At 73.2% G+C, this 57,671-nt stretch carries 43 protein-coding genes (1 of these 43 running past the window's edge); 10 read left to right on the top strand and 33 right to left on the bottom strand.

Annotation, left to right across the window (positions count from 1 at the left end):
* Positions 1 to 271 precede the first annotated feature (271 nt).
* From IE316_RS25595 to thyX, 3 genes are all read right to left on the bottom strand, one after another.
* On the bottom strand, positions 272 to 1,957 hold the full coding sequence (locus IE316_RS25595; protein ID WP_190206840.1) for a ribonuclease J: 1,686 nt from the start codon (positions 1,955 to 1,957) through the stop codon (positions 272 to 274).
* Between the two features lie 138 nt (positions 1,958 to 2,095).
* Positions 2,096 to 2,995, bottom strand: coding sequence for a 4-hydroxy-tetrahydrodipicolinate synthase (gene dapA, locus IE316_RS25600; protein WP_190206841.1), 900 nt, complete (start codon positions 2,993 to 2,995; stop codon positions 2,096 to 2,098).
* Between the two features lie 232 nt (positions 2,996 to 3,227).
* Positions 3,228 to 3,968, bottom strand: coding sequence for an FAD-dependent thymidylate synthase (thyX, locus tag IE316_RS25605; RefSeq protein ID WP_190206842.1), 741 nt, complete (start codon positions 3,966 to 3,968; stop codon positions 3,228 to 3,230).
* 197 nt (positions 3,969 to 4,165) lie between these two features.
* On the opposite strand from thyX, the gene IE316_RS25610 reads away from it, so the two are divergent.
* On the top strand, positions 4,166 to 4,405 hold the full coding sequence (locus IE316_RS25610) for a hypothetical protein (protein WP_190206843.1): 240 nt from the start codon (positions 4,166 to 4,168) through the stop codon (positions 4,403 to 4,405).
* Between the two features lie 161 nt (positions 4,406 to 4,566).
* Positions 4,567 to 5,121, top strand: a complete 555-nt coding sequence (locus tag IE316_RS25615; RefSeq protein WP_190206844.1) for an SCO5741 family PH domain-containing membrane protein — start codon at positions 4,567 to 4,569, stop codon at positions 5,119 to 5,121.
* A gap of 148 nt (positions 5,122 to 5,269) precedes the next feature.
* Here the strand turns inward: IE316_RS25615 and IE316_RS25620 are convergent, their stop codons facing one another.
* The 5 genes from IE316_RS25620 to rpsO all read right to left on the bottom strand — a co-directional run bounded on the left by IE316_RS25620 (position 5,270) and on the right by rpsO (position 10,728).
* Complete coding sequence (locus IE316_RS25620) at positions 5,270 to 5,734, bottom strand: hypothetical protein (protein WP_190206845.1); 465 nt, start codon at positions 5,732 to 5,734, stop codon at positions 5,270 to 5,272.
* A gap of 8 nt (positions 5,735 to 5,742) precedes the next feature.
* Positions 5,743 to 6,495, bottom strand: coding sequence for a 4-hydroxy-tetrahydrodipicolinate reductase (gene dapB, locus IE316_RS25625; RefSeq protein WP_190206846.1), 753 nt, complete (start codon positions 6,493 to 6,495; stop codon positions 5,743 to 5,745).
* A 27-nt stretch (positions 6,496 to 6,522) separates the two neighbouring features.
* Positions 6,523 to 7,902 (bottom strand): M16 family metallopeptidase, encoded by a 1,380-nt coding sequence (locus IE316_RS25630; protein WP_190206847.1) that lies wholly within the window; start codon positions 7,900 to 7,902, stop codon positions 6,523 to 6,525.
* Positions 7,899 to 10,118, bottom strand: a complete 2,220-nt coding sequence (locus tag IE316_RS25635; protein ID WP_190207040.1) for a polyribonucleotide nucleotidyltransferase — start codon at positions 10,116 to 10,118, stop codon at positions 7,899 to 7,901. Before IE316_RS25635 ends, IE316_RS25630 begins: the two co-directional genes overlap by 4 nt.
* Positions 10,119 to 10,440: 322 nt before the next feature.
* Positions 10,441 to 10,728: a 30S ribosomal protein S15 gene (gene rpsO, locus IE316_RS25640; protein ID WP_004924725.1), complete on the bottom strand. Its 288-nt coding sequence runs from the start codon at positions 10,726 to 10,728 to the stop codon at positions 10,441 to 10,443.
* A 275-nt stretch (positions 10,729 to 11,003) separates the two neighbouring features.
* Between rpsO and IE316_RS25645 the strand changes: the two genes are divergently transcribed.
* Positions 11,004 to 11,300, top strand: coding sequence for a DUF397 domain-containing protein (locus IE316_RS25645; protein WP_190206848.1), 297 nt, complete (start codon positions 11,004 to 11,006; stop codon positions 11,298 to 11,300).
* 378 nt (positions 11,301 to 11,678) lie between these two features.
* Entirely contained in the window at positions 11,679 to 14,480 is a 2,802-nt protein-coding gene (locus IE316_RS25650) for an SCO5717 family growth-regulating ATPase (protein ID WP_190206849.1), read from the top strand.
* A 74-nt stretch (positions 14,481 to 14,554) separates the two neighbouring features.
* On the opposite strand, the gene IE316_RS25655 is transcribed toward IE316_RS25650, so the two are convergent.
* From IE316_RS25655 to rimP, 9 genes are all read right to left on the bottom strand, one after another.
* Positions 14,555 to 15,511, bottom strand: a complete 957-nt coding sequence (locus IE316_RS25655) for a bifunctional riboflavin kinase/FAD synthetase (RefSeq protein WP_190206850.1) — start codon at positions 15,509 to 15,511, stop codon at positions 14,555 to 14,557.
* Between the two features lie 99 nt (positions 15,512 to 15,610).
* Positions 15,611 to 19,213, bottom strand: a complete 3,603-nt coding sequence (locus tag IE316_RS25660; protein WP_229910559.1) for a trypsin-like peptidase domain-containing protein — start codon at positions 19,211 to 19,213, stop codon at positions 15,611 to 15,613.
* A 256-nt stretch (positions 19,214 to 19,469) separates the two neighbouring features.
* Positions 19,470 to 20,375 carry a tRNA pseudouridine(55) synthase TruB gene (truB, locus tag IE316_RS25665; RefSeq protein ID WP_190206851.1) on the bottom strand — a complete coding sequence of 302 codons (906 nt, stop codon included), beginning with the start codon at positions 20,373 to 20,375 and terminating at the stop codon, positions 19,470 to 19,472.
* Positions 20,372 to 20,824 (bottom strand): 30S ribosome-binding factor RbfA, encoded by a 453-nt coding sequence (gene rbfA, locus IE316_RS25670; protein WP_190206852.1) that lies wholly within the window; start codon positions 20,822 to 20,824, stop codon positions 20,372 to 20,374. The genes truB and rbfA overlap by 4 nt, the downstream gene beginning before the upstream one ends.
* 35 nt (positions 20,825 to 20,859) lie before the next feature.
* Complete coding sequence (locus tag IE316_RS25675; protein WP_190206853.1) at positions 20,860 to 21,153, bottom strand: DUF503 domain-containing protein; 294 nt, start codon at positions 21,151 to 21,153, stop codon at positions 20,860 to 20,862.
* A 127-nt stretch (positions 21,154 to 21,280) separates the two neighbouring features.
* Entirely contained in the window at positions 21,281 to 24,385 is a 3,105-nt protein-coding gene (gene infB, locus IE316_RS25680) for a translation initiation factor IF-2 (protein ID WP_190206854.1), read from the bottom strand.
* Between the two features lie 165 nt (positions 24,386 to 24,550).
* Positions 24,551 to 24,832 carry a YlxR family protein gene (locus IE316_RS25685; protein WP_190206855.1) on the bottom strand — a complete coding sequence of 94 codons (282 nt, stop codon included), beginning with the start codon at positions 24,830 to 24,832 and terminating at the stop codon, positions 24,551 to 24,553.
* 148 nt (positions 24,833 to 24,980) lie between these two features.
* Positions 24,981 to 25,967 (bottom strand): transcription termination factor NusA, encoded by a 987-nt coding sequence (gene nusA / locus IE316_RS25690; protein ID WP_190206856.1) that lies wholly within the window; start codon positions 25,965 to 25,967, stop codon positions 24,981 to 24,983.
* Positions 25,968 to 25,969: 2 nt separating this feature from the next.
* Positions 25,970 to 26,488: a ribosome maturation factor RimP gene (gene rimP / locus IE316_RS25695; RefSeq protein WP_190206857.1), complete on the bottom strand. Its 519-nt coding sequence runs from the start codon at positions 26,486 to 26,488 to the stop codon at positions 25,970 to 25,972.
* Between the two features lie 206 nt (positions 26,489 to 26,694).
* Here rimP and IE316_RS25700 point away from each other — a divergent pair, with 206 nt between their 5' ends.
* The 3 genes from IE316_RS25700 to IE316_RS25710 are packed head-to-tail and all read left to right on the top strand — an operon-like array spanning position 26,695 to position 28,611.
* Complete coding sequence (locus IE316_RS25700) at positions 26,695 to 27,216, top strand: hypothetical protein (RefSeq protein WP_190206858.1); 522 nt, start codon at positions 26,695 to 26,697, stop codon at positions 27,214 to 27,216.
* A complete protein-coding gene (locus tag IE316_RS25705) occupies positions 27,213 to 27,671 on the top strand; it encodes a ferritin-like domain-containing protein (RefSeq protein ID WP_190206859.1) in 459 nt (152 codons plus the stop codon). The genes IE316_RS25700 and IE316_RS25705 overlap by 4 nt, the downstream gene beginning before the upstream one ends.
* 40 nt (positions 27,672 to 27,711) lie before the next feature.
* Positions 27,712 to 28,611: an aminoglycoside phosphotransferase family protein gene (locus tag IE316_RS25710; protein ID WP_190206860.1), complete on the top strand. Its 900-nt coding sequence runs from the start codon at positions 27,712 to 27,714 to the stop codon at positions 28,609 to 28,611.
* 39 nt (positions 28,612 to 28,650) lie between these two features.
* On the opposite strand, the gene IE316_RS25715 is transcribed toward IE316_RS25710, so the two are convergent.
* The 7 genes from IE316_RS25715 to IE316_RS25745 all read right to left on the bottom strand — a co-directional run bounded on the left by IE316_RS25715 (position 28,651) and on the right by IE316_RS25745 (position 37,985).
* On the bottom strand, positions 28,651 to 30,351 hold the full coding sequence (locus IE316_RS25715) for a proline--tRNA ligase (protein WP_190206861.1): 1,701 nt from the start codon (positions 30,349 to 30,351) through the stop codon (positions 28,651 to 28,653).
* A gap of 82 nt (positions 30,352 to 30,433) precedes the next feature.
* On the bottom strand, positions 30,434 to 30,967 hold the full coding sequence (locus IE316_RS25720; protein ID WP_190206862.1) for a GNAT family N-acetyltransferase: 534 nt from the start codon (positions 30,965 to 30,967) through the stop codon (positions 30,434 to 30,436).
* Positions 30,968 to 31,097: 130 nt separating this feature from the next.
* Positions 31,098 to 31,946 (bottom strand): GNAT family N-acetyltransferase, encoded by an 849-nt coding sequence (locus IE316_RS25725; protein WP_190206863.1) that lies wholly within the window; start codon positions 31,944 to 31,946, stop codon positions 31,098 to 31,100.
* A 100-nt stretch (positions 31,947 to 32,046) separates the two neighbouring features.
* Positions 32,047 to 33,204 (bottom strand): flavodoxin-dependent (E)-4-hydroxy-3-methylbut-2-enyl-diphosphate synthase, encoded by a 1,158-nt coding sequence (gene ispG / locus IE316_RS25730; protein ID WP_190206864.1) that lies wholly within the window; start codon positions 33,202 to 33,204, stop codon positions 32,047 to 32,049.
* 189 nt (positions 33,205 to 33,393) lie between these two features.
* Entirely contained in the window at positions 33,394 to 34,698 is a 1,305-nt protein-coding gene (locus tag IE316_RS25735; RefSeq protein WP_506005153.1) for a M50 family metallopeptidase, read from the bottom strand.
* The gene (gene dxr, locus IE316_RS25740; RefSeq protein ID WP_190206865.1) at positions 34,695 to 35,951 is read right to left on the bottom strand and encodes a 1-deoxy-D-xylulose-5-phosphate reductoisomerase; all 1,257 of its coding nucleotides are present in this window, start codon (positions 35,949 to 35,951) and stop codon (positions 34,695 to 34,697) included. Before dxr ends, IE316_RS25735 begins: the two co-directional genes overlap by 4 nt.
* Positions 35,952 to 36,044: 93 nt before the next feature.
* Complete coding sequence (locus IE316_RS25745) at positions 36,045 to 37,985, bottom strand: acyl-CoA dehydrogenase family protein (protein ID WP_190206866.1); 1,941 nt, start codon at positions 37,983 to 37,985, stop codon at positions 36,045 to 36,047.
* A gap of 298 nt (positions 37,986 to 38,283) precedes the next feature.
* Between IE316_RS25745 and IE316_RS25750 the strand changes: the two genes are divergently transcribed.
* The gene (locus tag IE316_RS25750; protein ID WP_190206867.1) at positions 38,284 to 39,294 is read left to right on the top strand and encodes a LacI family DNA-binding transcriptional regulator; all 1,011 of its coding nucleotides are present in this window, start codon (positions 38,284 to 38,286) and stop codon (positions 39,292 to 39,294) included.
* A gap of 28 nt (positions 39,295 to 39,322) precedes the next feature.
* On the opposite strand, the gene IE316_RS25755 is transcribed toward IE316_RS25750, so the two are convergent.
* Genes IE316_RS25755 through IE316_RS25780 form a run of 6 tightly spaced genes read right to left on the bottom strand, consistent with a single transcriptional unit; the run spans position 39,323 to position 47,976 of the window.
* Positions 39,323 to 40,036, bottom strand: a complete 714-nt coding sequence (locus tag IE316_RS25755) for a glycoside hydrolase family 12 protein (RefSeq protein WP_190206868.1) — start codon at positions 40,034 to 40,036, stop codon at positions 39,323 to 39,325.
* Positions 40,018 to 42,270 carry a glycosyl hydrolase family 95 catalytic domain-containing protein gene (locus IE316_RS25760; protein WP_190206869.1) on the bottom strand — a complete coding sequence of 751 codons (2,253 nt, stop codon included), beginning with the start codon at positions 42,268 to 42,270 and terminating at the stop codon, positions 40,018 to 40,020. The genes IE316_RS25755 and IE316_RS25760 overlap by 19 nt, the downstream gene beginning before the upstream one ends.
* A complete protein-coding gene (locus tag IE316_RS25765) occupies positions 42,267 to 44,303 on the bottom strand; it encodes a beta-galactosidase (RefSeq protein ID WP_190206870.1) in 2,037 nt (678 codons plus the stop codon). Before IE316_RS25765 ends, IE316_RS25760 begins: the two co-directional genes overlap by 4 nt.
* Positions 44,300 to 45,235 carry a carbohydrate ABC transporter permease gene (locus tag IE316_RS25770; RefSeq protein ID WP_190206871.1) on the bottom strand — a complete coding sequence of 312 codons (936 nt, stop codon included), beginning with the start codon at positions 45,233 to 45,235 and terminating at the stop codon, positions 44,300 to 44,302. Before IE316_RS25770 ends, IE316_RS25765 begins: the two co-directional genes overlap by 4 nt.
* Positions 45,232 to 46,254: an ABC transporter permease gene (locus tag IE316_RS25775; protein ID WP_190206872.1), complete on the bottom strand. Its 1,023-nt coding sequence runs from the start codon at positions 46,252 to 46,254 to the stop codon at positions 45,232 to 45,234. Before IE316_RS25775 ends, IE316_RS25770 begins: the two co-directional genes overlap by 4 nt.
* A 27-nt stretch (positions 46,255 to 46,281) precedes the next feature.
* On the bottom strand, positions 46,282 to 47,976 hold the full coding sequence (locus IE316_RS25780) for an extracellular solute-binding protein (RefSeq protein ID WP_190206873.1): 1,695 nt from the start codon (positions 47,974 to 47,976) through the stop codon (positions 46,282 to 46,284).
* Positions 47,977 to 48,433: 457 nt separating this feature from the next.
* Here IE316_RS25780 and IE316_RS25785 point away from each other — a divergent pair, with 457 nt between their 5' ends.
* A complete protein-coding gene (locus IE316_RS25785) occupies positions 48,434 to 51,256 on the top strand; it encodes a glycoside hydrolase family 3 C-terminal domain-containing protein (protein WP_190206874.1) in 2,823 nt (940 codons plus the stop codon).
* 67 nt (positions 51,257 to 51,323) lie between these two features.
* On the opposite strand, the gene IE316_RS25790 is transcribed toward IE316_RS25785, so the two are convergent.
* From IE316_RS25790 to IE316_RS25800, 3 genes are all read right to left on the bottom strand, one after another.
* Positions 51,324 to 52,769 (bottom strand): aldehyde dehydrogenase family protein, encoded by a 1,446-nt coding sequence (locus IE316_RS25790; RefSeq protein WP_190206875.1) that lies wholly within the window; start codon positions 52,767 to 52,769, stop codon positions 51,324 to 51,326.
* Between the two features lie 183 nt (positions 52,770 to 52,952).
* On the bottom strand, positions 52,953 to 54,530 hold the full coding sequence (locus IE316_RS25795) for a PucR family transcriptional regulator (RefSeq protein ID WP_190206876.1): 1,578 nt from the start codon (positions 54,528 to 54,530) through the stop codon (positions 52,953 to 52,955).
* Positions 54,531 to 54,694: 164 nt separating this feature from the next.
* A complete protein-coding gene (locus IE316_RS25800) occupies positions 54,695 to 57,010 on the bottom strand; it encodes an ATP-binding protein (protein ID WP_373311300.1) in 2,316 nt (771 codons plus the stop codon).
* A 272-nt stretch (positions 57,011 to 57,282) separates the two neighbouring features.
* Here IE316_RS25800 and gabT point away from each other — a divergent pair, with 272 nt between their 5' ends.
* Positions 57,283 to 57,671 carry the 5' end (the start) of a 4-aminobutyrate--2-oxoglutarate transaminase gene (gabT, locus tag IE316_RS25805; protein ID WP_190206878.1) on the top strand. It continues 946 nt past the right edge of the window, so 389 of the gene's 1,335 nt are visible here — the first part of the coding sequence; its start codon is at positions 57,283 to 57,285; its stop codon lies off the right edge, out of view.

The raw sequence follows: 57,671 nt of genomic DNA on the forward strand, positions 1-57,671 counted from the left end.
CCTTCGGTCTTGCGTTTCCGACTCTATCAGATCCTTTTCCGATCCGATTTCCTCGGTGCTTTCCAGGTTCCCGCTTCCGCGTTTCCCTTTCCGGCGGCTCCGACTTTATCAGAAGTTCTGAGTCGGAATTCCCGCCCCTCCGGGGCGCTCCCTACCGTGATGTGGTCGGGTGCCCCTCCGAGCGGGGTTGTAAACCTACTGGAGCGGGGCGCCCCGATGCAAATCGAGGCGCCCCGCTCCTGGTCGGCCCGGGTCCGGGCCCGACGGTCCGTCAGACCTCCACCACCACGGGGAGGATCATCGGCCGGCGCCGGTAGGTGTCCGAGACCCACTTGCCCAGGGTCCTGCGGACCAGTTGCTGAAGCTGGTGCGGCTCCACGACGCCGTCCTGGGCCGAGCGCTCCAGTGCCTCGACGACCTTGGGCAGTACCGCGCCGAACGCGGAGTCGTCGATGCCCGAGCCGCGGGCCTGGATGTGCGGTCCCCCGGTGATCTTGCCGGTGGAGGCGTCCATGACCACGAAGACCGAGATGATGCCCTCGTCTCCAAGGATCTTGCGGTCCTTGAGCGCGGGCTCGCCCACGCCGCCGACCGACAGGCCGTCGACGTACACGTACCCGGCCTGGACCTTGCCGGAGATCTTGGCCTTGCCGCCGACGAGGTCGACGACGACGCCGTCCTCGGCGATGACGATGCGGTCGTGCGGGACTCCGGTGAGGGCGCCCAGTTCGGCGTTGGCGCGCAGGTGGCGCCATTCGCCGTGGACCGGCATCAGGTTCTTCGGGCGGCAGATGTTGTAGAAGTACAGCAGCTCGCCGGCCGAGGCGTGGCCCGAGACGTGGACCTTGGCGTTGCCCTTGTGGACGACGTTGGCGCCCCACCGGGTCAGGCCGTTGATCACGCGGTACACCGCGTTCTCGTTGCCCGGGATGAGGGACGAGGCCAGGATGACCGTGTCGCCCTCGACGATGCGGATCTGGTGGTCGCGGTTGGCCATCCGGGACAGGGCGGCCATCGGTTCGCCCTGGGAGCCCGTGCAGACCAGGACCACCTCGCTGTCCGGGAGGTCGTCGAGGGTCTTGACGTCCACGACCAGGCCCGGCGGGACCTTGAGGTAGCCCAGGTCTCTGGCGATGCCCATGTTGCGGACCATGGAGCGGCCGACGAAGGCGACCCGGCGGCCGTACTCGTACGCCGCGTCCAGGATCTGCTGGATGCGGTGGACGTGGCTGGCGAAGCTGGCCACGATGATCCGCTTGCGGGCGCCGGCGAAGACCTGGCGCAGCACGCCGGAGATCTCGCGTTCCGGCGGGACGAACCCCGGGACCTCGGCGTTCGTGGAGTCGGCGAGCAGGAGGTCGATGCCCTCTTCGCTCAGCCGTGCGAACGCGTGCAGGTCGGTGAGGCGGTTGTCCAGCGGGAGCTGGTCCATCTTGAAGTCGCCGGTGTGCACCGCCATGCCCGCGGGGGTGCGGATGGCGACGGCCAGCGCGTCCGGGATGGAGTGGTTGACCGCGACGAACTCGCAGTCGAACGGGCCGATGCGCTCGCGGTGCCCCTCCGCCACCTCCAGGGTGTACGGGCGGATGCGGTGCTCCTGGAGCTTGGCCTCGATGAGCGCCAGGGTCAGCTTGGAGCCGATCAGCGGGATGTCCGCCTTCTCCCGCAGGAGGTAGGGGACGCCGCCGATGTGGTCCTCGTGGCCGTGGGTGAGGACGATGCCCTCGATGTCGTCGAGACGGTCCCGGATCGACGAGAAGTCCGGCAGGATCAGGTCGATTCCGGGCTGCTCCTCCTCGGGGAAGAGCACTCCGCAGTCGACGATCAGCAGGCGGCCGCCGTACTCGAAGACCGTCATGTTGCGGCCGATCTCGCCGAGACCGCCCAGTGGTGTGACCCGCAGGCCGCCTTGGGGAAGCGGCGGGGGCGGGCCCAGTTCGGGATGCGGATGACTCAAAAGACTCTCCTCACCACACGCGCCACGTACCGGTGTGGCACGTGGCGCGCGTGACGTTCGTGCAGAAGCAGTTGTGTGGATGCGGCGCAGGCACCGGTGGCCTGCTTATTCAGTTGTGGGGTCGTGCGAAGTCCGTTGTCAGAGCTGTACCCCGCCGGCAGCAAGATCGATCTTGAGCTGATCGGTTTCCTCGGGCGTCAGCTCGACCATGGGCGCGCGCAGCGGTCCGGCCGGCAGGCCCTGGAGGGCGAGCGCGGCCTTGGTGGTCATGACGCCCTGGGTACGGAACATGCCGGTGAAGACCGGCAGCAGCTTCTGGTGGATCTCCAGCGCCTTGTGCACGTCGCCCGCCACGTAGGCGTCGACCATGGAGCGCAGTTCCGGGGTGACGACGTGGCCGACGACCGAGACGAAGCCGACCGCGCCGACGGCGAGCAGCGGCAGGTTGAGCATGTCGTCGCCGGAGTACCAGGCGAGGCCGGAGTGCGCGATGGCCCAGCTCGCGCGGCCCAGGTCGCCCTTGGCGTCCTTGTTGGCGACGATCCTCGGGTGCTCGGCGAGGCGGACGATGGTCTCCGTGTTGATCGGGACGCCGCTTCGGCCGGGGATGTCGTACAGCATGACCGGCAGCCCGGTCGCGTCGGCGACCGTCTTGAAGTGCCGGTACAGGCCCTCCTGCGGGGGCTTGTTGTAGTACGGGGTGACGACGAGCAGGCCGTGCGCGCCGGTCTGCTCGGCGGTACGGGCCAGCTCCACGGTGTGCTGCGTGTCGTTGGTGCCGACGCCGGCGATGACGTGGGCCCGGTCGCCGACCGCCGCCACGACGGCCCGTACGAGCTCCGCTTTCTCCGCATCGCTGGTGGTCGGGGACTCGCCCGTGGTGCCGTTGACGATCAGGCCGTCGTTGCCTGCGTCCACCAGGTGGGCGGCGAGCCGCTGCGCGCCGTCGAGGTCGAGTGCGCCGTCCGCCGTGAAGGGCGTGACCATGGCGGTGAGGACCCGCCCGAAGGGGGTCTGCGGAGTGGAGGTCGGAGCCATGGGTTACACGCTACTCGTTGCTCGGAGCGGGGTCTGCCCTCGGGGGAGGCGGCCCGGGACGGCGGGGGACGGAGCCCGGCACTGCCTGCTCGGGGGTTCAGGCAGTGCCGGGTCCGTTTGATCAGGCTAGATGAACTTCACGAAATGCCGCAATCTGGACACCTCGTGCGGCTGATGCGTACATGTGTCCCCCTCCGGGCCCGTACCGCATCCGTGGCGCACCCCTACCGGATCACGGCGCCACGCGTCCGTTGGCGTTGAAGGCGGCGTGCGTGAGGGGCATGAGCCCGGCCCAGGCGGCCTCCATCTTCTCGCCGACCATCTCGATCTCCCGCTGCGGGAAGGAGGGCACCTTGGCCAGCTCGTGCTGGGTGCGCAGGCCGATGAAGTGCATCAGCGAGCGGGCGTTGCAGGTGGCGTACATCGAGGAGTACAGGCCGACCGGGAGCACCGCGCGGGCCACTTCGCGGGCGACGCCGGCGGCGAGCATCTCGCGGTAGGTGCCGTACGCCTGCTCGTACGAGTCGGCCATCGCGCGGGCGGTCAGCTCCCGCTGGGCCTCGGTGCCCTCGACGAAGCGGTACTTGCCCGGGCGGCCCTCCTGGACCAGCTTGCGGGAGGCGTCGGGGACGTAGAAGACGGGCTGCAGCTCGCGGTAGCGGCCGCTCTCCTCGTTGTACGACCAGCCGACGCGGTGCCGCATGAACTCGCGGAAGACGAAGATCGGGGCGCTGATGAGGAAGGTCATCGAGTTGTGCTCGAAGGGGCTGCCGTGGCGGTCCCGCATGAGGTAGTTGATCAGGCCCTTGGAGCGCTCCGGGTCCTTCTTCAGCTCGTCCAGGGACTGCTCGCCGACGGTCGAGACGCGGGCGGCGAACAGCACGTCGGCGTCGGACGCGGTGTGCTTGACCAGCTCGACGGTGACGTCGCTGCGCAGTTCGATCTTGAAATCGGCTTCGGGCGTGTCGGACACGGTGTGGTGGGCCTTCCCATCTCGTCGCTTAGGCAGCCACTCTACGGCCCGCCGCGGCGCCGGATTCCCGGGCCGCCAATCGGGGCGATCGGGCCGTGCCGCGATGAAGTCGGCGAAAGCGGGCACCTTCGGGAGGGATCGTTCGTCTGTACCGATGACGAGTGATCCTCCGAATTCCCGAAGGGAGACGTGCGTCGATGTCCCACCGGCGTGAACCCGTCCCGTTCGCCTTCGTCGCCGAGGCCGACAGGTTCCGCAGCAATGTCACGCCCCCGCCGCGTGAGCGGGCGTCCTTCGGCCAGATAGCCGGGCGCTGGCTGCTGGGGCTCACCATCGTGGCCGGACTCGTGGGTGCCCTGGTGATCGGGATGCCCGCGTTGTCGCTGGACCACTCCACGCAGCAGACGCAGCAGTCCCAGGCGTCCGACGACCGCTGAGGCCGCGCGGGGCCGGCCGCTCCCCCGGCCGCCGTCTCCGGCCGCCGTCCCCCGGGCGGCCTCCGGCGGCCGCCATCCGGGCCCCCGAGGGTGGTGACCGGGGACACAGGTCGATAACCTCACCGGGCACTGCCCGCGCATGGAGCGAGTGAGGACCAGCCGTGCCCCTGCCCTTCCTGACGGCCGACCCCGCCCTGGAGTCGGCCGACGATGCCGCGCTGCCGTACGACGACCGGGACACCTGGCGGCGGCCGTACCGCCCCGGGCCGTACCGGGTGGGGGCGTCCGCGCTGATGCTGCTGCTCGCGTCGTTCGTGCTGTTCGCGGCGGTGATCATCGCGGCCACGGGCACGTTCGGCTCCGCCGGGGTGTTCTTCGCCGTCGCGCTGGCCGTGATCGCCGGCGCGCTGCGGCTGCTGCGGGTGGGCGTGTGGGTCAGCGCCCGGGGGCTGCGCCAGGTGAGCTTCCTGGTGACCCGGACGGTGCCGTGGGATCAGGTCGTGGGCGTGCGGACGGTGCAGCAGCCGGTGCGCTGGCTGGGGCTGCCGCGGACGGTGCAGGGCCAGGCGCTGGTGCTGGAGCGCCAGGGGCGCCCGGCGGACGCCCCGCCGCCGCTGCTGACCACGCACGGCGCGGACTTCCTCGCCCGCGCGAGCGCCTTCGACCGGGCCGCCGACGCGGTGGAGGCGTGGGCGGCGGAGTACCGGCGCGGTTGAACCACGGCCCGGTGGAGTACCGGCTCGGCTGAATCCCGGCCCGGTTGCACCACTGGCCACGGGCCATCGATCACCGGCGACCGGCGACCGGAACCGACGCGAGTGGCCCGGTCCGCGGGGTGCGGACCGGGCCACCGGTGTGTTCGGGTCAGGCCGTCCCGGCCGGGTGCGTGTCCTTGCCGTCGTGGAGGGCGATCGCCCGTTGCATCGCCTTGCGGGCGCGAGGGGTGTCGCGGGCGTCGTGATAGGCGACGGCCAGGCGGAACCAGGTGCGCCAGTCCTCGGGGGACGCCTCCGTCTCGGCTTTGCGGCGGGCGAAGACCTCGTCGGCCGAGTCGCGGTCGATGCGGCCGCTCGGGGTGCGCTTCAGCTCGTCGACGGGCAGGGCGCCCTCGGCCTCCAGTTCGGCGGCGAGCTGGTTGGCCCGGCGGACGAACTGGGTGTTCTTCCACAGGAACCACAGGCCGATCACCGGCAGGATCAGCACCGCCACCCCGAAGGTGACGGTGACGACCGTGCCCGCCTCGATGAGCAGCACCCCGCGGCTGCCGACCAGGACGAAGTAGAAGACCAGGACGGCGGCCGTCAGGGCGTAGGAGAGCTTGGCTCGCATGGCGGGGGTCAGCCCAGGTCCAGGAAGTGTTCCAGCCCGAAGGTCAGGCCCGGGGTGGTCACCACGCGGCGGACGCCCAGCAGGATGCCCGGCATGAAGCTGCTGTGGTGCAGCGAGTCGTGCCGGACGGTGAGGGTCTCGCCCTCCCCGCCGAGCAGGACCTCCTGGTGGGCGAGGAGCCCGCGCAGCCGGACCGCGTGCACCGGGACGCCGTCGACGTCCGCGCCCCGGGCGCCGTCCAGGGCGGTGGCGGTGGCGTCGGGCGCCGGGGCGGCGCCTGCCTTCCGCCGTGCCTCGGCGATGAGCTGCGCGGTGCGGGTGGCCGTGCCGCTGGGGGCGTCGACCTTGTTCGGGTGGTGCAGTTCGACGATCTCCACGGACTCGAAGTACGGGGCCGCGAGCTGGGCGAACTTCATGGTCAGCACCGCGCCGATGGAGAAGTTGGGCGCGATGAGCACGCCGGTTCCCGGGGCGGCGTCGAGCCGTTCCCGGAGCGTGGCGAGCCGCTCGTCGGTCCAGCCCGTGGTGCCGACGACGGCGTGGATGCCGTGGCGCAGGCAGAAGTCGAGGTTGTCCATGACCGACGCCGGGGTGGTCAGCTCGACGGCGACCTGGGCGCCGGACTCGGTCAGCGCGTCCAGGTCGTCGCCCCGGCCGAGGGCGGCGACCAGCTCCATGTCCTCGGCGGCCTCGACCGCCCGTACCGCCTCGGAGCCGATCCGGCCCTTGGCGCCGAGGACGGCCACGCGCAGCTTGCTCATGTCTGTTGCTTCCTTACCGGAGGTGACTTACGCCACGGCCTCGTGGAGCCGGGCGGCCTGCTTGTCCTTGAGCGGGCCGATGACCGACAGCGAGGGCCGCCGTCCCAGGATGTCGCGGGCGACCTCGCGGACCTCGTCCGGGGTGACCGCCGCCATCCGGGCCAGCATGTCGTCGACCGACATCTGCTCGCCCCAGCACAGTTCGCTTTTGCCGATGCGGTTCATCAGCGCGCCGGTGTCCTCCAGGCCCAGCACCGTGGAGCCCCGGAGCTGGCCGATGGCGCGGTCGATCTCGTCGTCGGAGAGGCCGTGCTCGGCGACCTGGTCGAGTTCGTCGCGGCAGATCTTCAGCACGTCGTGCACCTGGGAGGGCCGGCAGCCCGCGTACACGCCGAACAGGCCGCAGTCGGCGAACCCGGAGGTGTACGAGTACACGCTGTAGGCCAGGCCGCGCTTCTCGCGGACCTCCTGGAACAGCCGGGAGGACATGCCGCCGCCGAGGGCGGTGTTGAGGACGCCCAGTGCCCAGCGGCGCTCGTCGGTGCGGGCCAGGCCGGGCATGCCGAGGACGACGTGCGCCTGCTCGGTCTTGCGGCCGATCAGCTCGACGCGGCCCGCGGTGCGCAGGGCGCGCCGGCCGCCGCGCGGGGCGATGGGCCGGGCCTGCGGGTCCTTGAGGGCGCCGGCCTTGTCGAAGGCGGCGCGGACCTGGCGTACCACCTTGTGGTGGTCGACGTTGCCGGCGCAGGCGACCACCAGGTGGGTGGGGTCGTAGTGCCGCTTGTAGAAGCGGCGGATGCGGTCGGCGGTGAGGGCGTTGACCGTGTCGACGGTGCCCAGGACCGGACGGCCCAGGGCGTTGTCCCCGAACATGGTGTGCGCGAACAGGTCGTGCACGCAGTCGCCGGGGTCGTCCTCGGTCATCGCGATCTCTTCGAGGATGGCGCCGCGCTCGACGTCGACGTCCTCCTCGCGGATCAGGGAGCCGGTCAGCATGTCGCAGACCACGTCGATGGCGAGCGGCAGGTCGGTGTCGAGCACGCGCGCGTAGTAGCACGTGTACTCCTTCGCCGTGAACGCGTTCATCTCGCCGCCGACGGCGTCGAGGGCGGCGGAGATGTCCAGGGCGGACCTGCGGTGCGTGCCCTTGAAGAGCAGGTGCTCCAGGTAGTGGGTGGCGCCGTTCAGCGCGGGCGTCTCGTCGCGGGAGCCGACGTGCGCCCAGATGCCGAAGGTCGCCGAGCGGACCGAGGGGAGGGTCTCGGTGACGACGCGCAGGCCGCCGGGGAGGGTGGTGCGGCGGACCGTGCCGATGCCGTTCTCGCCCTTGATGAGGGTTTGGGTACGGGCGACGGCCCGCGCCTCCGAGGAGGTGCGGGCCGTCGCCTTGGCGCCGTGGGACGTCACTGGTCGGCGTCGTCCTTCTGCTCGTCCGAGCCGTCCTCGCCCTCGATCACGGGGATCAGGGAGAGCTTGCCGCGGGAGTCGATCTCGGCGATCTCGACCTGGACCTTCTGGCCCACGCCGAGCACGTCCTCGACGTTCTCCACGCGCTTGCCGCCGGCCAGCTTGCGGATCTGCGAGATGTGCAGCAGACCGTCCTTGCCGGGCAGCAGGGAGACGAAGGCTCCGAACGTGGTCGTCTTCACGACCGTACCCAGGTAGCGCTCGCCGACCTCGGGCATCGTCGGGTTGGCGATGCCGTTGATCGTGGTGCGGGCGGCCTCGGCGGAGGGGCCGTCGGCGGCGCCGATGTAGATGGTGCCGTCGTCCTCGATGGTGATCTCGGCGCCGGTGTCCTCCTGGATCTGGTTGATCATCTTGCCCTTGGGGCCGATGACCTCGCCGATCTTGTCGACCGGGATCTTCACGGTGATGATCCGCGGCGCGTTGGGGGACATCTCGTCCGGCGTGTCGATCGCTTCCATCATCACGTCGAGGATGTGGAGGCGGGCGTCCCGGGCCTGCTTGAGGGCGGCGGCCAGGACGGAGGCCGGGATGCCGTCCAGCTTGGTGTCGAGCTGGAGGGCGGTCACGAAGTCCTTGGTGCCGGCGACCTTGAAGTCCATGTCGCCGAAGGCGTCCTCGGCACCGAGGATGTCGGTGAGGGTGACGTAGTGCGTCTCGCCCTCGATCTCCTGGGAGATCAGGCCCATGGCGATACCGGCGACGGGGGCCTTCAGCGGCACACCGGCGTTCAGCAGCGACATGGTGGAGGCGCAGACCGAGCCCATCGAGGTGGAGCCGTTGGAGCTGAGCGCCTCGGAGACCTGGCGGATCGCGTACGGGAACTCCTCGCGCGTCGGCAGCACCGGCACCAGGGCGCGCTCGGCGAGGGCGCCGTGGCCGATCTCGCGGCGCTTGGGGGAGCCGACGCGGCCGGTCTCGCCGGTGGAGTACGGCGGGAAGTTGTAGTTGTGCATGTAACGCTTGCGCGTCACCGGCGACAGGGTGTCGAGCTGCTGCTCCATGCGGAGCATGTTCAGCGTGGTGACGCCCAGGATCTGGGTCTCGCCGCGCTCGAACACGGCGGAGCCGTGCACCCGCGGGATGGCCTCGACCTCGGCGGCCAGGGTGCGGATGTCGGTGACACCGCGGCCGTCGATGCGCTTCTTCTCCTTGATGACCCGCTCGCGGACGAGCTGCTTGGTCAGCGCGCGGTACGCGGCGGAGATCTCCTTCTCGCGGCCCTCGAACTCCGGCAGCAGCTTCTCGGCGGCGAGCGCCTTGACGCGGTCCAGCTCGGCCTCGCGCTCCTGCTTGCCGGCGATGGTCAGCGCCTGGGCCAGCTCGGGCTTGACGGCGGCGGTGAGCGCCTCCAGGACGTCGTCCTGGTAGTCGAGGAAGATCGGGAACTCGCCGGTGGGCTTGGCGGCCTTGGCGGCGAGGTCGGACTGGGCGCGGCAGAGCACCTTGATGAAGGGCTTCGCGGCCTCCAGACCGGCGGCGACGACCTCCTCGGTGGGCGCCTCGGCGCCGCCCTCGACCAGCTTGATGGTCTTCTCGGTGGCCTCGGCCTCGACCATCATGATCGCGACGTCGCCGTCCTCCAGCACCCGGCCGGCGACGACCATGTCGAAGACGGCGTCCTCCAGCTCGGTGTGGGTCGGGAACGCCACCCACTGGCCGCGGATCAGCGCGACGCGGACGCCGCCGATCGGGCCGGAGAAGGGCAGGCCGGCGAGTTGCGTGGACGCGGACGCGGCGTTGATCGCGACGACGTCGTACAGGTGGTCGGGGTTGAGCGCCATGATCGTGCAGACGACCTGGATCTCGTTGCGCAGGCCCTTCTTGAAGGACGGGCGCAGCGGGCGGTCGATCAGGCGGCAGGTGAGGATGGCGTCCTCGGAGGGCCGGCCCTCGCGGCGGAAGAAGCTGCCGGGGATCTTGCCGGCCGCGTACATCCGCTCCTCGACGTCCACCGTGAGCGGGAAGAAGTCGAGCTGGTCCTTGGGGTTCTTGGACGCGGTGGTGGCCGACAGCACCATGGTGTCGTCGTCCAGGTACGCCACGGCGGAACCGGCGGCCTGCTTGGCCAGGCGGCCCGTCTCGAAGCGGATGGTGCGGGTGCCGAAGGGGCCGTTGTCGATGACGGCTTCGGCGTAGTGGGTCTCGTTCTCCACCAGTGTTTTCTCCATTACGTGTATGTCGTCTTTTGTCCCTTGCTGCCCGTGTGGCAGGGGGACTGTGGTGGAGAAGCGCTCCGTCCGATGCGGGCCGGTCTTCGATCGAAGCACCCGGGGCTCGCGTCCCCCCGGGGGCCACTACCGAGGACCGGCGGCGGCGAGGTGCGCTTCTCCTCGTCACATGCGTACTGCGTTCACATGCGTACTGCGTTACGTGTTCCCACGCTGCGCTACCACACTACAAAGTGACAGTGACAGCGCGCACGTACAGCAAAGGGAGCGGCCCCCGAACGATGGGAACCGCTCCCTCCACGGCGTCTTACTTGGCGCCCGCCGCACCGCGGCGGATGCCGAGGCGGTCGACCAGCGCGCGGAAGCGCTGGATGTCCTTCTTGGCGAGGTACTGCAGCAGCCGGCGGCGCTGACCGACCAGGATCAGCAGACCACGACGGGAGTGGTGGTCGTGCTTGTGGGTCTTGAGGTGCTCGGTCAGGTCGGAGATCCGACGGGACAGCAGCGCGACCTGGACCTCGGGGGAGCCGGTGTCGCCCTCCTTGGTACCGAACTCGGAGATGATCTGCTTCTTCACTGCGGCGTCGAGCGACACGCGTACTCCTCAAATAGTCTGTGACTGGCCACCGAGTGCCCCCGGTCTTCTCCTCGGGGGATCTTCCGTGACTCGGAAGGCGGGGATCCGCTGAGCGCGGCCTCCAGGGCGCCGACAAAGAGGCTCCGGGGGTGCGTACACAAACGGCCGTCACCCAGAGTACCAGCCGGCGGGGAGACCCCCGACGGGGAGTTCCCGCTTCGGCCTCGTGGGGCGGGGTACGGCCAGTAGGGTGACCGGGGATCGCAGACAGGTCGTCGAAAGGACCCCCCACCATGGCTGATCTGCCGGACGAGGACGTGAAGGCGCGCAAGGAACGCGAGCGGGACGAGCTGTACGCGCTCGACATCTCGGACGTGGAGTGGCACTGCGCGCCGGGGACCGAGGAGCACGAGGAGCGGGTGGAGATCGCCTACCTCCCCGGCGGCGCCGTGGCCATGCGGTCGTCGCTCGACCCCGACACCGTGCTGCGTTACACGGAGGCGGAGTGGCGGGCGTTCGTGCTGGGGGCGCGGGACGGGGAGTTCGATCTTGACCGGGCGCCCGGGGCGGGGGCGGAAGCGGGGGCGTGACCATAGGGTGAGCCGGGGGTTCGGGGGATGTGGTGACGGGAGTGCCGGCCGGGGTGTTCGTACGCCTCGGGTGGTGCTCCCGTCGAGCTTGTGCCGGTCTGGGGGTGCTCATTCCGTCGACACGGCCTGTTTTGGCCCGAGTTGGGGTACTAGGTGAGCCGCATCGGGGCTCGACGGGACTGACGTGGCCGGGGGGCGGGTGATTAGGCTGGGTACGGGCGCGACGCCAGAACCCGTGGACCGGCGTCGGCGTCCTCAGGGGGAGAGCCGGTGGACCGGACGACCCCGACGATTTACGACAACTCTCGCATGGGTCGCATCAGTTGCTGCAGTCGCCCCGGCACGACGTGAGAGTGCTCGACCACACCAGGAGGAACTGTGAGCAGCGATCGGGACGGGAACCGCGGGGGCTGGGCGACACCCGGCGATGACCAGCCCGACGCGGAGTCCGCGGTCGAGACGACCGGCGAGTTCACCATCGACTATGCGCCGCCTGCTTGGTATACGCAGAATGCGTCGTCGAGTGGAGCCGGTGGGGCCGGTGATTCGGGGGGCTCTCGGGGTTCTTCTGGGGCCGGTGCCGGTGCCGGGGCGCCGGAGGATGGGCCGCGTCCCTTCTCTTCACCCGGTGGGACGGTTCCGCCGTTGCCCGGGTTGACGCCGCCTCCTCATGCCACCGGTCACACGGGGCCCGCCGCCGTGCCGGCTCCGGCGCCGGGGGCGCCGTTCACTCCGCCGGCGCCTGTGCCTGCGCCCGGGGCGCCCTTCACGCCGCCCGCGCCGCCGGTCGGGGGGCCCAGCGGGGTGCCCAAGCTGCCGGTCGGGAGCGGGTTCGAGCCGCAGCCGAGCGAGCCCGCGGAGGAGACGCCGGAGGCCGAACCCGCCCCTCCCGCCCCTCCCACCGCTCTGCCGGCCTTCCCGGCCGGGGAGTCCGGCAACGGGGACCTGGAGAGCGGCGCGACCATGCGGTTCTCCGTCGCCGCGCTGAAGCGGGAGTTCGCGGAGCGCGCCGCCGAGGAGGCCGAGAAGAAGGAAGAGCGGGCGGAGGAGGGGACGGAAGCGGACGCGGCCGCGGCGACCGCCGAGGAGTCCGGGCCGGTCGGTGACGCCGCCCACGCCGGGGTTTCGGACGCGGACACGGCCGAGGACGAGGACCAGGTACCGGTCGTCGCGGAGGACGAGCCCCGGGACGCCGTACTGGACGAGGCCGAGCACGAGGACGCGGTTCAGGACGAGGCCGAGCCGGAGGGCGCCGGACCCGTTGGCGACGCGCTCGCCGACGCCCGCTCCACGGATGACGAGCCCGCCGACGCCGTACCTGACGTGTCCGACGCGCCCACCGACGAGCCGGAGCCCGAGCCCGGGCCCGTCGACGCCGTGCCCGACGATGCCGTCGAGCCGCGGGACGCCGCGCCGCCCGCCTGGACGCCGCCGCCGGTGCCGGTGCCCGGGACGCCGCCGCTGCCGCCGTCCTACCAGCCCGCCGCGCCCGTGCCGGGCGGGCAGTGGCCCGCGCAGCCGCAGGCACCCCAGCCGCAGCCGCAGGCGCAGCCGCAGGCCGGTGCTCCCGAGACGCCCGCCCAGCCGCAGCAGCCGCAGCCGCCCTTCCAGCCGCAGGCGCCGCAGCCCGCGCCCGCCGCGTGGACCCCGACGCCCGAGGCCGCGCAGCAGCCGCAGCAGCCGGTCGCGCCGCAGGCCGGTTACGGTTTCCCGCCGCAGCCGCAGCAGCCGGGCGCGATGCCGCCCCCGCACGCCGCGCCGGGTTACGGCTTCCCGCCCGCTCAGCAGCAGCCGCAGCAGCCGCAGCCGCCCCAGCCCGGACACCCGGGCCAGCCCCCGCAGGCCCAGCAGCCGCACGCCCAACTCCCCCAGCAGGCACCCGCCGTGGACCCCCGGGCCGGGAGCGCGTGGCCGCAGCCGATGCAGCACGATCAGCGGCAGCCGACCAACCCCGGTGCCGCGCCGCTCGGTTACACCGCCGCCGTGGAACTGTCGTCCGACCGGCTGCTCAACAACAAGAAGCAGAAGGCGAAGAGCAGCCGTCCCGCGGTCGGCGGTGGCCGGTTCAAGCTCGGCGGGAAGAAGGAGGAGGCCGAGCGGCAGCGGAAGCTGGAGCTGATCCGCACGCCCGTGCTGTCCTGCTACCGCATCGCCGTGATCAGCCTCAAGGGCGGTGTCGGCAAGACGACCACGACCACCGCGCTGGGCTCCACGCTCGCCACCGAACGGCAGGACAAGATCCTGGCGATCGACGCCAACCCGGACGCCGGTACGCTCGGCCGCCGGGTGCGCCGGGAGACCGGGGCCACCATCCGCGACCTGGTCCAGGCGATCCCGTACCTCAACTCGTACATGGACATCCGGCGCTTCACCTCGCAGGCGCCGTCCGGACTGGAGATCATCGCCAACGACGTCGACCCGGCCGTCTCCACGACGTTCAACGACGAGGACTACCGGCGCGCGATCGACGTGCTCGGCAAGCAGTACCCGATCATCCTGACCGACTCCGGCACCGGGCTGCTCTACAGCGCCATGCGCGGGGTGCTGGACCTCGCCGACCAGCTCATCATCATCTCCACGCCGTCCGTGGACGGTGCGAGCAGTGCGAGTACGACGCTGGACTGGCTCTCCGCGCACGGGTACGCCGACCTGGTCTCGCGCTCCCTCACCGTGATCTCCGGGGTCCGCGAGACCGGCAAGATGATCAAGGTGGAGGACATCGTCGCGCACTTCCAGACCCGTTGCCGGGGCGTCGTGGTGGTGCCCTTCGACGAGCATCTGGCGGCCGGGGCGGAGGTCGACCTCGACATGATGCGGCCGAAGGTGCGGGAGGCGTACTTCAACCTGGCCGCGCTGGTCGCCGAGGACTTCGTACGGCACCAGCAGATGCACGGCCTGTGGACGTCCGACGGCAACCCGCCGCCGGTCGCCGCGCCGCCCCTGCCGGGCCAGCCGTTCCCGGCCCAGCCGGGCCCGTACGGGCAGCCGGCCCAGCCGGGACCGTACGGTCAGCCAGGACAGCAGAGCCAGCCGGGCCAGCCCGGCCCGTACGGCCAGCCGGGACCGTATGGCCAGCCGGGACAGCCGCCGCAGGCCCCGCAGCCGGGCCAGCCGTACCCCCCGAACCCCGGCTACGGCTATCCCCAGGCGCCTCAGCCGCCGCAGCAGCCGCAGCAGTGATCAGCCGTCGTACGACGTGAAAGGGCGGCCGGTGCTCCAGCGCACCGGCCGCCCTTCATGTCGGCGTACCGGCGTCACGCCGGACGGTCCGCCGCCGCGATCAGCTCGCGGCAGCGCTTGACGTCCTCCGCCATCTGGTCCAGCAGCGCGTCCAGCGTGTCGAACTTGGCCTGGCCCCGCACGAAGGCCAGGAAGTCGACGGCGACGTGCAGCCCGTACAGGTCGAGGCCGACGCGGTCGATGGCGTACGCCTCCACCGTGCGCTCGGTGCCGTCGAACTGGGGGTTGGTGCCGACCGAGATCGCGGCCGGCATCGCCTCGCCGGCCGCGTGCAGCCAGCCCGCGTAGACGCCGTCGGCGGGGATCGCGGTGTGCGGGAGCGTCTCGACGTTGGCGGTGGGGAAGCCCAGCTCGCGGCCGCGCTGGGCGCCGCGGACGACGATGCCCTCGACGCGGTGCGGGCGGCCGAGGATCTCGGCGGCGCCGCGTACGTCGCCCTCGGCGACCAGCCGCCGGGTCAGGGTCGAGGAGAACGGCTCGCCGCCGCCCGCCTCGCCGGACACGTACAGGTCGACGACCTCGACCTCGAAGTCGTACACCCGGCCCTGCTCGGCGAGGAACTCCACGTTCCCGGCGGCCTTGTGGCCGAAGCGGAAGTTGGGGCCCTCGACGACCGCCTTGGCGTGCAGCTTGTCCACCAGGACCTTGACCACGAACTCGGCCGGGGACAGCTTCGAGAACTCCTTGGTGAACGGCAGGACGAGGACCGCGTCCAGGCCCAGCGCGGCGCAGAGTTCGGCGCGGCGGTGGTGCGGGGCGAGCAGCGGCGGGTGGCTGCCGGGGCGGACGACCTCGCTGGGGTGCGGGTCGAAGGTGACGAGGACGGCGGGCACGCCCAGCTCGCGGGCGCGCTGCACGGCATGCCTGATGATGAGCTGGTGCCCGCGGTGCACCCCGTCGTAGGAGCCGATGGTGACGACGCTGCGCCCCCAGTCCTCGGGGATGTCCTCCAAGCCACGCCAGCGCTGCACTGTGTCCGCTCCTTGTCGCAAACTCGTTCCCACGGTTGCTTCTCACGCAGGTCTAAGGGTGCCATGCCGTCGGGTCGGCGCCCGCATCGGCATGGTGGCTCACACCGGTACGCCCACGCCGGCCAGGCTCTCCAGTGTGCGGCGGGCGCTGGGGCCGACCAGGGCCGCCCAGTCCCCGGGGGCGCCGGCCAGCCATCCGGTGACCCGGGCGGCGAAGCCGGGGAGCTGCCGGGCCAGGTCGGCCAGGGCGCGGTCGAAGCGGGCGGCGCCGTCCGGGGTGCGGCCCATGCGCAGGCCCGTGCGGTGCACGAGGTCGCGGAGGTCGTCGCCGTCGCCGTGGGCGGATGCGGCGGCGCGCAGCAGGGCGTCCAGGACGGCGGGGTCCTGCTCGCGTGCCAGCAGGAACTCGCGCAGTTCGTGCCGCAGGGGGCGGCAGTCGGCGGTGCCCGGGGCGGCGAGGACCCTGGCGAGCGCGGCCCGGGCCGGCTCGGGGCCGTCGGTCAGCAGCTCCGTGAGCAGCGGGAACAGGACCTCGCGGGCGGCCGGGCCGGCGCCGAGCCGCCGGTCGGCGTACGCGGCGAGGTGCCCGGCGACTTCCGGGCACCGCGCCACGGCGTCCCCGACGGCGGTGGCGACCCGGGCGGCCAGCGCGGGCGTGGTGGCGTCGACGAGCCGGCGCAGGGCCTCCCCCGCGTCCGGGCCGAGCAGCCGGGTGCGGAAGGCGTCGAGCACCGGCTCGGGGTGGGTCGGCAGGGCGGCGGCGACCGCGCTCGGTGGCAGACAGGGGTCGCCCGCCGCGAAGTGGCTCAGCGCCCGCCGCAGATGCCGGTCGCGGCTGCTCGGGTCGCGGACCAGGAGGGCGAGCGCGGCGCCGTGCAGATGGCTGTCGGCGGAGCGCAGGAGCAGGCCGAGGGCTGCGTAGCGCAGCAGCGCGCGGTCCTCGTCGGTGCGGGTGTGCGGGGCGGCGCGCAGTCCGTAGATGACGGCCGCCAGGCGCCGTTCGGGCCGTTCGTCGCGGGACCAGCGGTCGGCGGCGCGGCACAGGGCGGAGGGCTCGTCCTCGGCGAGGACGGCGAGCAGTTCGACGGCCCGCCGGTGCGCGCTGCCGGCGAGGACCTCCACCAGGTCGTCCAGGTCGTGCCGGCGGTGGGTGTGCAGCAGCGCCTGCGCGGCGGTCGCCACGGTCGCCCGGGGGGCACCGGCCAGCGGGCGCTCGTCGTCGAACCACCGCAGCAGCAACGGCCGTACGGTCCCGGGTTCGGCGGCGAGCAGGGCGGCGACCGCGTCGAGGTGGCGGGGGCCGGGTCCGTCCCCGGCGGCAGCACGCGCACCTGCGGGCACGGGCGCGGGTGGCGGGCCGTCGGCGCGGACCAGGCGGCGGAGCAGGTCGAGGCGGATGTCGGCCGGGAGCGGCAGGGCGCTCCAGAAGCCGGGGGCGAACTCGCCGGGCACCGGCCGCCCCTCCTCGCGCCGGGCCGCGACGGCGTCGGCGAGCAGCCGCAGCACGCCCGTGTACGGCGCGGGGTCGGGCACCCGGGCGAGGGTGCCGGCGAGCAGCCGGGCCGTCCACCAGGAGTACGGGTCGGTCTCCAGGGCGCGGACCAGCTCCTCCAGGCGGTAGGCGAGCCGGGGGGCGCCGTGCTGGCGGGCGAGGTGCAGCAGGGCCTCGACGACGGTGCCGAGGCGGTGGTGCGGTACCGGCGGCGCGGCGCCGAGGCGGTCGTGGACGAGGGTGCGCAGGGCCTCGTCGAGGTCGAGGTGGGCGCCCTGGAGCCAGTCGGCGAGCTCCTCGTGGGCGAAGCGGTAGCCGGTGCCGGTGGGCACGAGGAGTCCTTCGGCGAGGACGGCCGAGGCCCAGTCGGTGGCGCCGGGGTCCGTTCCCCGGGGGAACAGTTCCTCGAACGACGCGGGGTCCAGGCACGCCTGTCCGGGGCCGAGGCTGCGCCGGGCGGCCGCGTGGACCCGCCCGGACACCTTCGCCGCGAGCCGGCGTACGGCGGTGCCGCGCGCCCCGGTGCGGTCGGCGAGCCGCACCGCGATCCGCAGGCACACCAGGTCGAGGTGGGCCGACAGCACCTCGTCGCGGTCCACCGGGCGCCCCGGGGCGTCGTCGAGCGCGGCGCGGACCTCGGAGTACAGGCGGAGGGTGAGGGGGTGCCGGGCGTCGGCGTCCGGGAGCGCCCCGTCGGGGACGCGCAGCCTCGCCCGGGCCTCCCGTGCCTCGGCCTCGGTGAGGTCGCCCAGCGGCAGGCAGGGCGGCAGGTGCCCGGTGCCGGGCGCCGCCCCGTACAGCAGCTCGGGCGGGTACTGCGCCCCCGCCCGCTCCCAGTACTCCGCGCGGCACGCGACGACCAGCCGGGTGCCCGTCTCGCGCAGCCAGGTCACCGTCGCCTCGGTCCACTCGGCGAGACGGCGGTCCAGGCCGGGCGGCATCTCCTCCGGGCCGTCCAGGAGCAGCAGCAGGGGCCGCCCGGCGTCCCGGGCGACGTGGGCCAGGCGGCGCGGGGTGACCTCGCCCACGCCGCCCTCATCACCCGTCGCGCCGCCAGCCCCGGCACCCCGCACGACGTCGCCGCCCACACCCCCGCCCCCGCTCCCCACCCCGCCGATGTCCCCGACCGCCCCCTCCAGGGCCCGGCCCACCGCGTCCGCCACCGATCCGTCGTCCTCGCGCAGGTCGGCGCCGCGCAGCCACAGTGTGGGCGCCGGGCGCGGCCCCCGGGCCCGGCGGCGTGCCAGTCCCGCCAGCTCGGTGGTCCGGCCGCTGCCGGGGGCGCCGACCAGCCCGAGGACGCTCGCCGCGCTGTCGGTGAAGGCGGCGAACTCCCGTGCCGGAACCGCCCTTTCCACCGGCGTCGGGGTCCCCGTGCCGGTGAGCCGGGGGCCGGCCGAGGCGCCGGGCGGCCCGCACCGGCCGACGGAGACGGCGGTGAGCTGCCGTACTCCGGCGAGGTTGAGGTCGGCGCCGTACGCGGGGACCGTCGCCGCGTTCTCGGCGATCAGCTCGGCGAGCGGGCCGGGGGCGGGGCGCAGCGGTACGGCGAAGCCGGCGTCGCCGTGGCCGGACCGGAGGGCGGTGCCGAGGACGCCCAGCACGGCACCGGTGGCGGCGTCGAGCACCGGACCGCCGGCCGCGCCGCCGCCCAGGTGGAGCGCGTCCCGCCCGGCGGTGCCGACCGCGAGTTCCAGGACGTCGCCGAGGAAGTGGAAGCCGTCCGTGGAGGTGTACGTCACGTCGGTGGTGCCGAGCACCCGGGCCTCGCGCCAGCCGCCGGCGGCGATCCGGACGTAGGTTCCGGCCTCGGTCCGCTCCCGCGCGGTGACGGGCAACGGGGCGAGGCAGAGGCCCTCGGTGCGGACGAGGGCGAGGTCGAGGTCGGGGAGCGGGGTGACGGCGTCGGCGGTCACGGCGCAGCGGCGGTCGCCGGCGCCGTACAGCACCAGGCGGGGCAGGCCGTCGACGGCTTCGTGGCTGGTGACGACCGTGCCGTGGTGGTCGGCGAGGAACCCGGCGCCGCGGGGGCGGCCGGCCAGGTCGTGGATGCGGACCAGCGGGTCGCCGGGCGGGCGCCCGGCCGGCGCGTCACCGGCGGCGGCGGAGCCGTACCCCGCGCGGGAGCCGCGGGGCCCGCCGGCCCCGCCGGGTTCGTCGGTCTCACCGGGCTCATCGGGCGGGACATCCCCCGCACCCCGCGACGTCATCGTCGAACCTCCCCGCCGTACACCGCTCCCTGTGATCGACGGTAGGCGGAGGGTGATCGGCGGGACAGCTCGCTCGGCGAACGCGCCCCCTTGCGCTCCCCCGGTTCACTCCGAGCGCCTGCCCGGAAGGGTGAACAGAAGGTGGCTTATGGATAACCCTAAATGTGGGGGAACCGAGGGGGGCCGTGGAGCGGCGGTAAGGGTCCCGTGACCGCCGCTCCATGGAAACGGCTCAGCACGCCCCCCGGCCCCCGTCTCAGCCGAAGATCGCCAGGCTCTTCGCCTTCCCCCGCTGCTCCTCCACCAGCGCCAGGAAGCGCCCGTCGGGGCCGAAGACGGCGACCGCGCCGGCCCCCGCGTACTCCTCGGGCATGTCCAGCCGTACGCCGTTGGTCAGCAGCCTGGCGCGGCGGTCGTCGACGTCCCAGCGGGGGAACGCCGCGTCGGCGGCCCGGGCGATCGGCATGACGGTCAGTTCCTGCTGGAGCTGGTCCAGCGTCCGGGCCGCGTCCAGCTTGTACGGTCCGACGCGGGTGCGGCGCAGCGCGGTCAGGTGGCCGCCCACGCCGAGGCCGGCGCCGAGATCGCGGGCGAGGGCCCGGATGTACGTACCGGAGGAGCAGACCACCGACACCACCAGGTCGAGCACGGGCGTGCCGTCCTCGGCGACGGCGTCCCGGACGTCGTACACCGCGAAGGAGGAGACGGTGACCGGGCGGGCGGGGATGTCGAACTCCTCGCCCTCGCGGGCCCGCTTGTAGGAGCGCACGCCGTTGATCTTGATGGCGCTGACCTTGGACGGTACCTGCATGATCTCGCCGGTCAGGGCGGCGATCCCGGCGTCGATGGCCTCCCGGGTGACCTTGGAGGCGTCGGTGGAGGCGGTGATGTCGCCCTCGGCGTCGTCGGTCAGGGTGGTCTGGCCGAGCCGGACGGTGCCGAGGTACTCCTTCTCGGTGAGGGCGAGGTGCCCGAGAAGTTTGGTCGCCCGTTCGACGCCGAGGACGAGGACGCCGGTGGCCATCGGGTCGAGGGTGCCGGCGTGCCCGACGCGCCGGGTGCGGGCGATGCCCCGCATCTTGGCGACGACGTCGTGCGAAGTGAAGCCCGACGGCTTGTCGACGATGACAAGGCCGTCGGGCGTGGTGGGCTGCTGGGTCATTCGGTGGTGTCGTCCGTCTCGTCGTCCTCTTCCGGCTTGCGGTAGGGGTCCGCGTCACCGGCGTAGCGGGCGCCCGCGGACGCCTCGCGCACCTTGGCGTCGGACTGCCGCGCCTTGTCGAGGAGGTCCTCGATGGTGCGGGCGGTGTCCGGCAGGGCGTCCATGACGAAGGTCAGGGTCGGCGTGAACTTCACGCCCGCCGCCCGGCCGACCTCGGAGCGCAGCACGCCCTTGGCGCTCTCCAGGCCCGCCGCCGCGGCGTTCCGCTCCTCCTCGTCGCCGTACACCGTGTAGAAGACGGTCGCCTCCCGGAGGTCACCCGTGACCCGGGTGTCCGTGATGGTGACGTGGGAGCCGAGCCGCGGGTCCTTGATCCCGCGCTGCAGCTTCTGGGCCACCACTTCCCGGATGAGGTCCGCCAGCCTCTTGGCCCGCGCGTTGTCGGCCACTGGTCCGTCTCCTTAACGTTTTCTTGCTTGTTGCTTCAGTCTTCGTCGCTGTGGAGTCTGCGTCGAACCGAGAGCAGTTCCACTTCGGGCCGCCCGGCGACCAGCCGCTCACAGCGGTCCAGTACGTCGCTGAGGTGCCCGGTGTCCCCCGAGACGAGCGCGAGACCGATCTCGGCCCTGCGGTGGAGGTCCTGGTAGCCCGTCTCCGCCGCGCTCACCCCGTGCTTGCGCTGGAGTTCGGCCACGATCGGACGGACCAGAGAGCGCTTCTCCTTCAGCGAGTGAACGTCGCCGAGGAGCAGGTCGAAGGAGAGTGTCCCCACGTACATGTGTGTTCCGGATGTCCCGCCGGTTCGGGGTACGGGCGCGGTTGCGCGATACGGGAACCGTACACGCAACGGCCGGGGCCGATCGACGGAAATAAGCTCCGCCGACCGGCCCCGGTCGCGTGTCAGGTCACGCCCGCGGCTTCTCCCGCATCTCGTACGTCGCGATGACGTCGTCGACCTTGATGTCGTTGAAGTTTCCGAGGTTGATACCGCCCTCGAAGCCTTCCCGGATCTCGGTGACGTCGTCCTTGAAGCGACGCAGACCCTCGATGGTGAGGTTCTCCGCGATGACCTTGCCGTCGCGGATGAGGCGCGCCTTGGTGTTGCGCCGGACCTCGCCGGAGCGGATGAGGACACCCGCGATGTTGCCCAGCTTGGAGGAGCGGAAGACCTCGCGGATCTCCGCCGTGCCCAGCTCGACCTCTTCGTACTCCGGCTTGAGCATGCCCTTGAGGGCCGCCTCGATCTCCTCGATCGCCTGGTAGATGACCGAGTAGTACCGGACGTCCACGCCTTCGCGCTCGGCCATCTGCGCGGCACGCCCGGCGGCGCGCACGTTGAAGCCGATCACGATGGCGTCGGAGCCCATCGCCAGGTCGATGTCGGACTCCGTGACCGCACCGACGCCGCGGTGCAGGACCCGGATGTCGACCTCTTCGCCGACGTCGAGCTGGAGCAGGGAGGACTCCAGGGCCTCGACGGAACCGGAAGCGTCGCCCTTGATGATGAGGTTGAGCTGCTGGACCTCGCCGGCCTTGAGCACCTTGTCCAGGTCCTCCAGGGAGACCCGGCGGGTGCGCTTGGCGAACGCGGCGTTGCGCTCGCGGGCGGCGCGCTTCTCCGCGATCTGACGGGCCGTACGGTCCTCGTCGACCACGATGAAGTTGTCGCCGGCGCCCGGGACGTTGGTCAGGCCGAGGACCTGGACCGGCGTCGACGGGCCCGCCTCGGGCACGTTGTTGCCGTTGTCGTCGAGCATGGCGCGGACGCGGCCGTAGGCGTCGCCCACCACCATCGTGTCGCCGACCCGCAGGGTGCCGCGCTGGACGAGGACCGTCGCCACGGCACCGCGGCCGCGGTCGAGACGGGACTCGATCGCGATGCCCTGCGCGTCCTGGTTCGGGTTGGCCCGCAGGTCGAGCGAGGCGTCCGCGGTCAGGATCACGGCCTCCAGCAGGGAGTCGATGTGCAGACCCTGCTTGGCGGAGATGTCGACGAACATGGTGTCGCCGCCGTACTCCTCGGCCACCAGCCCGTACTCGGTGAGCTGGCCGCGCACCTTGGTCGGGTCGGCGCCCTCGACGTCGATCTTGTTGACCGCGACCACGATCGGCACGTCGGCCGCCTTGGCGTGGTTCAGCGCCTCGACCGTCTGCGGCATGACGCCGTCGTTGGCCGCGACGACCAGGATCGCGATGTCCGTCGACCGGGCACCACGGGCACGCATGGCGGTGAACGCCTCGTGACCGGGGGTGTCGATGAAGGTGATCCGGCGCTCTTCGTCGTTGACCTCGGTCGCGACCTGGTAGGCACCGATGTGCTGGGTGATGCCGCCGGCCTCGCCCGCGATGACGTTGGTCTTGCGGATGGCGTCCAGCAGCCGGGTCTTGCCGTGGTCGACGTGACCCATGACGGTGACCACCGGCGGACGGACGACCAGGTCCTCCTCGGAGCCCTCGTCCTCGCCGAACTCGATGTCGAAGGACTCGAGCAGCTCGCGGTCCTCCTCCTCCGGGCTGACGATCTGAACCTCGTAGTTCATCTCGCCCGCGAGGAGCTGGAGGGTCTCGTCGGAGACGGACTGGGTCGCGGTGACCATCTCGCCGAGGTTCATCATGACCGCGACGAGCGACGCCGGGTTGGCGTTGATCTTCTCCGCGAAGTCGGTGAGCGAGGCACCGCGCGACAGGCGAATGGTCTCGCCGTTGCCGCGAGGCAGCATCACGCCGCCGACCGACGGGGCCTGCATGGCCTCGTACTCCTGGCGCCGCTGCCGCTTCGACTTGCGGCCGCGCCGCGCGGGACCGCCGGGACGGCCGAAGGCGCCCTGCGTGCCACCGCGGCCACCGGGACCGCCGGGACGGCCGCCGAAGCCGGGACGGCCACCGCCGCCACCGCCGAAGCCGCCGCCACCACCGGGACGGCCGGCGAAACCGCCGCCGCCACCGGGACGACCGGCACCGCCACCGCCGCCGGGACGGCCGGCGAAGCCGCCGCCACCGGGACGACCGCCGCCGCCGGGACGACCGGCACCGGCCGGACCGCGGCCACCGCCGGGGCCGCCACCGGGACGCGGACCGGCGGCCGGACGCTGCGGCATCATGCCGGGGTTCGGACGCGGGCCGCCGCCGGGACGGGGACCCGCGGCGCCGCCCTGCGGACGCGGCATCGAGCCCGGGGTCGGGCGGTTGCCGCCCGGAGCCTGGGGACGCGGACCGCCCTGGCCGCCGGGGGCCTGCGGACGGGGACCGCCGCCGGCGGCGGGACCGCCGGGACCGGGACGGGCGCCGCCCTGCGGGCGCGGGGCCTGCGGACGGGCCATGCCGGCGTTGCCGCCGGAGGTGAAGGGGTTGTTGCCGGGGCGCGGACCGGACGGACGGGCACCCGGACGCGGCGCCGGGGCGCCGGGACGGGGACCGCCGGAACGGCCCTGGCCGCCGCCGCCCTGCTGACCCTGGCCGGGACCGCCGGAGGGGCGGCCGCCGGGCTTGGGGGCGCCGGGACGGGCACCGCCGGGCTTGGGACCGGTCTGGGCCGGGGCCTGGGCGGCCGGGGCCTGCGGAGCCGGAGCCGACGGCGGCGCGGTGAACTCGGGCGCGGCCGGGGCCGGGCGCGGCGCGGGCCGGGGGCCCGGCGTCGGGCGCGGGCCGGGGGCCGGCGCGGGAGCCGAGGGGGCCGCGGGCTGCTGGGCGGCCGCGGGCTTGGGTGCGGCCGGCGGCCGGGGGGCGGCCGGACGGTCCCCCGCGGACTGGGCCGGACGGGGGGTGCTCGCCTGCGCCGGGGACGGCGCGGCGGGACGGGGGGCGGCCTTCCGGGGGGCACCGGGCTTGGCGGCGGACCTGCCGTTGCCACCGCCCTGCTGGAAGGCGTCAGTCAGTTTGCGTACGACAGGCGCTTCGATCGTCGAAGACGCCGAACGGACGAATTCACCGAGTTCCTGGAGCTTGGCCATGACGACCTTGCTCTCGACACCGAACTCCTTGGCGAGTTCGTAGACCCGGACCTTAGCCACTTCGCTCCTTTGAGGTCCGGGTTGCGTCCGGACCGTCGCTAGTTCATGGGCGTACTCATCGCGTACTCATCGAGTGCTCATCGCAATCTCGACCTGCTTTCGACTCGCGAGGTACCAAGCCGCACGGGGTTCCGTACGGCACGTCTTACTTGCCGTGTTGCCGGTTCAGCAACCTTGTGCCTGCTCGACGTGGTGGCGCAACGCCTTTACGTCGAGCGGTCCCGGGACGCGCAGTGCCCTCGGGAACGCCCGGCGGCGTACCGCCTGGTCGAGACAGACCTGGGTGGGATGCACATAGGCACCCCGGCCGGGCAGCGTACCGCGAGGATCGGGGACGCAGGCGTCCTCGACCGCCACGATCCGCAGCAGCCCGGTCTTGGCCGCGCGCTCCCGGCACCCCACACAGGTGCGTTCGGGGCATGCACGAGCAGACGTCCGGCCAGACACTCCTCAGTCTACCTCCCCGTGGCGACCTCACCCCTGGGGGGCGAAAATCGAACACTTGCCGCCGCGAAGCTGTCGTGATCTCAGCGCCCGGCGGCTTGGATCTATTCCCCGATCGGACGAACGGCACACGGGCCGTCCGCCCGGACGGTCATTCGGACGTCTGCTCGGTGTCCGGGCGGATGTCGATCCGCCAGCCGGTCAGCCGGGCGGCGAGGCGGGCGTTCTGGCCCTCCTTGCCGATCGCCAGCGACAGTTGGTAGTCGGGGACGGTCACCCGCGCGGAGCGGGCCGCCATGTCCACCACCTCGACCTTGGTCACCCGGGCCGGGGACAGCGCGTTCGCCACCATCTGGGCCGGGTCGTCGGACCAGTCGACGATGTCGATCTTCTCACCGTTCAGCTCGCCCATCACGTTGCGGACCCGGCCGCCCATGGGGCCGATGCAGGCGCCCTTGGCGTTCAGTCCCGAACGGGTCGACTTGACGGCGATCTTGGTGCGGTGGCCGGCCTCCCGGGCGATGGCGGCGATCTCGACGGACCCGTCGGCGATCTCCGGCACCTCCAGGGCGAACAGCTTCTTCACCAGGTTGGGGTGGGTGCGCGAGAGCGTCACGGACGGGCCGCGCACGCCCTTGGCCACCCGGACGACGTACGACCTCAGCCGCGTGCCGTGCGGGTAGGTCTCGCCGGGGACCTGCTCCTGCACCGGCAGGATGGCCTCCAGCTTGCCGATGTCCACCAGCACGTTCTTCGGGTCGCGGCCCTGCTGGACCACGCCGGTGACGATGTCGCCCTCGCGGCCCGCGTACTCGCCGAGCGTCGCGTCGTCCTCGGCGTCCCGCAGCCGCTGCAGGATGACCTGCTTGGCGGTGGTGGCGGCGATCCGGCCGAAGCCGGACGGGGTGTCGTCGAACTCGCGGGCCGCCTGGCCCTCGTCGAGGTCGTCGGGGTCCTCCTTCGCCCACACGGTCACGTGTCCGCTGGTGCGGTCGAGCTCCACGCGCGCGTGCCGGCGGCTTCCCTCGGTGCGGTGGTAGGCGATGAGGAGGGCCGACTCGATCGCCTCGACCAGCAGGTCGAAGGAGATCTCCTTCTCCCGTACCAAGCCCCTCAGGGCACTCATGTCGATGTCCACGGCTACGCCTCCTCCTCTTCCTGCAAGTCCTTGTGGTCCTGCGTGTCCTTGCGGTTGAACTCGACCTGGACCCGGGCCTTGGCGATGTCGTCGAAGGCGAGCCTGCGGGCGGTGGCCTTGCGGCCCTTCACGCCGGGCACTTCGAGATCGGCGCCGTCGTCGTCCACGGTCAGGATGCGGGCGACCAGGTCCTCGCCCCCGGTGAGGCGGAACCTCACCAGGCGGCCGACGGCGCGTACGTAGTGACGGTGCTCGGTCAGCTCGCGCTCGGCACCGGGGGTGCCCACTTCGAGGGTGTACTCGCCCTCGCCCATCGCGTCGGTCTCGTCCAGCTTCGCCGAGAGCGCGCGGCTCACATCGGCGATGCGGTCCAGGTCGGCACCGGTGTCGGAGTCGACGACCACCCGCAGCACGCGCTTGCGTCCGACCGAGTCCACCGCGATCTCTTCCAGGTCGAGTCCCTGCGAGGCGACCAGCGGCTCCAGCAGTGCTCGCAGCCTCTCGCTCTGGGTGGTGCTCATCCGGGTGACTCCTCGGCCGCGTGTGCTGTTGTGGGACGGTGCGCGTGTCAGGTCAAAGGGTATCCGGTCGCGGAGGGTGTTGCCGTCCACCCGGGCCCGGCGGTGCCGCTGAGTGGTGCCCGGCGGCGGCCCGGGTACGGTGATCACGGGCTCCCGCCCGCCCCGCTTCCCGTCGCTTCCGTACGAGTCTGCCGAGGACGTCCGCCGTGCCGTTTTCCCCCTCGTCGCGCCCGCCTTCGGGGCCGCGCAGAAGGAGCCTGCTCGCCACCGCCGCCGGCGGCGCGCTGCTCGCCGGCTGCTCCGGCGGCCCCGGTTCCGGTTCCTCCCCGGCCGCGGCGGTCGCCGCCGAGCGGGCACGCGCGCGTGCGGCCCGGGACAGCGAGCGCCTCGCCGCGCGGTACGACGCGGTGATCGCGGCGCACCCGGCGCTGGCCGCGCGCCTGCGGCCGCTGCGCGACGAGGTGGTCCGGCACGCCGAGGCGTTCACCGCCTCCCCCACGGCGTCACCGTCCGTATCCGCCCGCGCCGCCGGGCCGGGGAAGGAGCGGGCCGCGGTGCCGGCCACCGAGCGGGAGGCGCTCGCCGGGCTCGCCGCGGCCGAGCGGAAGCTGGCCGGCCGGCGCACCGCGGCGCTGCTGGACCTGCCGGGCGAGACGGCCCGGCTGCTGGCCTCGGTGGCGGCGGCCGGGGCGGCGCACGTGTATCTGCTGACCGAGGGGGACGCATGAGCGGCAAGGGCGAACTGGCGGCCGTCCAGGCGGCGCTGGCCGCCGAGCACGCGGCGGTCTACGGCTACGGCGTGGTCGGCGGCCGGATCGGCGCGGACCGGCGTACGGAAGCGCGGGCGGCGTACGACGCGCACCGTGCCCGCCGGGACGCGCTGGGGCGCACGGTGCGCGCGCTCGGCGGCGAGCCGGTGGCGTCGGCGGCCGGGTACGCGCTGCCGTTCGCGGTGGCGGACGCCGCGGCGGCGGTGAGGCTGGCGGCGGAGCTGGAGGACCGGGTGGCCGGGGTCTACTCCGACCTGGTGCGGGCCTCCTCCGGCGACCGGCGGGCGGCGGCGGCCGAGGCGCTGCGGGAGGCCGCGGTGCGGGCGGTGCGCTGGCGCGGGGGGAGCGTAGCCTTCCCTGGGCTCGCCGAGCGGGCCGGCACCGCGTCGGCCCCGGCGACACCGACGGCGTGACACGTACGGGCTCCCCGTACGGGAAGGGAACGGCTTCCGCATGGCTTTCGAACCGCCGGGGCGTCTGGTCAGGGCGCTCGGTGAGACGGCACCGGAGGGTGACGACTGGCTGGCCGGGCTGCCCGGGGCGGCGCGGCGTGCCGTGGAGCTACGCGGGTTGACCGTGGAGCGGGTGCAGGTGCCCGGCGGCCGCAGCAGCCTGGTCCTGCTGGTCCGCACGGCCGACGGGAGCCCGGCGGTGCTGAAGCTGGCGCCGCCCCGGGCCCGGCCGGAGAGCGAACGGGCGGCGCTGGCGCACTGGGCCGGCCGGGGCGCCGTACGCCTGCTGGAGGAGGCGCCGGTCGCGGGTGAGCTGCTGCTGGAGAAGCTGCGGCCGGACGTGTCGGTGCGGTCGCTGCCGGAGGCGCGGGCGCTGCTGGAGGCGGCCGGGACGCTGCGGAAGCTGTGGGTGGAGCCGCCCGCCGGGCACTCCTTCGAGACGGTCGCCGAGCGGACCGGGCGGCAGGCGGCGGCGATGCGGGCGGGCGCGGCGGCCGATCCGGCGGTGGCGCCGCTGGTGGACGCGGCGCTGGCGGCCCGCGCGGAGCTGCTCGCCGCACCGGCCGAGGAGAAGCTGCTGCACGGCACCTTCCGGCAGAGCAAGGTGCTGGCCGGGGACCGGGTGCCGTGGCTGGCGGTGGGACCCGACCCGGTGGTGGGCGATCCCGCGTTCGATCTGGCCCGGCTGGTCCGGGACCGGGTGGAGGACCTGATCGCCCAGCCGTCCGGCGCCTCGACCACCCGCCGCCGGATCAAGCGGCTGGCGGAGTCGCTGGAGGTCGACCGGGACCGGCTGCGCGACTGGACCCTGTTCCGGGCCGTGGAGTCGGGGGTGCGGGCGGGCCGGGTCGGCCGGGCCCGGGACGCGGAGCTGCTGCTGGAGTTCGCGGGCTGGCTGTAGGGCCCGCCCGGCTGGTCGCCGGACGGGCCCCGGGACCGGTCAGGCGGTGAGGCGGGCGACGGCCTCCTCGACCGTCAGTTCCTCGCGTTCGCCGGTGCGGCGGTCCTTCAGCTCGACGACGCCCTCGGCGGCGCGACGGCCGGCCACCAGGATCTGGGGGACGCCGATCAGTTCCGCGTCGGTGAACTTCACGCCCGGGGAGACCCCGGTGCGGTCGTCGACCAGGACCCGGACGCCGGCGGCGGAGAGCTTCTCGGAGACGTCCAGGGCCAGTTCGGTCTGGAGGGCCTTGCCGGCGGCGACCACGTGCACGTCGGCCGGGGCGACCTCCTTGGACCAGACCAGGCCCTTGTCGTCGGCGTGCTGCTCGGCGAGGGCGGCCACCGCGCGGGAGACGCCGATGCCGTAGGAGCCCATGGTGACGCGGACCGGCTTGCCGTTCTGGCCGAGGACGTCGAGCTTGAGGGCGTCGGCGTACTTGCGGCCCAACTGGAAGATGTGCCCGATCTCGATGGCGCGGTCCAGCTTGAGGCCGGTGCCGCACCGGGGGCAGGGGTCGCCGTCCTGCACGACGACCACGTCGACGTACTCGTCGACCTCGAAGTCGCGGCCGGCGACGACGTTCTTGGCGTGGGTGTCGGGCTTGTTGGCGCCGGTGATCCAGGCGGTGCCGGGGGCGACGCGGGGGTCGGCGAGGTACTTCACCTTGTCCAGGCCCTGCGGTCCGACGTAGCCGCGGACCAGGTCGGTGCGGCCGGTGAAGTCCTCGGCGGTGACCAGTTCGACGACGGCGGGCGCGAAGTGGGCCTCGACCTTGTCCATGTCGACCTCGCGGTCGCCGGGGACGCCGACGGCGACGATCTCGCCGTCGACCTTGACCAGGAGGTTCTTCAGGGTGGCGGAGGCGGGGACGCCGAGGGAGGCGGCGAGGGTCTCGATGGTGGGGGTGTCCGGGGTGGGGATCTCCTCGGCGGCGGGCACGCCGGAGGCGTCCACGGGCTTCAGCTCGTAGGTGATCGCCTCGGTGTTGGCGGCGTAGTCGCAGTTCGGGCAGTCGGCGAAGGTGTCCTCACCGGCCTCGGCCGGGGCGAGGAACTCCTCGGACTTGGAGCCGCCCATGGCGCCGGCGGTGGCCGCGCAGATCCGGTAGTCCAGGCCGAGCCGCTCGAAGATGCGCTGGTAGGCGGCGCGGTGCAGGGCGTAGGACTCGGCCAGGCCCTCGTCGGCGGTGTCGAAGGAGTAGGAGTCCTTCATCAGGAACTCGCGGCCGCGCAGGATGCCGGCCCGGGGGCGGGCCTCGTCGCGGTACTTGTCGGCGATCTGGTAGAGGATGACCGGCAGGTCCTTGTAGGAGGACGCCTGGTCCTTCACCAGCAGGGTGAAGATCTCCTCGTGGGTGGGGCCGAGCAGGTAGTCGCCGCCCTTGCGGTCCTTCAGGCGGAACAGCTCGGGGCCGTACTCGTCCCAGCGGCCGGTGGCCTCGTAGGGCTCGCGGGGCAGCAGGGACGGGAGCGAGACCTCCTGGGCGCCGATCGCGTCCATCTCCTCGCGGACGATCCGCTCGATGTTGGCGAGGACCTTCTTGCCCAGGGGCAGCCAGCTCCACAGGCCGGCGGCGGTGCGGCGGACGTAGCCGGCGCGGACCAGCAGCTTGTGGCTGAGGACCTCGGCGTCCGCCGGGTCGTCGCGCAACGTCTTCGCCAACAACTTCGACATGCGCTGGACCGGTGCGTTCGCCATGGCTCTCGTGTCTCCTGCTGGGTGAGGGTGATGACGAACGAGGTTAGCCGGGCGGTCCCGGGTCGCGGAAATCGGTTACGGGTCAGCGCCGCAGCAGCGGGAGCGGGGCGCCCATCACGGCGTACGGCTTGGGGGCGCTGGGGAAGAGGACCTGGCGGGCGAGGTCGGTGTAGCCGAGGGAGCGGTACAGGCCGCGGGCGGGGCTGTCGGTGTCGATCGCGGAGAGGATCGAGCGGGGCTGGGCGGCGGCGTCGGTGATCGTGGTGATCAGGGCGCGGCCCACGCCGCGGTTCTGGTGGGCCGGGTGGACGTGCAGCTCGGTGATGACGAAGGAGTCGTCCAGCCAGGCGTCGTTGCCCCGGGCGCGCAGGTAGGGCTCGACGACCGTGGACCACCAGTGGACGCGGTCGTTGGGCATGCCGTAGACGAAGCCGGCCAGGCGGCCGTCGGGGGTGGTGGCGCCGAGGGCGCGGGCGCCCGGGTAGGTCATGTGGCGCAGGACGATCTGGCGGCGGACGGCCACCTCGTCGGGGCCGAGGCCGAAGGCGGCGGCTTGGACGGCCAGGGCCTCGTCTACGTGGGTGGTGAGGTCCAGGGGGCCGATCACTACGTCCATGCGGGGAGCCTACAGGGGGGTGTGCGGGGGTTCTTGGTGTGGGTTCTTTGGTGCGGGTTCGTTGTGGCTGGTCGCGCCCACGCGGCGGAGCCGCACATCGGAACAGCCCCGCGCCCCTAGGGGGCGCGTTTCAGAACAGGACGCTCATAAAGGCGCCCACCTCTTCGAAGCCGACCCTGCGGTACGTCCTTCTGGCCGCGGTGTTGAAGTCGTTGACGTAGAGGCTGGCGACGGGGGCGATGTCGGTGAGGGCGTAGCGCAGGACCGCCGCCATGCCGGGGGCGGCGAGGCCCCGGCCGCGGTGTTCGGGGGCGACCCAGACGCCCTGGATCTGGCAGGCGCGGTCGGTGGCGGCGCCGATCTCGGCCTTGAAGACGACCTTGCCGGTGTCGTCGAAGCGGGCGAAGGAGCGGCCGGAGCCGACGAGTTCGGCGACCCGGGCCTGGTAGAGCAGGCCGCCGTCGCCGGCCAGCGGGGAGACGCCGACCTCCTCGGTGAACATCGCCACGCAGGCCGGCATGATCTGTTCCATCTCGTCCTTGCGGACGCGGCGGACGCGGGGGTCGGGGGCGACCTCGGCGGAGGGGCGGTCGGCGACCATGAGGGGCTGGCGGCGGCGGACCTCGCGGGCGGGGCCCCAGGTGGGTTCGAGGAGCCGCCAGAGCAGGGCGGTCGCGTCGGCGGGGCCGACGATGGAGGAGCAGCGGCGCCCGGCCCGGCGGGCGCGGTCGGCGAAGGCGCGCACGGCGCGCGGGGTGGCGCAGATGGGGACGAGGTTGGCGCCCGCGTAGCACAGGGAGGTCAGCGCCCCGTCCTCGTACCAGCCCCACATCTCGCCGCCGAGCCGCCAGGGGTCGAGGCCGGCGATCCGCACCCGGGAGGCCACGAAGGCGTTCGCCACCGGCTCGCGGTCGAGGACGGCGAGCGCGGCGTCCAGGTCACCCGGTTCGAGGACCCGGGAGGTGGTCTGCGTCAACACGTGCGGGGCCTCACCCTAAGGTCTGCTGATCTCCGCACTGTACCTGCCGGGCTTGTGGCGCGCCGCCCCCGGGGGGACGGCGCGACGGCCGGGGGGCGGGTCAGCCGGCGACCGCGACGGAGGGCTCGCCGGAGGGGACGCCGTCGGCCTCCATCTGCTCGGCCAACTTCATGGCCTCCTCGATGAGCGTCTCCACGATCTTGGACTCGGGGACGGTCTTGATGACCTCGCCCTTGACGAAGATCTGCCCCTTGCCGTTGCCGGAGGCGACGCCGAGGTCGGCCTCCCGGGCCTCGCCGGGCCCGTTGACCACACAGCCCATCACGGCGACGCGGAGCGGGACCTCCATGCCGGTGAGGCCGGCGGTGACCTCCTCGGCGAGCTTGTAGACGTCGACCTGGGCCCGGCCGCAGGAGGGGCAGGAGACGATCTCCAGGCCGCGCTGCTTGAGGTTGAGGGACTCCAGGATCTGGTTGCCGACCTTGACCTCCTCCACCGGCGGGGCCGACAGGGAGACGCGGATGGTGTCGCCGATGCCCTGGGAGAGCAGGGCGCCGAAGGCGACGGCCGACTTGATGGTGCCCTGGAAGGCGGGGCCGGCCTCGGTGACGCCCAGGTGCAGGGGGTAGTCGCACTGGGCGGCGAGCTGGCGGTACGCCTCGATCATCACGACGGGGTCGTTGTGCTTCACGGAGATCTTGATGTCCCGGAAGCCGTGCTCCTCGAAGAGGGACGCCTCCCACAGGGCACTCTCCACCAGGGCCTCGGGGGTGGCCTTGCCGTACTTCTGGAGCAGGCGCCGGTCCAGCGAGCCGGCGTTGACGCCGATCCGGATGGGGGTGCCGTGGTCCTTGGCGGCCTGGGCGATCTCCTTGACCTTGTCGTCGAACTGCTTGATGTTGCCGGGGTTGACCCGGACCGCGGCGCAGCCCGCCTCGATGGCGGCGAAGACGTACTTGGGCTGGAAGTGGATGTCGGCGATCACCGGGATCTGCGACTTGCGGGCGATCACCGGCAGGGCGTCGGCGTCGTCCTGGGTGGGGCAGGCGACACGGACGATCTGGCAGCCGGACGCGGTCAGCTCGGCGATCTGCTGGAGGGTGGCGCCGATGTCCGAGGTGCGCGTCGTCGTCATCGACTGCACCGACACGGGGGCGTCCCCGCCCACCGCCACGGAGCCGACCTGGATCTGCCGGCTCTTCCGGCGCTCGGCGAGCTTGGTCGGGACGGACGGCATGCCGAGAGAAATCGCAGTCATCTGCTGTGCAACCCCAAGTCGTGGATCAAGGTCCGGTCCCGTCAGCGGGCGGGCTCCGGGCTTCGAGATTACGGCACGGGCGGAGGCCGGAGCACATCACGCCCGCCGAACAGACCCGAGGGGCGGCGGCCCGCGGGGCGAGCCTGCCGGGCCGCCGTGAACCCCGGGTTGCGCGGTGCTGTCGCGGACCTAGGAGATGCGTACCGGATTGACGACGTCCGCGACCAGGACGAGCAGGGTGAAGCAGACGAAGATGCCCGCGACCACGTAGGCGACCGGCATGAGCTTCGCCACGTCGAACGGGCCGGGGTCCGGGCGGCGCAGCACCTTGGCGAGGTTGCGGCGCAGCGACTCCCACAGGGCGCCCGCGATGTGGCCGCCGTCGAGGGGCAGCAGCGGGAGCATGTTGAACAGGAACAGGGAGAGGTTGAAGCCGGCGACCAGCATCACGGCCATGGCCAGTTGCTGGGTGGGCGGGATGTCCAGGGTGAAGATCTCGCCGCCGACCCGGGCGGCGCCGACCACGCCCATCGGGGAGTCGGCCTCGCGGGGGCCGTCGCCGAACGCGGCGTCCCAGAGGGCGGGGATCTTGCCGGGGAGGTCGGCGAGGGAGTCGACGGCGTCGCCGATCCGGTCGCCCATCCACGTCACGGAGTCGCCGAAGTCCTGCTTGACGATGCCGGTGGCGGCGCTGAAGCCGAGGAAGCCCGCGGTGACGTACTCGCCCTGGACGTAGCCGCCGCTGCCGTCCTTCTTGGCGACCTTGTTGGTGGCGATCGTCGCGTGCAGGGTGAGCCGCTCGCCGTCCCGGTCGACGACGATCGGCACCTGCTTGCCGGGGTTGGCGCGGATCAGGTCGGACAGGCGGTCCCACTGGTCGGTGCGTACGCCGTCGAAGGCGACGATCTTGTCACCGGCGCGGAGCCCGGCGGCGGCGGCCGGGGAGGGCGCGTCGGCCTTGGTGCACTTGTCGCGGTTCTCGCTCTGGGAGATCACGCACTGGGAGACCGAGCTGACGGTGGTGGTCTGCTGGGAGATGCCGAAGCCCATCAGCACGATGAGGAACAGCACCACCGCGAGGACCAGGTTCATGAACGGGCCGGCGAACATCACCACGACCCGCTTCCACGGCTTGCGGGTGTAGAAGAGGCGTTTCTCGTCGCCCGGCTGGAGTTCCTCGAAGGCCGCCGAGCGGGCGTCCTCGATCATGCCGCGCCAGGGGGAGGTGGAGCGGGACTCTATCCGGCCGTCCGGACCGGGCGGGAACATGCCGATCATGCGGATGTAGCCGCCGAACGGGATCGCCTTGACGCCGTACTCGGTCTCGCCCTTCTTCCGGGAGAAGATCGTCGGGCCGAAGCCGACCATGTACTGCGGGACGCGGATGCCGAACAGCTTGGCGGTGGACAGGTGGCCCAGCTCGTGCCAGGCGATCGAGAACAGCAGGCCGACCGCGAAGACGACTATGCCGAGGATGAACATCAGGGTCGTCATGCACGGGCCTCCGCCGTCTGTGCCGCCAGTTCCCGGGCCCGGGCGCGGGCCCAGGTCTCCGCTTCGAGGACGTCCGCGACGGTCAGGGAAGTTCCCGTGGGCGGGGTGCCGTGCTCGTCGACCACCCGGGTGACGGTCTCCATGATGCCGAGGTACGACAGCGCGCCGGTGCGGAACGCCTCCACGCACTCCTCGTTGGCGGCATTGAACACCGCCGGGGCCGTTCCCGCGAGCCGCCCGACCCGCCGGGCCAGGTCCACCGAGGGGAACGCCTCGTTGTCCAGGGGGAAGAACTCCCAGGTCGAGGCGGTGCTCCAGTCGAACGCGGGGGCCGCGTCGGGGACCCGCTCGGGCCAGCCCAGGCCGATGGCGATGGGGCCGCGCATGTCGGGCGGCGTGGCCTGGGCCAGCGTCGACCCGTCGGTGAACTCCACCATCGAGTGCACGTACGACTGGGGGTGGACGACGACCTCGATGCGGTCGAAGGGGATGTCGTAGAGCAGGTGCGCCTCGATGACCTCCAGGCCCTTGTTGACCAGGGTCGCGGAGTTGATGGTGATCACCGGGCCCATCGCCCAGGTGGGGTGGGCGAGGGCGTCCTCGACGGTGACGGCGGCGAGCTGCTCCCGGGTCCGGCCGCGGAACGGGCCGCCGGAGGCGGTGACGACGAGCTTGCGCACATCGGCGCGGGTGCCGGCGGCCAGGGCCTGGAAGAGGGCGGCGTGCTCGGAGTCGACGGGGATGATCTGCCCGGGCTTGGCGAGGGCCTTGACCAGCGGGCCGCCCACGATGAGCGACTCCTTGTTGGCGAGCGCGAGGGTGCGGCCCGCCTCCAGGGCGGCCAGGGTCGGGGCGAGTCCGATGGAGCCGGTGATGCCGTTGAGGACGGTGTGGCAGTCGGAGGCGGCGACCTGGGTGGCCGCGTCCGGGCCGGCCACGATCTCGGGGAGCGGCTCCCCCGGGCCGTACCGCGCCCGGAGGGCCTCCCGCAGCTCGGGGAGGACGTCCTCGCGGGCCACCGCCACGGTCCGGACCCGCAGCCGGTGCGCCTGCTCGGCGAGGAGGGCGACCCGGCCGCCGTTGGCGGACAGGCCGGTGACCCGGAAGCGGTCCGGGTTGCGCAGGACGAGATCGATGGCCTGGGTGCCGATGGACCCGGTGGAACCGAGGATCACCACGTCCTTGGGGCCGTCACCCGCCACGGGGTCGTAGTGGAGGTGCGGGTCGGCGAGAGGGGCAGGGCTGTCGCTCATCCCCCCATTGTTGCGGCAACCGGCGCCGCGCAGGACAGCGCGTCCCGCACCCGGGTGGCGTGCCGCCCGGGCGGGGGCCGCGCGGGACGCGTATCACCTGATGGGACGGTGCACGTTCTCCTTCGTGCTCTCGCCGGGGGTGGCGTCGGCGATCCAGGGGCCGTCGTCGGAGGGGTCGGCGATGCCCTGTTCGAGCCAGGTGTAGGTGCCGGAGAGGATGCCCTTGACGACCTTGCGGTCGAGGTCGTCGGTGTTGGTCCACAGCCGGCCGAAGAGTTCCTCGGCCCGGATCCGGGACTGCCGGCAGAAGGCGTCGGCGAGCTGGTACGCCTCGCGGCCGTGGTCGCCGCGGGAGCGCAGCAGCTCGGCGCGGACGCAGGCGGCGCTCATCGCGAAGAGTTCGGCGCCGATGTCCACGATCCGGCCGAGGAAGCCCTGCTTGGACTCCATGCGGCCCTGCCAGCGGGACATGGCGTAGAAGGTGGAGCGGGCGAGCCTGCGGGCGGCGCGCTCGACGTAGCGCAGGTGCGGCGAGAGGTCGACCTCGTGCCTGAACTGCCCGTACGCGCCCGGGAGCTGCCCCGGTCCGGCGACCAGTCTCGGCAGCCACTTGGCGTAGAAGACCCCGGCCTGGGCGCCCGCCCTGGCCTTGTCCTGGAGGGACTTGTCCGGGTCGATCAGGTCGCCGGCGACCGAGAGGTGGGCGTCGACGGCCTCGCGGGCGATCAGCAGGTGCATGATCTCGGTGGAGCCCTCGAAGATGCGGTTGATGCGCAGGTCGCGCAGGACCTGTTCGGCGGGGACCGCGCGTTCGCCGCGGGCGGCGAGGGAGGCGGCGGTCTCGAAGCCGCGGCCGCCGCGGATCTGGACCAGTTCGTCGGCCATCAGCCAGGCCATCTCGGAGCCGTAGAGCTTGGCGAGGGCGGCCTCGATGCGGATGTCGTTGCGGTCCTCGTCGGCCATCTGGGAGGACAGGTCCAGGACCGCCTCCAGGGCGAAGGTGGTGGCCGCGATGAAGCTGATCTTGGAGCCGACGGCCTCGTGGAGGGCGACCGGCTTGCCCCACTGCTCGCGGGCGGCCGACCACTCGCGGGCGGTCTTCAGGCACCACTTGCCGGCGCCGACGCACATCGCGGGCAGCGAGAGGCGGCCGGTGTTGAGGGTGGTCAGGGCGATCTTGAGGCCGGCGCCCTCGGGGCCGATGCGGTGCGCGGCGGGGACCCGGACGCGGTGGAAGCGGGTGACGCCGTTCTCCAGGCCGCGCAGGCCCATGAAGGCGTTGCGGTGCTCCACCGTGACGCCCTCGGCGGCGGCCTCGACGACGAAGGCGGTGATGCCGCCCTGGTGGCCCTCGCTCCTGGGGACCCGGGCCATGACGACGAGCAGGTCGGCGACGACGCCGTTGGTGGTCCACAGCTTCACGCCGTCCAGCACGTACTCGTCGCCGTCCGGGACGGCGGTGGTGGCCAGCCGGGCCGGGTCGGAGCCGACGTCCGGCTCGGTCAGCAGGAAGGCGGAGATGTCGGTGCGGGCGCAGCGCGGCAGGAAGGCGTCCTTCTGCTCCTGGGTGCCGAACTGCTTGAGCGGCTGCGGCACGCCGATCGACTGGTGCGCGGAGAGCAGCGCGCCGATCGCGGGGCTGGCGGAACCGATCAGGGCGAGGGCCTTGTTGTAGTACACCTGGGTCAGGCCGAGGCCGCCGTACTTGGTGTCGATCTTCATGCCGAAGGCGCCCAGCTCCTTCAGGCCGGTGATCACCTCGTCGGGGATGCGCGCGTCGCGTTCGATCACGGCGCCGTCGACGCTCGTCTCGCAGAAGTCGCGCAGCCGGGCGAGGAACTCCTCGCCGCGCGCGCGGTCCTCCTCGGCCGGGAGCGGATGGGGGTGGATGAGGTCGAGGCGGAAGCGCCCGAGGAACAGCTCCTTGGCGAAGCTGGGCTTGCGCCAGTGCTGTTCCCGGGCGTCCTCGGCCACCTGCCGGGCCTCGCGCTCGGTGACGGAGGGCCGGGAGGAGGGGGTGGTTGGTGCGGACATGAGGGTCACCTCGCCGCGTATCGGCACGTATCGGGGATGTACGGTACTGATCGGTGCTACCGGATCGTTCGTACCTGATCCCGGGCGGCCCGGCCACCCTTCGTGCGACCGTTCGGCCGAGGAACGCGGCACGGGCGGCGGGGAAACAGGCGGGAAACGCCAGGATCAACCCACTGTCGAAGCGCTTCGACGCAGTATGGACACCGACCCCCGCTGGAGCTACTGTCGGACCACTCTCACGAGCCCGTTGTCCGTCTTACGCGCCTGTCGAAGCGCTTCACCACCCTGGGAGAGCTGGATGGTCACTCTTGCCGAGGTCGCCCAGCACGCCGGAGTCTCGGCGAGCACGGTGAGCTATGTCCTCAGCGGCAAGCGGTCCATCTCCCCGACCACCCGGCAGCGGGTCGAAGAGAGTATCCGCCAGCTCGGCTACCACCCCAACGCCGGGGCCCGCGCGCTGGCCAGCAGCCGGTCCAACATCGTCGCGCTGATGATCCCGCTGCGCACGGACATGTACGTGCCGGTGATGATGGAGATCGCCATCGCGGTCGCCACCGCCGCGCGCACCCACGGGTACGACGTGCTGCTGCTCACCGGCGAGGAGGGGCCCGACGCGGTGCGCCGGGTCACGGGCAGCGGGCTGGCCGACGCGATGATCGTGATGGACGTCGAACTCGACGACGAGCGGCTGCCGTTGCTGCGCGGCACCGACCGGCCGTCGGTGCTGATCGGGCTGCCCGCCGACCCCTCCGGGCTGACCTGCGTGGACCTCGACTTCCGGGCGACCGGCGCGCTCTGCGTGGAGCACCTCGCCTCGCTCGGCCACCGCGACCTCGCGGTCATAGGCGAGGCGCCGGGGGTGTACGAGCGGCACACCGGGTTCGCCGAGCGCACCCTGGAGGGGCTGCGCGGCCGGGCCCGGGAGCTGGGGGTGCGGCTGCTGCACCGGCCGTGCGAGGGCGGGTACGACGCGATGGCGCTGACGCTGGCCCGGATCTTCGACGAGCGGCCGGGCACCTCGGGGTTCGTGGTGCAGAACGAGGCGGCGGTCGAGCCGCTGCTGGCCCTGCTGCGGCAGCAGGGCCGGGCGGTGCCGGAGGACGTGTCGGTGGTCGCCATCTGCCCGGAGCAGGTGGCCGTGCAGGCGTCGGTGCGGCTGACCTCGGTGGCCATCCCCGCGCAGGAGATGGGGCGCCGGGCGGTCGAGCAGCTCGTCGCCAAGCTCGACGGGCGCGGCAGCGACGAGGTGGTGCTGCTGGCGCCGGAGCTGACGGTGCGGGCCAGTTCGGGGCCGGCGCCGCAGGTGTAGCGGGCCGGCCCCGCGCGGTGGGCGCCGGTCAGCCGCCGCTCACCGTGAGGTTGTCGGTGCGGAAGTCCAGGCCGCCGGCGGAGGACGTGATCTCGTAGCCGAACTGCACGTCGCCGATGGTCTCGTTGCCGATCCAGCCCTTGGTGTCCTTGATCCACTTCAGGATCGGCAGGATGTTCACGGTGCCGGCGGTCGAGTCGGCGGTGCGCAGGAACGAGTAGACCTCGTTGGCGCCGTTGTTGCCCTTGTAGACGTTCCAGGTGTGGCCGCCGAGGCTGACGGTGCCCTGGGCGGTGCCGAGCGGGCCGACCGCGCCGTTGTAGTTGACCCAGAGCATGATCTCGTGGTCGTAGTCGGTGTCCCAGATGTCGTACGAGGTGTTGTACGCGCCGGCCGCCGGGACCGTGACGTTGTAGCTGCTGGTGAGCGAGGTCAGGGAGGTGATCGGCTTGTTGATCACCTTCTTGGCGTTGGGGTAGGACTTGATGCCGCCGGTGTTCGGGTGGTCGGCCCAGACGCCCCAGTTGGTGCCGGAGTTGGCCCAGACGCACTGGCGGCCGGCGCCGGAGCCCCAGATGTTGTTGTAGAGGGTGTAGCCGTTCAAGGTGGTGTTGCCCCACTGGTCGCAGGAGTTCCAGACGGCGGCCTGGGCGGGGGCGGCGGCGAGGCCGGCGGTGGCGCCGAGGGCGAGGGCGGGCGCCAGCAGGGCCTTGGACAGGGTGCTCAGGGTGCGGGGTGCCATGGGGTTCCTTCCCTGGGTGGGGGGAGTGGTGCGGGGGGCCGCGTCGTGAAGCCGATGACGCGGGTCTCTCCGGCGGTGAGGTCGAGCGGTGCGGCGCCGGAGGGGGTACGCAGGTCCACGCGGAGGGTGCGGGCGGGGCGCAGGGTGGCCGTGGCGGTGCCGCCGGCCGTCCAGGCCAGGTCGACGGTGGCCCCGAACCGGGTGCGCACGCCGGTCAGTTCGCCGGCCGGGAGGCGGGTGGGCAGCGCGGGCAGCAGGACCAGGCGGCCGGGGGTGGACTGCACCAGCATCTCGATGAGCACGGCCGGCAGGGTGTGCGCGGCGTCCGCGTTGTAGACGTCGCGGTGGGGGTAGTGGGCGCTCATCAGCGAGGTGTGGAAGTAGTCGCCGCCCAGGACCCGGCCGAGGGCGTCGGCGACCCGGTCGGCGTCCCGCAGCTTGGCGGCGACCAGGGCGTGGTGCAGGTGGCCGTGGGCGGAGTCGTTCTCGGCGCCGCGCAGTTCCAGGGCCCGGTGGGCGGCGCGGGCCAGGTCCGGGGTGTCGTAGGGGTTGATCTCGTCCAGCGGCCAGACGCCGTAGAGGTGGCTGAGGTGGCGGTGGTCGTAGCGGTCGTCGAGGCCGGGGTGGGCCCATTCGGCGAGGGCGCCGTCGGCGTTGATCCGGTGCGGTGGGAGGCGGTCGGCGAGGGCGCGCCAGCGGGTGGCGTGCCCGGGGTGGTGCTCGGCGGCGGTCCGCAGGGCGTGCCGGGCGGCGGACAGGTCCATCGCCGCGTCGATCGCGCCCCAGCTTCCGTTGGCGGGCCGGTTCTCCGGCGAGTAGGACGGCACGATGTGCAGTCGCCCGTCCGGGTCGGTGCGGGTGAGGAAGTCCTCGTAGAACAGGGCGGTCTCGGCCAGCACGGCGAGGGTGCGCGGGTCGTGTGCGCCGTGGGTCTCGGCGTGGTCGAGGAGCGGCTTGAGCAGCCAGTCGGCGCCCGCGGTCCACAGGTGCAGGGGGTACTCGCGGCTGAAGTGGTACGTGTGCCCGGACTCGCCGTCGGTGTGCGAGGGCGCGACCACGCCCCGGGTGCCGAAGATCTCGCGGGCGTTGTCCCGCCAGTGCGGCACCTGGCGGTGGACCAGCGCGGCGAGCGCCTCGGTGACCTCGGGCAGGTCGGCCGCGGCGGCGGAGGCGGTCTGGAGGTTGAGGTTGGCGTTGGTGGTGAACGCCCCCGACCAGGCGGTGTTCCAGTCGCCGGTCCACAGGCCGGTGAGCCGGGGCGGCAGCAGTCCGGCGGCCGACAGCAGGTGGTAGCGGCCGGCCGCGAACAGCCGCTCCAGCAGGGCCGGGCTGTGCGGCCGGGTGAGCAGTTCGGAGCCGGGCAGGGCGCGTTCGGCGGGGTCGGCGGCGAGGTCGAGGGTGACCCGGCGGTAGGCGGTGCGGTGCGCGGCGAGGTGGCGGGCGAGCAGGCCGTCGTAGCCGTCGGCGGCCAGGGCGCGCAGGGCGCGGGCCTCGGCGGGGACGTCCAGTTCGCCGGTGTGGCGGCGCACCCGGGTCAGCAGCAGCACCTCGGCGGCGTCCTCGATCCGCACGCCCGGGGGCGTCAGGGTGGTGCTGCCGCCGGTGACGACGGCCAGGGTGACGCCGGTGTAGGCGAGGTCGCCGCCGGGGTAGCGGGCGCGCAGGCTGAGCAGGGCGCCGTCGGGGGTGCGCGCGGTGCCGTGGCCGATGCCCAGGCCGGGCGGGGCGCCGGGCAGGCGGTGGTCCAGGGTGAGGCCCAGGGTGAGGCGGGTGGCGGTGACCCGCTGGACGATCACGTCGTCGGCGCGGGAGACGAAGACCCGGCTGGTCCAGTCGGCGCGGGCGGCGGCGGTCTCGCCGGTGGCGAAGTCGACCTCGCGGCGGTAGCCGTGCCCGGCGTCCGGCGGCCGGTCCAGGCGCATCCGGAAGGCGGGGTGGAAGGGCCGTACCCAGCGCAGCGGGCGGCCGTCGGTGAACTCCTCGGCGGCCGTGCGCTCGCCCGCGAGCAGCCGGTCCTGCAGCGCGGGCAGCGCCTCGGCGAGCCGGGGCGGCCGCCGGTCGGCGTCGTCGCCGTCCGGGCGTACCAGGGTGTGGTGGGTGACGACGACCCGGTCGGCGTGCGGGTCGCCGTACACCAGGACGCCGTGGTGGCCGTTGCCCGCGAGGAAGGCGTCCTCCCAGCGGGTGGCGGGGCGCGGTTCCCAGGTGCCGTGCACGGGGCCGGCCGGGGTCATGACGCGGCCTCCGCCGGTTTCAGCACCGCCGCCCCGTAGCGGCCCAGGGTGACGCGGCCGGTGACCGGGGCGCCGGTCAGCAGGTCGCGGTGGGTGCCGGGCACCTCGACGGTCACCGTGTCGCGGCCGTGGTGGAGGAGGAACAGCAGGTCGCCGCGGCGGACCGCCTCCACGCCGGCCGGCGCCCCGGTGAGCACCGGACGGACCCCGGCGCCGGCCGCGATCCGGGTGAGCAGGCCGCGCAGCGCCCCGGGTGCCGGGAGCGTCGACAGGTACCAGGCGCGGCCCTTGCGCAGCAGCGCGGGCAGGCCGTCCAGTTCGCCGCCCCGGTAGCGGACGGTCTCCTCGGCGGTGCCGTCGGGCTCGATCTCCTCCGACCAGAGCGTGCCGTCGAAGCCGTCGCAGGGGGCGGTCTCCCCCGGCTCCAGCGGCCACCACTCGTGCAGCACGCGGATGCCGAACAGCTCGCGCAGCCGGGGGTCCATGCCGCCGGGCCTGATCCGGTCGTCCTGGTCGGCGACGCCGGTGAGGAAGCCGCAGACCAGGGTGCCGCCGCCTTCGACGTAGGCGAGGAGGTTGCCGACGGCGGTGTCGGTGAGCGCGTACATCTGGGGGACGACGACCATGCGGTACGGGGTGAGGTCGTGCTCGGGGTGGGCGAAGTCGGTGGTGAGCCGCGCCTCCCACAGGGCGCGGTGCCAGGCGCGCAGCATGGCCAGGTGGCCGACCCGGTCGGAGGGGCGGGACTCCTGGGCGGCGGCCCACCAGGCGTGCCAGTCGTGCAGCACGGCGACCTCGGCGCGGATCCGGCGGCCCGCGACCTCCGGCGCCAGGTGCGCCAGTTCCGCGCCCAGGCGCCGGATCTCCTGGTACGTACGGCCCTCGGGGCCCGCGTGACCGAGCATCGCGGAGTGGAACTTCTCGGCGCCCTGGCGGGACTGGCGCCACTGGAAGTAGCAGACGGCGTCCGCGCCGCGCGCCACGGCCTGCAGGGACCACAGGCGGTTCAGGCCGCGCGGCTTGGGGTGGTTCACGGCCCGCCAGTCGACCGCGCCCGCCGCCTGCTCCATCAGCATCCAAGGGCCGCGCGCCTGCGACCGGGTGAGGTCCTGGACCAGGGCGCCCTCCTGGGCACCGAGGGGGTCGCGCGGGTCGGGGTAGAGGTCGACGGAGACGACGTCCTCCTCCTCGGCCCAGCGCCAGCCGTCCTGGCCGATGAACAGCGGCATGAAGTTCGTGGTGACCGGGACGCCCGGGGAGTACCGGCGGACGATGTCCCGCTCGGCGGTGAAGCACTCCAGGAGCATGTCGGAGGTGAAGCGGCGGAAGTCCAGCACCTGGGCGGGGTTCTTCAGGTAGTGGACGCGGCCGGGCGGCAGCACCTCGGCCCAGTCGCCGTAGCCCTGGCTCCAGAAGGCGGTCCCCCAGGCCGTGTTGAGGGCGTCGAGGGTGCCGTAGCGGGCCGCCAGCCAGGTGCGGAAGCGGGCGGCGGCCTCGTCGCCGTGGTCGTACGTGCAGTACTCGTTGTTGATGTGCCACAGGGTGAGGGCGGGGTGGTCGCCGTACCGGGCGGCGAGCGCCTCGGTGATGGCGGCGGCGTACCGGCGGTAGGTGGCGCTGGAGTGCGAGAAGTGCTGCCGGCCGCCCCACCGCTCGGTGCGGCCCTCCTCGTCCACCGGGAGGGTGTCGGGGTGCAGGTGCCCGAGCCAGGGCGGGGGCGAGGCGGTGGGCGTGGCCAGGACGACCCCGACGCCGTGCCCGTGCAGCAGCTCCAGCAGCCGGTCCAGCCAGCCGAAGTCCCGCTCGCCGGGCCTCGGTTCCAGGCGGGACCAGGAGAACACCCCGACGGTGACGGAGTTGACGCCGGCCTCCTTCATCAGGCGTACGTCGTCCTGCCAGGTCTCCTCCGGCCACTGCTCGGGGTTGTAGTCGCCGCCGAACAGGAGCCGGCCCCGGGTGACCGAGGCGAGGTCCGGGGCGGGGACCGGAGCGGGGACCGGAGCGGGGTCCGGGGCGAGGTCCCGGGCGGTCATCCCTTCACCGCCCCGGTCAGCATCCCCTTCTTGAAGTGCCGCTGCACGAACGGCGAGAGCACCGCCACCGGCAGCAGCGCCATCACCATGACCGCCATCTGCACCGCGAGGCCGGACAGCTCCCCGGTCTTGATGGCCTGCCCGAGCCCGACCGGCGCCTCCTGCTTCTGCACCAACTGGATCATGACGTTCTGCAGCGGCATCATGTCCTGGTCGTTCAGGTACAGCGAGGCGTTGAACCAGGCGCTCCAGTACCCGACCGCGTAGAACAGCGTGATCACCGCGAGGACGGCCCGGGACAGCGGCATGACGATCCGCCACAGGATGCGCAGATCGCCCGCCCCGTCGATGCGGGCGCTGTCGATCAGCTCCTGCGAGATGCCCATGAAGAAGCCGCGCAGCACCAGGATGTTGAAGACGCTCACCGCGCTCGGCAGGATCAGCGCGAGGTAGGTGTCGGTCAGCCCCAGCGACTGCACCAGCAGATACGTGGGGATCAGGCCGGCGCTGAAGAACATCGTGGCCAGCAGCAGCATCAGCACCCAGCGGTGCCCGAGCGAGCCGGTGCGGGACAGTCCGTAGGCGCACAGCACCGAGACGGTCATGGAGAACGCCGTGCCGGCCAGGGTGACGCCGATGCTGATGACCGCGGCGCGGGTGACCTGGCCGCCGCTGAGCAGTTCCTGGTAGGCGACGAAGGTGATGTCCTTGGGGATCATCACCAGTCCCCCGGCCTCGTCGATGGTCCGGCGCGAGGACAGGCTGGTGACGACGACGATCCACAGCGGGAACAGAATCGCCAGGCAGGCCAGGGCCAGGGCCAGCCCCTTGCCCGCGACCCCGGCCGGGCCGGGCTTCTCCTCCCAGGCCGGGCGGGGCGGGGCCGCCCAGCGCCCGGGGGTACGGGCGGGCTCGTCGATGACGGCGGTCACTTCTTGTACACCCCCTGCTCGCCCATGAGATGGGCCACCTTGTTCGCGGCCAGCACCAGGCCGATGCTGACCACGCCCTTGACCAGGCCCGCGGCGGCCGCGTAGCCGAAGTCCTGGTTGCGTACGCCGTTCCACCACACGAAGGTGTCCAGCACCTCCGCGGCGCCCGGTCCCACGGCGTCCCGCTGGAGCAGGATCTGCTCGAAGCCGACGGTGAGGGCGTCGCCGACGCGCAGCACCAGCAGCAGGGCGATCACCGGGCGCAGCGCGGGCAGCGTGACGTGCCACATCCGGCGCCAGCGACCGGCCCCGTCCATCGCGGCGGCCTCGTACAGGTCCGGCGGGACGGAGGCGAGCGCGGCGAGGAAGACGATGATCCCCCAGCCGGCGTCCTTCCACACGCTCTGCGCGGTGATCAGGAACGCGAAGCTGCTCGGGTCGGTCATGATGTCGAGCCCGTCGTACCCGTGCTCGCGCAGCAACTGCGACAGGATGCCCGCGCCGCCGAACAACTGCTGGAACACGGCGATGACCAGCACCCAGGAGAAGAAGTGCGGCAGGTAGAGGATGGCCTGCGACACCGCCCGCACCCGGGGCCGGACCACGCTGTTGATGAGCAGCGCCAGCAGCACCGGGATCGGGAAGAACAGCAGGAGCTGGAGGAAGAACAGCACCAGCGTGTTGCGCACCGCGTTCCAGAACGCGGAGTCGGCGAAGATCCGCTCGAAGTTCTCCACGCCCACCCAGGGGCTGTGCAGGATGGAGACGATGCCGTTGTCGCTGATGTAGGGGTCGTAGTCCTGGAAGGCGACCACGTTGCCGAGGATCGGCAGGTAGTTGAAGAGCAGGAGCAGCGCCACGGCCGGCAGCGTCATCAGCAGCAGGACGCGGTCCCGGCGCCAGCGCAGCCTGAGGCTCGGCTTCCGCGCCCGGGGCCGGCCCGGCTTCCCGGGCGGTGCCGGGGGTTTCTCGGTGGTCTCGGCCTCGGCCCTGCTCCGAGGCACCGTGCTGTGCGACACGGCCGTTCTCCTTGCCTCGAATGCCGGTCAGTTCGCCGCCGAGCCGTTCTCGTCGAGCAGCTTCTTGTACCAGTCGCGGAGCTTGTCGCCGCCCTTGCTGCGCCACTCCGAGATCGCCTGCTGGACCTCGCCCATCTTCTTGCGGCCGCGGACGAAGTCGTCCTCCATCTGCTCGAAGTCGCTGGAGAGGTTGGCGTACCGGGACGGCTCGGTGATCTGCATGCCGTGGAAGGAGGACTTCCGGGTGAAGGCGCCCATCCGCTGCTGCCACTCGACCTGGCCCTTGGCGACCTCGGGGAAGTCGGGGTGGGCGATGGTCGCGGCGGGGCTGGCCAGCATGACGTAGGCGTTCATCACGTCGATGTTGCCCTGGTCGGTCTTGGTGGGGACGCCGTCCTTGACGGTGTAGTGGGTGCCCTCCACGCCGTAGTTGGTCATCATGTACTCCTTGGTGCCGTACGGCGCGGCGGTCACGTTGGCCGCGGCCAGCACATCGCGGATCACCGCCTCGGACGCCTTCTTGTTGACGAAGGCCCAGATGCCGGCGGGCTGTTCGGCCCAGAGCACCGGGTCGCCGCCGTCGTGGCCGAAGACGTCCATGCCCCAGACCTTGAACTCCGGGTTCTGGGTGGCCTGTTCGGCGGTGCGGCTCCACCACTGGCTGATGTTCTGGGCGTAGATCAGGAACTCGCCCTTGGCGAACTTCGGGCCGGCGTCGGTGGCCTGGCTCTTGCCCAGTTCGGCGTCCGGGTGGACGACACCGGCCGCGAACAGCTTGCGGGTCCACTCCAGCGCTTCGAGGTACTCGTCGGTCTCGACCCGGTTGATCATCTTGCCGTCGACCATGGTCCAGCCGAGCGGCTTCTCGTTGCCCGACATCACGCCGAACGCCTGGAAGGCGGTCCACTTCATGTCCAGGCAGGCCCAGCGCTTGGCCTTGGCGTTGGTGGCCTCCTTGGCCAGGGCGAGGAACTCGTCGCAGGAGGTGGGGACCTCGTACCCCTCCTTCTCGAAGATGTCCTGCCGGTACAGGGGCACGATGCCGGTGACGTACGGCTGCGGCTGGGGCAGGCCGCGCAGCTTGCCGCCGAAGATCGAGCGCTGCCAGGCGTCGGTCGGGACGGCGGCCAGGTTCGGGTACTCCTTGACGGCGTCGCCGGAGAGGTAGGGGCCGAGGTCGGCGAACTTGGAGATGATCGCGCTCGGGATCCTGCCGTTCAGGTTCCAGCTCGGGACGACCACCACGTCCGGGACGTCGCTGGAGGCGAGGACCGCGCCGAGCTTCTGCTCGTAGGTGTTGCCGTCCTGGTTCTGCCACGTGATGTCGACGCCGATCAGGTCGTTCATCGCCCGGTAGTAGGCGTTGTCCGACTTCGGCGGGGAGCCCCAGAACGGGGACATGATGGTGACCCGGCCGCCCTTGCCGAGCTTCTCGGGCACCGAGGTCTTCAGGCCGGCCAGGTCGAGCTTGCGAGTGAAGCCGACCGCGGAGCCGTTCTTCGCCGGGATGTCGGGCGTGACCACGGTGCCGGCCACATAGGCGGGCAGCAGCTTCTCGGCCTCCTTGCCCGCGGTGGTGCCCTCGCGCGAGCCGCCGTCCGATCCGCCGCAGGCGGTGAGCAGCGGCATCCCGCCCGCCACCGCGGCGGCGGCGACCGCCGACGAGGCGAGGAAACTTCTCCGGCTCGGCGCGGGGGCGGCGGAGGCGGCGTTCGGCGTCATTGCGTCAACCCTTCATGGCGCACCAGGACACCCGGCGGCGGCCGTCGGCCGCGTCTCGTCGGCGGTGTCGTCGGCGGTCGTCGGCGGTGTCGTCGGCGGTGTCTTCAGCGGTGTCTTCAGTGGAGCGGGCGGAGCTGGGGTGGGACTCGCGGGAACTCGCTGAGCTGAAGCGGTCGTCGGAGGACTGCCCGGTCGCAGGCACCCGTGCCCTCACGACGGCCCGCAGTCGAAGCGCTTCGATGTTGCAGTGAGGTTAAGTGAACGCCAGGGGGTGCACAAGGGTCGCTTCCAAGATTCCTCGGATGTGTGCGCCGCCCGGTGAGTGCCGTGTGGCGGCCGAAAGGCGGGTGTCCCGCCGGAGGCGGTCCGGCACGACGTCTTGACACCCGACCCGGCCCCCACTGAGCATCGAAGCGCTTCGAAAGCGCCTGGCCACACCATGCAAGGGGAACCCCACGTGACCGCACCCACGCCGCCCGCCCCGCCGTTCCGCGATCCGGGCCTGCCGTTCGCCGAGCGCGTCGACGACCTGCTGTCGCGGCTCACCACGGACGAGAAGACCGGGTTCCTGCACCAGTTCACGCCGCCCGTCGAACGCCTCGGCATCGCCGCCTTCCGCACCGGCCAGGAGGCCCTGCACGGGGTCGCGTGGATGGGCCCGGCGACGGTGTTTCCGCAGGCCGTGGGGTTGGGCGCGACCTGGAACGAGGACCTGGTGCGCCGGGTCGGCGAGGCGGTGTCGGCGGAGGTGCGGGCGATGCGCGCCCGGGACGAGCGGGTCGGCCTCAACGTCTGGTCGCCGACCGTCAACCTGCTCCGCCACCCGCTGTGGGGCCGCAACGAGGAGGGGTACTCCGAGGACCCGGCGCTCACCTCCGCCATCGCCACCGCCTACACCCGGGGTCTGCGCGGCAGTCATCCGATCTACTGGCGTACCGCACCGGTCCTGAAGCACTGGCTGGCCCACAACAACGAGACCGACCGGGACACCACGTCGTCCTCCGTCCGCCCCCGCGTCCTGCACGAGTACGACCTCCAGGCGTTCCGCGCCACGGTCGGGGCGGGCGCGGTCGCCGGGGTGATGCCGGCCTACAACCTGGTCAACGGCCGCCCCAACCACGTCTCCCCGTACCTGGCCGAGCACCTGCGCACCTGGACCGACCAGGAGCTGCTGGTCTGCTCGGACGCGGGCGCGCCCTCCAACCTGGTCGACTCCGAGCACTACTTCGCCACCCACGAGGAGGCGACCGCCGCCGCGCTGAAGGCCGGCGTCGACAGCTTCACCGACCACGGCACCGACTCCACCAAGATCACCGCCCGGGTGCGCGGTGCCCTGGAGCGGGGCCTGCTGACCGAGGCCGACCTCGACCGGGCCGTCCGCCGCCAGCTCTCGGTCCGCTTCCGGCTCGGCGAGTTCGACGGGTACGACGAGCCGGGCGCCTTCGACACCCCCGAGCACCGGGCGCTCGCCCAGGAGGCCGCCGAGCAGGCGATCGTGCTGCTGAAGAACGACGGCCTGCTGCCGCTCGCCCCCGACACCCGGGTCGCCGTGGTCGGGCTGCTCGCCGACGAGTGCAAGCTCGACTGGTACAGCGGCTCGCTGATCCACCGCAGCACCCCGCTGGAGGGCCTGTACGAGCGGTTCGGCGCCGACCGGGTGACCTTCGCGGAGGGCGCCGACCGGGTCCGGCTGCGCACCGCCGACGGCGCGTTCCTGCACGTCCGGCCGGGCGAGGGCAGCCCGGCGCCGGTCACCGGGGAGGGCGCCCTCGACCCCGCCCTGCTGGCCGGCCGCACCGACCTGCCGCCGCTCACCACCGACGCCACCGGCACCGAACTCGCCCTGGTGGACTGGGGCGGGGGCGTCCTCACCCTGCGCGCGCCCGACGGGCGCTACCTCTCCGTCGCCGAGGACGGGTACGTGCGCGCCTCGGCGGACCAGCCCGGCGGCTGGGTGGTGCAGGAGACGTTCCGGCTGGAGCCGCACGGCGACGGTCACCTCCTCAGGCATACGGGCACGGGCCGCCACGTCTGTGTGACCGCCGACGGCGTGAAGGTTGCCGACTCCGGCGCCGAGGTCTTCGAGCTGGTGGTCGCCGAGCGCGGCGAGGACGCGGTGGCGCGGGCCGCCGCCGGGGCCGACGTGGTCGTGGTGGTCGCGGGCAACGACCCGCACATCAACGGCCGGGAGACCGAGGACCGCACCACCCTGCGCCTGCCCGACCAGCAGGAACGGCTGCTGCGCGCCGCCCGCGCCGCCAACCCGGCCACCGTCCTCGCCCTGGTCTGCGCCTACCCCTACGCCGTCGACACCGGACCGCTCCCGGCGGTGCTGTGGACCGCGCACGGCGGCCAGGCGGCCGGCACCGCCCTGGCCCGGGTCCTGGCCGGGGACGTCTCCCCCGCCGGGCGCCTCCCGCAGACCTGGTACGCCTCCGACGCGGACCTGCCCGACCTGCTCGACTACGACATCGTCGGCGCCCGGCAGACCTACCTGTACTTCGAGGGGACGCCGCTGTTCCCGTTCGGGCACGGCCTGTCGTACGCGTCGTTCGGGTACGCGGACCTCGACGCCCGGGTCACCGGCGAGACGGTCCGGGTGACCTTCACCGTCACCAACCACGGGGACGTCACCGCCGACGAGGTGGCCCAGCTCTACGCCCGCGCCGAGGCGCCCTCCGTGCCCCGGCCCCGCCGGCAGCTCCTCGCCCACCGGCGGCTCGGCCTCGCGCCCGGCGAGCGGGCCGAGGTCGCCTTCGAGGTGCCGTCGGCGGCGTTCGCGTACTGGGACGTGGCGCACGGCCGGTGGCGTCTGGAGCCGGGCCCGTACGCGCTGCTGGTGGGCGCCTCCAGCGAGGACCTCCGGCTGACCACCACGCTCACCCTCGACGGGGAGCCGGCCGCCCCCCGCCCGGTGCGCGAACACGGCCTGGACGCGGCCGGCTTCGACGAGCAGAGCGGCACCGAGATCGTGGACCGGACCAAGCGGTCCGGGGACGCGGTGACGCCCGCCCCCGGCAAGACCGGCGAACTCCTCTACCGCGCCTGCGACTTCGGCCCCGGCGTCACCTCGGTGACCGTGACGGTCGCGGGCGAGGGCGTGGTGGAACTCGCCCTCGACGGCGCCCCGGTCCGCGCGGTGCTGGCGACCGACGCGCCCACCGCGGGCCCGTACGACTACGTCACGCTCACCACCGGCCTGGTCGCCGAGGGCGTACGGGACCTGCGGGTCGCCCTGCACGGGCCGGTGCGCCTGGCCCGGCTCGGCTTCGCCGGCTGAGTCCCGGACACGCCGGTGGCCCGGACCCCCGCACAGCGGGCCCGGGCCACCGGCCGTACCGGTCGCCTCAGAGGGCGAGACCCGTGAGCACCAGCACCCGCTCGTAGGTGTAGTCCTCCATCGCGAACCGCACGCCCTCGCGGCCCACGCCGGACTGCTTGGCACCGCCGTACGGCATCTGGTCGGCGCGGTAGGAGGGGACGTCGCCGATGACCACGCCGCCCACCTCCAGGGCGCGGTGGGCGCGGAAGGCGGCCTGGAGGTCGTGGGTGAACACGCCCGCCTGGAGGCCGTACTTGGAGTCGTTGACGGCGGCGAACGCCGCCGCCTCGCCGTCGGCCTTCTGCACGCTCAGGACGGGTCCGAAGACCTCCTCGCAGGCCAGGGTGGTGCCGGCGGGCAGGTCGGTCAGCACGGTCGGCGCGTAGGAGGCGCCGTCGCGCTTGCCGCCGGTGGCGAGCACCGCCCCGGCCGCGACCGCCTCGTCCACCCACGCCTCGACCCGCTTCGCGGCGTCCTCGCTGATCAGCGGGCCGACATCGGTCCGGTCGTCGCTCGGGTCACCGGTGACCTGGGCCTCGACGGCGGCGACGATGCGCGGCAGCAGCCGGTCGTAGACGGCGGCGTCGGCGATCACCCGCTGCACGGAGATGCAGGACTGGCCGCCCTGGTAGTTGGAGAAGGTCGCGATCCGGGCCGCGGCCAGGTCCAGGTCCTCGTCGCTCGCCCAGTCGGCCAGCACCACCGCCGCGCCGTTGCCGCCCAGCTCCAGGGTGCAGTGCTTGCGCGGCACCGAATCCATGATCGCGTAGCCGACCTTCTCGGAACCGGTGAAGGAGATCACCGGCAGCCGCTCGTCCTGGACGAGGGCGGGCATCCGGTCGTTGGGCACCGGCAGGATGCTCCAGGAACCGGCGGGCAGCTCGGTCTCGGCGAGCAGCTCACCGAGGATCAGGCCGGAGAGCGGGGTGGCGGGGGCCGGCTTGAGGATGATCGGCGCGCCGGCCGCGATCGCGGGGGCGACCTTGTGGGCGCAGAGGTTCAGCGGGAAGTTGAACGGCGCGATGCCGAGCACCACGCCCTTGGGGAAGCGCCGGGTGAGGGCGAGGCGGCCCTGACCGCCGGCGTCGGTGTCCAGCCGCTGGGCCTCGCCGCCGTTGAAGCGCCGGGCCTCCTCCGCCGCGAACCGGAACACGGAGACCGCGCGGCCGACCTCGCCGCGGGCCCACTTGATCGGCTTGCCGTTCTCGGCGGAGATCAGCCGGGCGATCTCCTCGGTCCGCTCGGCGAGCCGCCTGCTGACGTGGTCCAGGGCGGCGGCGCGCACATGGGCCGGGGTGGCGGCGAACTCGTCCCGCACGGCGTACGCGGCGGCCACCGCCTCCTCGACCTGCGCGTCGCTCGGGACGCTCACGGCGGCGACGGTCCGGCCGTCCCAGGGGGAGGTGACGTCGAAGCTGTCCGCGCCGGTGGCCTGGCGGCCGGCGAGCCAGAAGGCGTGGGAGGAAGTCATGTGAGGTTCCGGCCCTTCCGCGTTGGGGGTGTACGGGGTTGCTGGCTCCACGGTAGGGGCGGGGCGGCGGGGGGTGGCTTGTCCGGGGTGGCGAAGTGGGGGGCGGCGGTACGACGGAATGGACTAGGGGGTGTCGGGAGCGGACCAGCCGGTGCGGTGTCGAGGGAAGGGTCCCGCCCAGGTCTAGGAAGGCGCCGTCGCCTTCAGCGCCAGCCACAGCTCCATCCGCACGTCCGGGTCGTCCAGGGACCGGCCGAGGATCTCCTCGACGCGGCGCATCCGGTAGCGCAGGGTGTGCCGGTGGACGCCGAGGTCGGCGGCGGCCGCGTCCCACTGGCCGTGCCGGGAGAGCCAGGCCCGCAGCGAGGCGACCAGATCGCCGCGGCCGGTCGCGTCGTGCTCGCGCAGCGCCCGCAGCAGCCCGTCGGCGAAGGCGCGCACCGCGTCGTCCGCCAGCAGCGGCAGCACCGAACCGGCGGCGACCTGCTCGTGCTCCACCCAGACCCGGCCGCGCCGCCGCGCCACCGACAGCGCCTGCCCGGCCTGCTGGTGCGCGACCGGTGCGGCGCTCGGCCCGGCCGGTGCCGACAGCCCGACGACCAGGGCGCCGTCGTCGCCGCCGGCCGGTGCCTCGGGGGCGGACCGGCCGGTCTCCAGCTTCGCCGCGTACTCGGCGCAGGCGGTGACCGCGGCGCCGCCGTCCGCGGCCAGCACCACCAGCCGCTCCCCCTGCGGCACCACCAGGACCGCCTCGCCGGCCCGGGCCGCCGCCGACTCCACCACCTCGGCGAGCGCGCCGAGCGGGTCGCCGCCGGCCGCGGACGCCTCGGCGACGAGCATCCGGAACGGCGCGTCGAGCAGGTCGCCGTAGAGGTCCCCGGCGACCGTGCGGGCGTGGTCGGGCTCGCCGGCCAGCAGCATCCGCAGCACCGCCGCGCCGACCCGCTGCTCGGCGGCGTGCAGCGACCGGGACCGCTCGGTGGTCAGGGTGAGCAGGGCGACCGCCGAGTGGACGGCGTACCGCTCGGCGGTGCCGAGGGGGGCGGCGGTGCCCACGGCGAGGGCGGCGCGGGGCCGGCGGGAGGTGCCGAGGGAGTGCAGCTCGACCCGGTCGTCGGTCTCCGGCACGCCGGTCACGGCCGAGGCCGGCGTCGGGCGCTCCCGCAGCTTCCGTACGTCCGCGGTGAGCCGGGCGGCGCGGCGGCCGGCCCACTCCGGTGCCGCCGCGACCACCGCGCCGGAGGCGTCGTACAGCGCCGCCCAGCCGTCGACCTGCGCGGCGAGCGCGGCCAGCAGCCCCTCCGGGCCGTCGGACAGCGCCTTCTTGGTCAGCTCCCGCTGGGCGGCGAACCCGGCGGTCACCGCCCGGTACTGCTCGGCGGCGAGCGCCGCGGACACGGCCTTGCTGATGGCGAGGAACGGGGTGCGGCGCGGCACCTCCAGCAGCGGCAGCCCCTCCTGCTCGGCGGCCTCCACGAGGGCGGCGGGGATGTCGTCGTAGTGCACGCCCACGGCGAAGCCGAGGCCCACCACACCCGCGCCGGCCAGCCGCCGCACGTAGCGGCGCATCGCCTGCGGGTCCTCCGCGTCCAGCTTCAGCGCGGTGATCAGCAGGAGTTCCCCGCCCTCCATGTACGGCACGGGGTCGGCCAGCTCGCTGGCGTGCACCCAGCGGACGGGCGCGTCGAGACGGTCGCCGCCCGCCCGCACGGCCAGCTTCAGCGCGGAGTGGTGGACGAGCGAGGCGAGGGTCGGCGGCATGGGGCCTTCAGGTCGGCGTCAGGGGTGCGGTGACCCGGTGATCTTTTGGCCGCCGCGTATGAACGGCCACTGCCGATTCTGCCTCACCGTACGGTCCCCGTGCGCCGGTGCGGAGGCTCGGCCTCCGGTCGGGCCCGGGGTGCGCCCCGTCGGGCGCGCGCGGTTCACCCCCGCAGATCCACCAGAAGGGGTGGCGCGTGTTCGCCCTTGACGGTCGTCAGGGAAAGGACCGCGTGGCCCGGCGGGACCGCGTGGGCCAGTTCGGACGCCGACCACCGCTCCCGCTCCACCTGCCGCACGGTGACCGCCCGCGCGGTCGGCGCCTTGCCGGTGATCACCCGGCGGAGCATGTGCGCGGCCTTGCCCGCCGGGGTCTCGGCGATGATCTGCCGGTCGGTGACGTCCCGCGCCTCGGTCCACTCCTTGCCCCACACCTCGGCGAAGTCCTGCCCGTCCCACGGCGTGAGCCCGGACAGCGCCATCCGGCAGCCGGTCGCCCCGAGCAGCGGCCCGCGCAGCGGACGCGGTACGTCGTCCAGGGTGCGCAGCGTCAGCACGACCCCCGCCCCGGCGGACCGCAGCTTCTGGATGCCGCGCACCGCCTCCGGCGTCACCACGCCGGCCGCGTCGTCCAGCACCAGGCAGGCGAAGAGCGACCGGTCCTCCCGTACCGTGACGCTCGCCGTGAACTGGGCCAGGACCAGCCGGGCCAGTATCCGGGAGGCGTCCGCGTGTCCCCGCTCGGGCAGGTCGATGCGGACCCGCACGGGGTGGTCGAGGGCCTTGAGGGAGAAGGGCCGGGACTGCCCGGAGGTGTCGAAGAACGGGGCGAAGGCGGGCCGGTCGAGCAGCGCCACCCGGTCGGCGAGGATGCCGCCCACGTCCCCGGGGTGCCCCATCTGCCGCTCCCGGGCGTCCAGCTCCCGCAGCAGCGACTCCTGCCCGGTCTCGGTCAGGCCCTGCCGCAGCGCGGCCAGCGGCCCCGGCGCCCCGTCGAGCAGTTGCCGCAGCTCGGGGACGGAGGGGAAGCGGCCGTGCACCGCCCGGAACGGGCCGAGGAGCTGCGCCAGTACGGTCGTGGACCGGCGGCTGTCACTGCCCGGGTGCGGGTCGGCGAGGTCCCCGACCAGGGCCTCGGCGAGCACGGCCGCCGCCTCGTCGGGGTCGGTGGTGCCGCCGTACAGGTCCAGGTCGTACACGGAGTCCGGGCTGCCGATCCGTACGACGACGTCGTAGGACTCGGCCGGGCCGATGCCCGCGCCCGCCGCGCCGACGACGACCACCGCGGCCCGCCCGGCGAGCGCGTGCAGGCACAGCGACTCGGTCAGCGGCCGGATGAGGCTGCCGGTCTTGCCCGACCCGGCCGGTCCGACGGCGAGCAGCGAGGTGCCGAGCAGCTCGGGGCCGAGGGCGAGGCCGGCGCCGCGGTAGGCGTAGGGGTTGCGGGCGTCGTCGGCGGCGGTGCCGATCCGCACCTGCCCGGTGAGCAGGTCGTGCCGGGCCTGCCGGAAGGGCAGGTCACGGGCGCCGGAGGGGTGCGGGCAGGCGGCGGCGCCGTCCTTGAGCACGGCTCCGGCGAAGGTGCCGAGGCTGTGCCGGCCGGAGCGGACGCCCTGCCAGGCGCGGGTGATCCGGGCGTGGTCGACGTCCCGCATCAGCCCGGCCCGCGCGTCGGCGGCCAGCCGCTCGGCGGCGTCCACCACCCCGGCGGCCCGCAGCGCCGGCCACTCGGCGGGGTCCTCCCCGGACACCTGCGGCGGCGGCTGGAGGGGGGTGGTGCGACGCCAGGAGGGGGGGCCGTAGCGGCGCCAGATCTCGTTCCAGCGGCCGAGCCGGCCGACGCCGACCATGATGATCAGCGCGACCAGGGTGTAGTAGGCGTAGACGACCACGACGGCGGTGAAGCTGTGCGGCTTCACCCAGGAGTCGGGGATCATCGCGAACAGGGGCAGCAGCCACCAGCCGCCGAGGTAGCCGTTCCAGAGCAGCGACCAGATCAGCCAGCCGACGAGGAAGGCGATGAGGGCGCCGCTCCACAACTGCCGCGCGGGAATCCGCTCCGGCTCCTCCGCCCCCCGCTCCCGGTGCCCGAACCGCCACACCCCCGGCGGCGCCTCCGGCCGGGCCGTGCGCAGCCAGGCCAGGAACGCCGAGCCGTCGGGCGGCGCCGGCACCGGCGGCGGCGCCACCGGCCTCGGCGGCACGGCGGGCCCACCAGACACCGGGGGCACACCGGGCACCGAGGGCACACCGGACACCGGAGTCACGCCGGGCGCCGGGGGCCCACCTGCCACCGGAGGCACACCGGGCGCCGGAGGCACCGCGGACCCGCCAGGCCCCCACGGCCCCCCTGGCGGCACCCCAGGCCCCCCATGCGCTCCAGGCCCCCCGGGAGCCCCAGGAACCTCAGGGGACCCCGTAGGACGCGGCACAGGATTCGCATGCGTACCCCGCGCGTCCCGGTTCCCGTCGCTGTCCATCGACCTTGCCCCCTGACCAGCCGTTCCGTCCACCGTCAGCGAGTCAATCTAACGCCCCCGCAAGGGCAGTTCACCGCTTACGCGGCCGGGCATCCGGGACCGGCCGGGTACGGCCCACCCGCTCGACCCCGCACCACCCCGCACCCTGCTATGTCCACCACGGACAACCCGCCCCCCGGAAAACGCCCACATGGAGCATGCCCACCCCCGCCACCCCGCCCTAGCCTGCGGGAAAAGAACGTCAGCGTCCGTTACACCCCCAGGAGCCCCGCATGACCGCACTTCCGCAGGAGCGCCGCGTCGCCACCGCCATCCCCGGCCCGAAGTCGCAGGAGCTGCAGGCCCGCCGGACCGCCGCGGTCGCGCAGGGCGTGGGCTCCACCCTGCCCGTCTTCGTCACCCGCGCGGGCGGCGGCATCATCGAGGACGTCGACGGCAACCGCCTGATCGACTTCGGTTCCGGCATCGCCGTGACCTCCGTCGGCGCCTCCGCCGAGGCCGTGGTGCGCCGCGCCTCCGCGCAGCTCGCCGACTTCACCCACACCTGTTTCATGGTCACGCCGTACGAGGGGTACGTGGCCGTCGCCGAGGCCCTGGCCGAGCTGACCCCGGGCGACCACGCCAAGAAGTCGGCCCTGTTCAACAGCGGTGCCGAGGCCGT

It is taken from the genome of Streptomyces fumanus (genome assembly GCF_014655295.1).
Classification (GTDB): Bacteria; Actinomycetota; Actinomycetes; order Streptomycetales; family Streptomycetaceae; genus Streptomyces; species Streptomyces fumanus.

What these genes read in the sequence shown, in the direction of transcription:
- dapA (WP_190206841.1), bottom strand. Translation starts at nt 2,995, where the DNA reads ATGGCTCCGACCTCCACTCCGCAGACCCCCTTCGGGCGGGTCCTCACC.
- IE316_RS25610 (WP_190206843.1), top strand. Translation starts at nt 4,166, where the DNA reads ATGTCCCACCGGCGTGAACCCGTCCCGTTCGCCTTCGTCGCCGAGGCC.
- IE316_RS25620 (WP_190206845.1), bottom strand. Translation starts at nt 5,734, where the DNA reads ATGCGAGCCAAGCTCTCCTACGCCCTGACGGCCGCCGTCCTGGTCTTC.
- dapB (WP_190206846.1), bottom strand. Translation starts at nt 6,495, where the DNA reads ATGAGCAAGCTGCGCGTGGCCGTCCTCGGCGCCAAGGGCCGGATCGGC.
- IE316_RS25645 (WP_190206848.1), top strand. Translation starts at nt 11,004, where the DNA reads ATGGCTGATCTGCCGGACGAGGACGTGAAGGCGCGCAAGGAACGCGAG.
- IE316_RS25660 (WP_229910559.1), bottom strand. Translation starts at nt 19,213, where the DNA reads ATGACGTCGCGGGGTGCGGGGGATGTCCCGCCCGATGAGCCCGGTGAG.
- truB (WP_190206851.1), bottom strand. Translation starts at nt 20,375, where the DNA reads ATGACCCAGCAGCCCACCACGCCCGACGGCCTTGTCATCGTCGACAAG.
- IE316_RS25675 (WP_190206853.1), bottom strand. Translation starts at nt 21,153, where the DNA reads ATGTACGTGGGGACACTCTCCTTCGACCTGCTCCTCGGCGACGTTCAC.
- rimP (WP_190206857.1), bottom strand. Translation starts at nt 26,488, where the DNA reads ATGAGCACCACCCAGAGCGAGAGGCTGCGAGCACTGCTGGAGCCGCTG.
- IE316_RS25705 (WP_190206859.1), top strand. Translation starts at nt 27,213, where the DNA reads ATGAGCGGCAAGGGCGAACTGGCGGCCGTCCAGGCGGCGCTGGCCGCC.
- IE316_RS25710 (WP_190206860.1), top strand. Translation starts at nt 27,712, where the DNA reads ATGGCTTTCGAACCGCCGGGGCGTCTGGTCAGGGCGCTCGGTGAGACG.
- IE316_RS25715 (WP_190206861.1), bottom strand. Translation starts at nt 30,351, where the DNA reads ATGGCGAACGCACCGGTCCAGCGCATGTCGAAGTTGTTGGCGAAGACG.
- IE316_RS25720 (WP_190206862.1), bottom strand. Translation starts at nt 30,967, where the DNA reads ATGGACGTAGTGATCGGCCCCCTGGACCTCACCACCCACGTAGACGAG.
- ispG (WP_190206864.1), bottom strand. Translation starts at nt 33,204, where the DNA reads ATGACTGCGATTTCTCTCGGCATGCCGTCCGTCCCGACCAAGCTCGCC.
- IE316_RS25735 (WP_506005153.1), bottom strand. Translation starts at nt 34,698, where the DNA reads ATGACGACCCTGATGTTCATCCTCGGCATAGTCGTCTTCGCGGTCGGC.
- dxr (WP_190206865.1), bottom strand. Translation starts at nt 35,951, where the DNA reads ATGAGCGACAGCCCTGCCCCTCTCGCCGACCCGCACCTCCACTACGAC.
- IE316_RS25745 (WP_190206866.1), bottom strand. Translation starts at nt 37,985, where the DNA reads ATGTCCGCACCAACCACCCCCTCCTCCCGGCCCTCCGTCACCGAGCGC.
- IE316_RS25750 (WP_190206867.1), top strand. Translation starts at nt 38,284, where the DNA reads ATGGTCACTCTTGCCGAGGTCGCCCAGCACGCCGGAGTCTCGGCGAGC.
- IE316_RS25755 (WP_190206868.1), bottom strand. Translation starts at nt 40,036, where the DNA reads ATGGCACCCCGCACCCTGAGCACCCTGTCCAAGGCCCTGCTGGCGCCC.
- IE316_RS25760 (WP_190206869.1), bottom strand. Translation starts at nt 42,270, where the DNA reads ATGACCCCGGCCGGCCCCGTGCACGGCACCTGGGAACCGCGCCCCGCC.
- IE316_RS25765 (WP_190206870.1), bottom strand. Translation starts at nt 44,303, where the DNA reads ATGACCGCCCGGGACCTCGCCCCGGACCCCGCTCCGGTCCCCGCTCCG.
- IE316_RS25780 (WP_190206873.1), bottom strand. Translation starts at nt 47,976, where the DNA reads ATGACGCCGAACGCCGCCTCCGCCGCCCCCGCGCCGAGCCGGAGAAGT.
- IE316_RS25790 (WP_190206875.1), bottom strand. Translation starts at nt 52,769, where the DNA reads ATGACTTCCTCCCACGCCTTCTGGCTCGCCGGCCGCCAGGCCACCGGC.
- IE316_RS25795 (WP_190206876.1), bottom strand. Translation starts at nt 54,530, where the DNA reads ATGCCGCCGACCCTCGCCTCGCTCGTCCACCACTCCGCGCTGAAGCTG.
- IE316_RS25800 (WP_373311300.1), bottom strand. Translation starts at nt 57,010, where the DNA reads ATGGACAGCGACGGGAACCGGGACGCGCGGGGTACGCATGCGAATCCT.